The sequence below is a fragment of the Cellvibrionales bacterium genome (assembly GCA_016713115.1).
In the GTDB taxonomy this organism is placed as follows: domain Bacteria; phylum Pseudomonadota; class Gammaproteobacteria; order Pseudomonadales; family UBA7239; genus UBA7239.
In genome coordinates this window covers 2,360,849-2,418,357 of sequence record JADJPU010000001.1, presented here as the reverse complement: position 1 = coordinate 2,418,357, position 57,509 = coordinate 2,360,849, and the positions used below count along the sequence as shown (strand labels likewise).

Here is a 57,509-nt window from a genome sequence, read left to right as displayed (position 1 = left end):
ACAGGGTTGCTACTTTTCACCAATTTGGCATTGACGCGTTTGTTATTGGTATTGCCTTTGTCGATGGTTTTCTTCGTGAAGACGGGTAAGTAGTCCAAGGCCTGCAAGGTTCGTACGGTGCATTCTGCCAGTGCCAGTGTGAGTAACAGAGAGAGCAGCGTGATGGCTATGTTGGAGAGTGGTGAGCGCACAGTCGTCAATGATAAAAGAGGCGTATTCCGATAAACTGTAGCAGTGTTTCTGGTGCGTGGAAACCGGTTAATACTTGCTCGCATCAGTTTAAGTGCTGCGTTATGACAGGGGATAGAACATGATTTACCAAGGCAACGCTATCAAGGTATTGCAACAAGCAGACGGCTACGCTGAATTGCAGTTTGATCTCAGCGGCGAATCCATCAATAAATTCAATGTCGCCACGCTAGACGAGCTGGCAGCTGCGCTAGATGCCTTGCGCAAGACGACGGGGATTAAAGGCTTGGTGCTGACTAGTGCAAAGTCAGTGTTTATTGTCGGTGCTGATATCACGGAATTTAATGGCGTATTTTCACGCGGCAACGAAGCCATTGCGGCCTACTTGTCACGCGCCAATGGCATTTTTAGCGAGCTGGAATCGCTGCCATTTCCCACGGTGGTTGCTATTAACGGCTATGCCTTGGGCGGTGGTTGGGAGGTGTGTTTGGCTTGCGATTTCCGCGTGATGAGTGATGCTGCGCGCATTGGTTTGCCAGAAACCAAGCTTGGCATCATTCCTGGCTTCGGCGGCACTGTGCGTCTACCGCGCTTGCTGGGCGTCGATCACGCCATTGAGTGGATTGCCAGCGGTGCAGAACAGAAACCGGCTCATGCTTTAGAAGTGGGAGCTGTCGATGCGGTAGTGGCAGGTGATGTGCTGCGCGATGCCGCGTTTGAATTGTGCGCACAAGCTGCAGCGGGTGTATTTGACTACGCGGCACGACGCAAAGAAAAAACCAGCGCGCTGGCATTGAGTGATTTGGAATTGATGATGGCATTCACCACGGGCAAAGCGGTGGTGTTGGCGCAGGCTGGGAAAAATTTTCCTGCACCGATGGCGGCAGTGAGCGCGATGGAGAAAGCGGCGCGGCTGTCGAGCGCAGATGCGGTAAAAATTGAAACAGATGCGTTTCTGAGTGTTGCGCTTACACCACAAGCACAAGCGCTGATTGGTATTTTCTTGAATGATCAAGCACTGGCAAAAACGGCAAAAAGTTGGGAGAAAAAAGCCTCTAAAAAAGTAGAGCACGCAGCAGTGTTGGGCGCAGGCATTATGGGTGGCGGTATTGCGTATCAATCGGCTTACAAAGGTGTGCCGGTAGTGATGAAAGATATTGCTCAGCACGGTTTGGATCTTGGTTTGGCAGAAGCAAACAAATTGCTGACAAAACAAGTTGAAAAAGGTCGCATGAAGCCTGCGGTGATGGGTGATACGCTGAATCGTATCGTGCCGACTTTATCATACGAGCAAGTCAAGTCAGTGGATATGGTGGTTGAGGCCGTTGTTGAAAATATAAAAGTAAAACAGTCCGTATTGAGTGAGGTTGAGAAAGTTCTTGCGGATGACGCTATCGTTGCCTCTAACACCTCAACCATTTCTATTTCACAGTTGGCAGAAAGTTTGCAGCGACCACAAAACTTTTGCGGCATGCACTTTTTTAATCCTGTTCACGCGATGCCATTGGTCGAAGTGATTCGTGGTGAAAAAACTTCAGATGATGCTGTGGCGCGCACTGTGGCCTACGCGAATGCCATGGGTAAGAAAGCCATTGTGGTGAATGACTGCCCTGGCTTTCTCGTTAACCGCGTGTTGTTCCCTTACTTTGCTGGTTTTGTGCAGTTGGTGAAAGATGGCGCTGATTTTCAGCAAATTGATCGCGTGATGGAAAAGTGGGGCTGGCCGATGGGCCCAGCGTTCCTCTGTGATGTGGTGGGTATTGATACCTGTGTGCATGCGGCGCATGTGTTGGCAGACGGCTTCCCAGATCGCATGAAATCAAACTTCAAAACTGCGTTGGAAATCATGTATGACAACAAACGCCTCGGTCAGAAAAACGGCGTGGGTTTTTACAATCATGAAAAAGATAAAAAAGGTAAGCCAGTGAAAGTCGCCAAAGATGAGGTTTACGCATTGTTGGCACCGGAAGTAGCGGCACGCAAAGAGTTTTCAGATGAAGAAATTATTGCGCGCATGATGGTGGCGATGTGTACGGAAATGGCACGGTGCTTGGATGAGAAAATTGTAGAAAGTGCTGTTGAGGCAGATATGGCGTTGATTTACGGCTTGGGCTTCCCAGTGTTCCGCGGCGGTGTATGCCGTTGGATGGATGCGATTGGTATGCAAGCCTTTGTTGCGATGGCAGAGCAGTACGCCGCGTTGGGTAAGTTGTACGAGCCGACAGCGAGTCAGCGCGCTATGGCAGCCAATCAACAAAAATATTTTGCGTAAGTGCGAGCGAGGAGATCATTATCATGACATCAATTAAAGCAGGCAGCGCACTCAACCCTCGTGATGCAGTGATCGTCGATTTTGTACGCACACCCATGGCGCGCTCAAAAGATGGTTCGTTTCGTTTTCGTCGTGGCGACAATATTTCAGCGGAATTGGTGAACAAACTGTTGGATCGTTATCCGCAGTTGGATCCGGCGACTATTGATGATGTGATCTGGGGTTGCGTTAATCAAACCAAAGAGCAGGGTTGGAATGTGGGACGCATGATCAGCATGGTCACGCGCATTCCATTCACCGTGCCTGCGCAAACCATTAACCGTTTGTGCGGTTCATCGATGTCGGCGTTACATATTGCTGCAAGCAATATTCGCAGCGGATACGGCGATACTTTTTTAATCGGCGGTGTGGAGCACATGGGGCATGTGCCGATGGATTACGGTTTGGAGCCCAATCCACAGGCGAGTAAAAAATTGGCAAAAGCAGCAGGCATGATGGGTTTGACGGCTGAATATCTCGCCATCTTGCACAATATTTCGCGTGAGCAACAAGACGCCTTTGCTGTGCGTTCGCATGCGCGCGCGAATGCGGCGCGTAACGAAGGTCGCTTTGATAAAGAAATTATTGCGATTGAAGGGCACGACATACGCGGTGCCAAGATTTTGTTGACGCAAGATGAAACTATTCGTGCCGATACGACGATGGAATCGCTAGCAAAATTAAAACCAGCGTTTAACCCGAAAGGCGGCACAGTAACCGCAGCAACTTCTTCGCAAATCACGGACGGTGCTTCAACGATGTTGGTAATGGCGGCAGAAAAAGCACAGCAATTAGGACTGAAACCGCGCGCGCGTGTTTTGGGTATGTCGGTTGCGGGTGTGGATCCTTCCATCATGGGTTACGGCCCTGTGCCGGCCACGGAAAATGTGCTGAAGCAAACGGGTTTATCGGTAAATGACATTGAGTATTGGGAGTTGAATGAGGCGTTTGCTGCACAATCCTTGGCGGTATTGAAAGGCTTGGGTTTGTCGGATGCGTTTGAGGATAAGGTGAATGTGAACGGCGGTGCGATTGCTTTGGGGCATCCGCTGGGCTGCTCTGGTGCGCGTATCACCGGCACGCTGCTCAATGTGTTGGAACAGCGCGATGCGACTTTGGGCGTCGCTACCATGTGTATCGGCTTAGGACAGGGTATTGCCACGGTGCTTGAGCGTCTTTCAAGTTAATGCTGCCAAGATGTGGGTGCTGCAGGCGTGACACTTTCGGTCCGTACATTTAAACAGACGCATTTGCCTAATGCCGATGCGCCGGTTTTGTATGCGGTGTGTGAAGTGGATGAAAAAAATCTACTGCAGCGTGCGTGTATTACTGATCAAACGGGTGTTTTAGACGCATTACTTGCAAAAAATCTTGCGCTGAGTTCCATCGCCGCACATTTGCACGCCGCATTATTAGATTTTTCGCAGCCTTTTTGTCTGCAGCCGGTGCATATTCCCAAGCCGTGGGGGCAGGAGATTTGGTACACCGGTATGGAAGTTCGCGGTGTGTCACAAGTGGCAACAGAAACTGGTGCTACGCCGTTGACTTGGTTGTTGTCATTGGCACAGGATGCGGTACTCGGTGTTGGGCAGCAACAGCTGAATTTATTGAAAATTCTTGATCCATTGCCTGAAGAAGTCTTTGGCGATTTGTATTTTGAGTTGCACGAAAAAAAGCGCGAAGTTTATATCGTCACGCATGTTGATCGCTCAGCATGGCCGGATGGTGTGGGTGCAATTCGCTATGGGTTTTCTGCGGATAAACGCAAGCAGTTTTCTGATGATGCTACGTTTGTAGCGGCGTATCAGCAGGCGGTGCGCGATTACGCACTTATTCGGCGTGATATTGATGCGCAACTTGATGTGTTGCGTGAACGCGATGGGTTTGCAGAAAATGCACCTGTGAGTGCCTTGCAAATGCAGCAGTGGTTGCAGGAGGTTTCTGCATCACAAAAAGAAAAAGAACTGGTTCTGCGTAAGACAATGGAATCTTTTACGGCTTTGCGCTCGTTGCATGAAGGCGATGTATTGGCCGTGCCACTGCGTACACCGCATGCATTACAACATGGCGTACGCACCATCGAGTTTCAAACACCTGTATATGAAAGAAAAATCCTCTCGTTTGCGCAGAAAGTGCTGACGCAAAGCCATTGGGATACGGAGGAGGCGCTGCAGTTGGCTGAGTTAGACGCGCCTGCTGATCAGTTATTTCCTGTATTGTGCGATGTTGATGGTGTGAGGCTGGAGCAGATAGTTCAATTTGACGATTTTATTGTGCAGCGTTTGTCTCTCGAGCCTAATGCGATTTTTGTGTGTAAAACAGCAGGCAGCTATGTTTTACTGATAACTGTCATTGGCTGTGTGCAATGCAGTGATAAAGCACTTGCTGCCGAGCAGGCAGTATTGGTTCCTGCAGGTATGGGTGAAGTTTCGTTGCAAAATCTTTCCGCTACCAGTAGTACGGTGCTATTGGCGCGCCCTGCATAACAGTGGGATTTATAAGCAGTTGTCTGGCTTAGGCAGTCCTGCAATTTTTGCCGCCAATTTAGCTGGGCTGCCTGGAAATAACTGCAAAAGATAAATGCTGCTGGATTTTTCTGCGCCCAATTTTTCTTTTAGATATTTGCACAGCGGACGCATAGCTGGCGAGAGGCCAAATTGTTGGTAGAACGCTCGCAGCGCGTGAATCACTTCCCAGTGCGCAGCTGTGAGAGCAATGTTGCATTGTTGAGCGATTTGTGTGGCCAGTTCTTGATTCCATACGGTCAAGTCCAATAAAAAACCTTCTTGGTCATAAAGTGCTTGACTCATGGAAACCAGCTCACCACTTTGCTGTGCTGACAACTGAGCGCAACAAACAACGCATCGTCGGCTGAGGTGGCGTTGTTAGCTATCGTTTGCAGGCCGCGTACTTGCAGGTCAATGCTCATGGCATAAAGCAAGAGTCCCTTTTCTTGTGTGGCGAATAAAAAAGCTTTGTCGGCTAAGTTGTAAGTGCCGTCGCCGAGCAATAGCAGGGCATCACCTTGAGAGGCGCAGCGCAGGAGGCGTTTAGTCAGTTCTGCGTGTTGTTTGGCGGAGGCGTTGAGTGTGTGCAGCGTTGTCATGGTGATCACTACAAAGTAATAACGCAATCAGCGCGCTGAAACAGCGCCGCTTGTTCGGCGGCAGTGAGCGCAGTGGCGGGCAATGTGAGGTTTTCTGCAGCAAGACCCCGTTCCTGTAATGAATTCAGGTCGATATAGATAGATTCAATATCGTAATAGTGCAGAGCATGCAGTACTTTTTCGATGTTTTTTCTTTGAATGAGTTCACTCTGTTGTGAGCAGAGCAATGACCACACGCCATCTCCACTGAAAAATAATTGCACATTTTGTTCAAAGGCAGCAGTAGCCAATGCTGCATCTAAGGCTTCTTGTGTGGCGCTGCTGCCATAGGGTGTGTGCTGTACCACAAATAAAATGGATTTTTTTGCTGTTACAGTTGGCATTGGTTTATCCAAAAGTCACGACGCGATCACTGTGAATAATGGCTTCAGTTAGTAAACCCAAACCACCAATTGACATCTGTGGTGCTGCGTTGGATCCGCTACGCTGCCAGCGTTGGCTCTCTGCCGCATCCAGCACACCGCGTTTAATGGCGGCAGAAACGCAGATCACGGCATCCAATTGCTGCTCTCCGCAGAAATCTTGCCACGCAGCAGAGATATTGTTTTCGTCTTGGGGCGATACGCTGAAAGTGCTGGCGTTATGTATGCCATCGCGGAAGAAAAAAATGCGATAGATGCTGTGGCCGCTTTCCAGTGCAGCTTTAGCAAAGCGCAGCGCCGTCGCCGGTGCTTCGCTGTTGCAGGGGGCGGCTGTCACCAGTAGGGAAAATTTCACACTCAGGCTTCCATTAGTGCAACGGTGGCGTTGTAAATGGCTTTGCGACGAAAAATAAAATCCAAGCGCGAGCCGCCCAGCTGCCGCCACAGGATTGCGGCGCGTACACCGCCAAAGAGCGCGGTGCGGATTTGATCGGCAATGTTTTGCTGTTGTAGTAACTCAGGGCGGCCATTGACCTGCACACGAAATTGGAAAGTGCTCAGTGTGTCGGAATAAATGCTGGCGATGCTGCTAAATACTTGGCTGGAAGTGTGTTCGCCGTGCAAATCAATTTGTTTTTGCAGCTGTTGGATGCGTTTACGCAAAGCATCCAGCATGGATGGGTTTTTAACGAGTTGTTTTTGTAAGTGCAGCATACTGGCGCAATAGCGCAGTGTTTCTGCGCTGGATGCTGTGTCGCGCTCAAATGCTTCGCGCACAGTTTTTAAGCCTAAATGTAGGTGTTTTCTGTTGATGAAGATACTTTCGCTGTCTGGCGCGTCCAGTGCCAGAATGCTGTGGATAGTGCATTGCATGGCTTGCTGATCGGCATTACCTTCGCGTGCGAGTTGGTTAACCAACATGGCAGCTTGCGCAATGCCCGCGAGTGCGATGGCTTGGTCGGTAACGGGTGTGTTGCTCATGCAGTCTCCGTGGAAATTTTTCTTTCAATAATGCCGCCGCCTAAACAAATTTCATCTTGATAGAAGACGATAGATTGCCCGGGAGAAATGGCGCGTTGTGCTTCAGAAAAATCTACGCGAGCATTTCCATTTTCTGACAGTGTAATTCGACAAGCTTGATCGGCTTGGCGGTAGCGAATTTTGCAGTGTAAAGGTGTTTGATGATTGGGTGCTGCACCACTGATCCAATGCAGTTGTGAACACGCCAGTGCAGAAGCGTATTGCGAAGGGTGTTCGCCTTGCGCCACAAGCAGCACATTGTTGGCGAGATCTTTGTCAACCACATACCAAGGGTCTTCACTGGCATCTTTTACGCCGCCGATGCCCAAACCTTGGCGCTGGCCGATGGTGTAGTACATCAAGCCACTGTGTTTGCCAACGATTTTGCCATCAACAGAAAGAATGGTACCGGGTTGTGCAGGTAGATAGCGTTCTAAAAAATCTTTGAAGCGGCGTTCGCCAATAAAACAAATGCCCGTGGAATCTTTCTTCTTGGCGGTGGCGAGTCCGTGCTGTTCGGCCAGTTTTCGCACAGTTGATTTTTCTAACTCACCAATGGGAAATAAAGTTTTAGCTAAGGCTTGTTCGGTCACGGCATGTAAAAAGTAGCTTTGATCTTTTTCTGGATCAAGACCTTTCAATAATGCTGTTTTTTCGTTGATAGTTTTAACGCGGCAGTAGTGGCCGGTGGCGATTTTATCTGCGCCGAGCAAGGTGGCGTAATCCAGAAAAACTTTGAATTTAATTTCGCGATTGCAGAGGATGTCAGGGTTCGGTGTGCGACCTGCGCGGTATTCGGCGAGAAAATACTCGAATACATTGTCCCAGTATTCGCTGGCAAAGTTGGCGGTGTGTAAGTGGATGCCGAGTTTGTCGGCGACAGCTTGCGCGTCTGAAAGATCCGCTTTGGCGGTGCAGTATTCGCTGCCGTCGTCCTCGTCCCAGTTTTTCATGAACAAGCCTTCCACGGCATAGCCTTGCTGTTGTAGCAGCAGGGCAGTGACCGAAGAATCGACGCCGCCGGACATACCGACGATGACTTTGGTGGGGCTGTTCATGATGGGGAGGTGAGCTGAAATAGAGCCTGCCATTCTAAAGGACTCCACTCAGGGAGCCAAAATACCCCTGCTGGCGTACGGTAGCAGCTGTTCAGTGCTCGTAAATGCTGTTGAGAGGTAAGCGGCGGCCGCTGCGGTAATCGTCGATCACCTGTTTGACCAAAGGGCTGCGTAATTCACCTGCAGCTTCTTTGAGCAGTAGGGTTTCGTAGTCCATCCATACAGCCGCTTGTATGCCTTCATCCAGCTGCGTGTTCATGTTTTCGACGAGATTGGCAACAAAAGCCACGCGTAGATAAGTGACGCTATTGGCGGGGGCTGTGTAGGTATAAAGACCGAGCCAGCTATCAATTTTTACTCGCCAAGCGGTTTCTTCCAGCGTTTCGCGGATCGCTGCTGCAACGATAGTTTCGTCTTTTTCCCAGTGCCCTGCAGGCTGGTTGTACACCATTTTTTGCTGAAATTTATCCAGTTCGTGGACAAGTAGAAATTTTCCATCGCGCTCGATAACCGTGGCTACGGTGACATGCGGAAACCATTCCATTTTCATAACCTGTGATTAGTGTTGTCAGAGTATCGCTATAATTCGCATATTGAGTAAAGACGATGGATGCCTGCGTGAGTGCAACAAACGATTTAAGCGTGCCAACCGATTTTAACGGATGGTGGAATCTTCGTGGCGAATCTGTAGAGCCGGCCAATGTACGGCGCGATGGGGAAAGTGGCGTGGAGCGGTTGGTGTTACCGGCATTGGGGATGGTCTACATCAAGCGCCAGCGCAATCACCTGTTTCGTAGTTTGCGTTATCCGTTTGGTTTGCCCACGGTGATGCGTGAAAAATTCGCCACATCGGCATTGAGAAAATTGAGCATCACTACGCCAGAAATTGTCTTTGCAGAAGCGAGAAAAGTGAATGGCGATTGGCAGGCGGTATTAGTCACTAAATCTTTAGATGGCTTTGTCGATTTAGAAACTTGGTACGGTCGCGGCGGTAGACAGCGCATTGGTGACGAGCAGCATCAACGCTTGTTACAAGAAATGGGTCGTGTTCTGGGTGTAGTGCATAACGCACAGTGGCAGCACACCTGTTTGTACCCTAAGCACATTTTTTTGACGGCCGGTGATACTGTTGTGTTGCCTGAAATCGCCTTGTTGGATTTAGAGAAAGCGCGTCATTGTTGGCTGCCTAAAAAAGCATCGCGACGTGATCTCGATCAGCTATATCGTCACAGCCGCGAATTGTGGAGTGAACAAGAATGGAAAATATTGTTGGCGGGTCATGCCAAATCATGAAGCAGCTTTCGTAATAATTGGAGTGAAATATGCGTATTTTATTGGTGGAAGATAATCGCGATATTCTGGCAAATTTAACGGATTATCTTGAGTTAAAAGGCTATACCGTAGACTGCGCGCAAGATGGTATGACGGGGATGCATTTAGCTGTCACGGAGTCCTATGATTTGGCAGTGCTGGATGTGATGATGCCAGGCATTGACGGATTCACGTTGTGTCAGCGCTTGCGCGAAGCGAGAAATAATTTGCCTGTTATTATGTTGACGGCGCGAGATACTTTAGATGATCGTCTACAGGGGTTTTCTTCTGGCGCAGATGACTATCTGGTCAAGCCATTTGAATTGTCTGAACTGGTCGCACGTATCGAAGCCGTGTTGCGCCGTACGCACGGTGCCAGTCGATTATTGGCCGTGGCTGATCTAACTTATGACTTAGATTCTCTGGAAGTGAAACGAGAAAATAAAACCATCAAATTAAACCCAATCAGTTTGAAATTATTGGAAATTTTGATGCAACGTAGCCCGTCAGTGGTGCGCCGCGAGCAGTTGGAAGAAGCGGTATGGGGCGATAATTGCCCCGATAGCGACAGTTTGCGCAGCCATATTCACCAATTGCGCCAATTGATAGATAAGCCCTTTGAAACACACTTATTGCATACAGTGCACGGCATAGGATTTCGTTTGGCATTGCAACAAGCGTGATGGAATATTAGCCAGAGTATAAAAAATGCAGGCATTGAAAAAAAACCAACAACTGTCGCGCCGCATTATTGTCGCTTTTGTATTGATGGCGGCAGTGATCAGTGCTCTGTTTTCTGTTGGCGTTATTGTGGTTGTAAAAGTGGTGGAGAGTCAGCTGCTGAGCAATTCGCTGCACGATGATCTCACGCTGGCAATGGCGCGTTACAGCGAAGGGCGCGATTTGGATTTGCTGCCTGGTTCGCGTTTTTATCACGATAAAACTGATCAGGTGGATGAATGGAATGCACCGCCAGATTGGTTAAAAAATTTGAATACAGGATTCCATGAAGTGTTTCGTGATGGAGAGGCATTTCACGCACTTGTTTATCAGCAGGGTGATGAAAAGTTTTTGTTTTTGCGTGATCAAACCAATTTTGAGCGACGCGAACGAGCTTTGTTTTTGATCGTGGTGGCGGGTTTTGTATTAAGTGTGGTAGCGGCATGGGTGTTGGGCTATTTTCTGGCGCGCCGCATCATGTCGCCAGTTTCGCGTTTGGCGCAGCAGGTGCGTGATCGTGAACAGAAACCTACAACAAGTACGCCCTTGGCGGTTGATTATGCAGCTGACGAAGTAGGGCAATTGGCACTGGCTTTTGATGATGCCTTGGCGCGTATCAATGGCACGCTAGAACGCGAGCGTTTTTTTACTAGTGATGTTAGTCATGAGTTGCGCACGCCGCTGACAGTTATCGCCACGGCGTGTGAATTGTTGCAAGCATCTGCACAGCTCAATGAAAAGCAGCAGAATCAATTGGCAAGGATTCAGCGTGCTGCACAAGAAATGCGCGATCTTGTGCATACTTTTTTGCAATTGGCGCGCAACAATGTCGAAGTGGATGCAGCTATCAGTCGCGTTACTTTAGAGCAAATGGCGCGCGAGCAATGCGAGCAATGGCAATCCACTGCCACAGGCAAACAGTTGTCTTTAAGTTTGGTGCTGGAGTCTGCCCCAGCGCAATCAGACCAACGCTTTAACACTGCCTTACTGCGTGCAGTGATTTCCAATTTGATTCGCAATGCCGTGCATTACACAGATAGCGGCTCCGTGCGCTTAGTGCTGACTAGTACAGGATTTCGCGTAGAAGACACAGGCAAGCAGATTGAAGACGAGCGCAAGGAGGCAATTTTTCAGCCCTTTGTGCGTGGGACTGCGGCGCGTGGAGAGGGTTTGGGCTTAGGGCTGTCCTTGGTGCGGCGTATTTGTGTCCATCAGGGTTGGGACATTCGGCTGTACAACTTGCTGGCAGGTGGCAACTGCTTTGAGGTACGCCTGTTCTGATCATTTTTTAAGCAAAGCCGTTTTTTAGCTTGACCAGCCTAGTCTTCCTTCTTATATAGTCGCACCCTCTGAAGGGTGCCATTGGGGCTCCCCTTTGACCGACTATCCAAAGCTGCACACAGCAAAGGTATTTATGGGCAAATCCCTCGTTATCGTCGAGTCTCCGGCCAAAGCGAAGACCATCAACAAATACTTAGGCAATGACTTTGTGGTGAAGTCATCCATCGGCCATATTCGCGACCTGCCCACCGGCGGTGGCAAAGAGATCGACACCAAGGCGCGTGCTGAGCAAGCTGCGAAAACACGCAAGATGTCGGTGGAAGAGAAAGCCGCGCACCGTGAGCAGAAAGCACAGTCGCAATTAGTGACGCGCATGGGTGTGGATCCTGAAAACGGTTGGAAGGCGCAGTACGAAATTCTCCCGGGCAAAGAAAAAGTGGTGGATGAATTGCGCAAGCTGGCGAAGCAGGCCGACACCATTTACCTCGCGACGGACTTGGATCGCGAAGGAGAGGCAATCGCTTGGCATTTGAGTGAAGCGATTGGTGGCGATAAAGAAAAATATCGCCGCGTGGTGTTTAACGAAATCACCAAAAAAGCGATTCAAGAAGCGTTTGCGCAGCCTGGGCAGTTGGATATTAATCGTGTCAATGCACAACAGGCGCGCCGGTTTCTCGATCGCGTTGTTGGTTTTATGGTGTCGCCTTTGTTATGGGCGAAAGTGGCGCGTGGTTTGTCGGCCGGTCGCGTGCAGTCGGTGGCGGTGCGTTTGGTGGTGGAACGCGAGCGTGAAATTCGCGCGTTTGTGCCGGAAGAGTTTTGGCAAATCCACGCCGATGTAAAAACACCTAAAGGCAGTGCTGTTGTATTGGAAGTGATGAAGCAGGGCGAGCAAACCTTTCGCCCGGTGAACGAGCAGCAAGCAAAAGCCGCAGAGGCCGCCTTGCAAAAAGCGGCGTACAAAGTGGCGGCGCGTGAAGACAAACCCACGCAGTCGCGTCCTTCTGCGCCGTTTATTACTTCCACTTTGCAGCAGGCAGCCAGCTCGCGTTTAGGTTTCAGCGTGAAGAAAACTATGATGCTGGCGCAGCGTTTGTACGAGGCGGGTTTCATCACCTATATGCGTACCGATTCGACCAATTTGTCGATGGATGCCGTGCATGCCTGCCGCGATTTTATTGGCCAGCAATACGGTGAAAAATATTTGCCGAGCAAACCTAATTTTTATGCCAGCAAATCAGGCGCGCAAGAAGCGCACGAAGCTATTCGTCCTTCAGATGTGAAATTGCAGCCGAATAAATTAGCAGGAGTCGAGCGCGATGCAGAGCGTCTTTACACTTTAATTTGGCAGCAGTTTGTGGCTTGTCAAATGGTGCCTGCGCAATACACCAGTACGCGCGTGGATGTAAAAGCGGCAGAGTTTGAGTTGCGTGCGCGTGGCCGTGTGATGTTATTCGATGGTTACACTAAAGTGTTGCCGCAAATGAACAAGAAAGATGGCGAAGAAGATAATATTTTGCCGGACATGAAAGTCGGCGAAGTGTTGACCTTGCAGCAGTTGAATCCTACGCAGCATTTCACCAGCCCGCCAGCGCGTTTCACTGAAGCGAGTTTGGTGAAAGAATTGGAAAAGCGTGGTATTGGTCGCCCATCCACTTATGCCGCCATTATTTCCACCATTCAAGACCGTGGTTATGTGAAGTTGGAAAAACGCCGCTTATTTGCGGAAAAAATGGGCGATATCGTCACCGAGCGTTTGACGGAATCGTTCAGTGATTTGATGGATTACAGCTTCACCGCCAATTTAGAAGAATCTCTGGATGAGATTGCAGAAGGGCAGAAAGGCTGGACGAAAGTGCTCGACAATTTCTACGGCGATTTTCGTCAGAAATTAGCGCGGGCGCAGGGCGATGCAGGCGGTATGCGCGCCAATGATCCCACAGAAACTGACATCAAATGCCCAAGCTGCGGACGCAATATGCAGATCCGCACCGGCAGCACAGGCGTTTTTCTCGGCTGCTCTGGCTACGCTCTGCCGCCAAAAGAGCGCTGCAAAACCACCATCAATTTAATTGCTGGTGATGAAATTGCTGAAGATGACGATGCGGAAGTGCAACAACTGCGCCATAAACATCGCTGCCAAAAATGCAATACAGCAATGGATGCCTATTTGTTGGATGAAAAACGCAAGTTGCATATTTGCGGCAATAACCCTGATTGTGATGGCTATGCTATAGAGGCAGGGCAGTTCAAATTAAAAGGCTATGACGGCCCGCTGTTGGAATGCGATAAATGCGGCTCTGATATGCAGTTAAAAACCGGTCGCTTCGGCAAATACTTCGGTTGCACCAACAGTAGCTGCAAAAATACACGCAAATTATTGCGCAATGGTGAAGCCGCGCCGCCGAAAATGGATGTGGTAAAAATGGAAGAGCTGCGTTGCCAGAAAGTCGATGATTTTTATTTGCTGCGTGATGGCGCTTCTGGCTTGTTTTTGGCGGCCAGTCAGTTCCCTAAATACCGCGAAACACGCGCGCCGCTGGTGTCGGAGTTAATTCCCCATCGCAAAGAAATTGATCCTAAATACGAGTTTCTGTTTTCTGCGCCGCAGCAAGACCCAGAGGGAAACCCTGCAATTGTGCGTTTTAGTCGGAAATCCAAAGAGCAGTATGTGCAGAGTGAAATTGACGGCAAACCTACCGGCTGGCGCGCGTTTTATAAGAATGGCGCTTGGGTAGAGAGCCGCGGCGCGGCGGATGATGAAAGCCCTGTGCGCAGAAAACCAGCAGCAAAAACCACAGCCGCAAAATCTGCTACCAAGAAAACGACTGCCCGCAAAAAGTAACGCCAACAGGAGTTGATCATGCAAACCTTGCCTGTGTTTTTAGATGTAAAAGGCAGGCGGTGTTTGCTGGTTGGTGATGGCGATTCTGCGCAGCGCAAACGGTTTCTATTGGAGCGTGCGGGCGCGGATATTGTCAGTGTACCGGAAAGTGCATTTGATGAATCGCTATTGCAGGATGCGGCACTGGTGATCGTCGCCAGCGATGATGAAGCATTGGCCACTAGTATTTCTGCTGGCGCAAAAAGCAAAAACATTCCTGTTAATGTGGTGGATAAACCTGCACTGTGCACTTTTATTTTCCCAGCCATTGTGGAGCGCGGCGCGGTAACAGTCGCGGTGTCCAGCAATGGCACGGCACCGGTGTTAACCCGCTTGCTGCGTGCGCGTATTGAGGCTCTATTGCCATCCTCTCTGGGTGAGTTGGCGCAGCAAATAGGCAGTTTTCGGCGGCAAGTGTCGCAAAAAATATCCGATGCCAAACAGCGTTTGCGGTTTTGGGATGGTCTGCTACAGCGTTATCTAATCAGTGCCAGCAGTGGTGAGTTATCGCAACAAACGATTGATTTTGACAGGCAGCTTGAGCAGTTTGTGCGCGACGGCGAAGTGCGCGGTCGCGTGGCGATTGTGGGTAGTGGCACGGGCGATCCTGACTTGCTGACTTTCAAAGCGCTGCGCGTTCTGCAAGCCTGCGATTGCGTGATTGCTGACGCAGCGGTCAGTCAGAATATTTGTCGTTTAGCGCGGCGGGATGCGCAACAGCATACCGTGCAGCGTCTGGAGGAAGTTTTTTCTGTGTTGTCTGAGGGCGTTCGCAATAATCAGTATCTTGCATATCTCGTGTCTGGAGATCCGTTGTCTCTGCGCGATATGTCGGCGTTGTTGATGCATTTGCAGGCAGCGAATATTCCTTTTGAAATTGTGCCTGGCGTTATTGATCAGGCTGGAGTCGATTTTCATGCAGTTTGACTTTGATTTGTTGGTGATTGGTGGTGGTTCGGGTGGTGTACGCGCGGCGCGTATGGCTGTTGCGCAAGGTGTGCGCGTTGCCTTGGTAGAAAAACAGTATTTGGGCGGCACTTGCGTGAATGTGGGCTGCATCCCCAAAAAACTTTTTCATTACGCCGCACAGTTTTCTGAGCAGTGCCACGAATCGGTTGGCTTTGGCTGGTCATCAGAAAAACATACGCATGATTGGCAAACGATGACGGCCAATGTGCAAGCCGAAGTGCATAGACTCAATGGCATCTATCAAAAATTATTGCTGGATGCTGGTGTTGAAGTGCTGCGCGGAACGGCCAAGCTGTTGGGCAATCATGCTGTGGCTGTTGATGGAAAAACAATAACCGCACAGCGTATTTTGCTGGCTGTGGGTGGTGCGCCGTGGAAGCCACAGATTACTGGTGTTGAGCACGCCATTACCTCTAATGAATTTTTCTCGCTGCCACAAAAACCGGAAAAAGCCATTGTAGTGGGTGGTGGTTATATCGCCGTTGAGCTGGCGGGGATTTTGCAGGCTTTGGGTGCAAGTACAACGGTGTTGTATCGCGGTGATACTTTGCTGCGTCACTTTGATAGTGATATCAGTCAATTTTTGCAGCAGGAAATTATTAAGAAAGGTATCAATTTACAACTGAGCGACAATGTTGCTGCCATTGAAAAAACCGATGCGGGTTTACTCGTACGCTGTGAAAGCGGAAAAACTTTGCAGGCCGATTGCGTGTTGTATGCCACAGGCAGAAAGCCGGTTACTGCGCAGTTGGGTTTGGAGCAGACGGCGGTACAACTCAAATCGTCTGGGCATATTGTGGTGGATGAAAACTTCTGCACGCATGAACCGTCTATTTTTGCACTGGGTGATGCAGTGGGGCGCAAAGAACTCACGCCGGTCGCCACGGCAGAGGCGATGTGGTTAGTGGATCACTGGTACGGCTCTGGTGCGCGTGAGCGCATTGATTATAAATTGGTGCCGAGCGCTGTTTTCTCGTCGCCGGAAGTGGCGGCTGTGGGTTTAACGCAGCAACAAGCTGAGCAGCGTTATGGTGTGAATGATGTGGTGATTTTCCGCACCGATTTTCGCCCGTTGAAACATACCGTCAGCGGTAGCAGCGAGCGCATGCTGATGAAGTTAGTGGTACAGCAATCCACAGATCGTGTGTTGGGTTTACACATGGTGGGTGCGGAAGCAGGTGAAATCGTGCAGGGTTTTGCGGTGGCGATTCAGGCAGGTGCGACCAAAAAACAATTTGATAAAACAATTGGTATCCACCCAACAGTGGCAGAGGAGTTTGTTACGCTGCGCACGCCGCTGTCGCTCCAGTAGAAAAAATTAAAATGGCATTTTGAAGCCGGGTGGCATTTGCAAGCCACCTGTCATTTTTTGCATTTGTTCTTGCGAGTGGTGTTCCACTTTGCGCACGGCGTCATTCACCGCGGCGGCCAGCAAATCTTCCAGAATTTCTTTGTCTTCGGTCAGTAAGCTGCTGTCGATATTGACGCTGCGTACATCGTGGCGACCGTTCATCACCACTTTAACTAAGCCAGCGCCAGATTCGCCCGTCACTTCCATTTTTGCGACATCTTCTTGCATGCGTTGCATTTTTTCTTGCATCGCCTGTGCTTGTTTCATCAAATCATTCATGTTGCCCAGTTTCATAAGCTGCTCTCAGGTATTTGTTTAGTGTATGGATGGTTGAAAGGGTTCAATCGAACCCTCGGTAATTTGCGCATCAAACGGTTGTAACAGTGCGATGACATTAGGATCGTTGCGGAACGAATCTTCCGCTTCTTGTAATCGCTGTGCTTGTTTTTGCTGTTGCAGTTGATGCGGCGTTGTTTTTTGTGGCGTGCCGATGGTGATGGTTACATCGCAGTGTTGTGCCAAATATTGGCGCAAAGTTTCTGTCAGTTTTTCTGCATGAGAGGGGTTAAAAAGATTGGCTTGCGCTGTGTCGAGTATGAAGTGGTAATGCGAGCCTTCTACGCGATCCAAGCAGCAATGCCCGGCGGTGTTGCGCACGATACCGGCGAGCGGTAAGCGCTGCCACAGTGATGGCCAGCTTTCACTGTCGAGCGTGTGATTGGGCGTTGCGTTATTGGTGGGCGCGGGTGTTGGTGTTACAGGTGCGGGTGCCTGTGCAGCAACAGGGCGCGCAGCGGATAAAGTCGGTGTCGGTTTGCTAACAGGTGCAGCAATAGCAGTAGCAGATGTTGTAGGCGTTGCTGATATTGCTGGGCGCGGCGTCAGTTCAGTTTTTTTTTTCTCGCCGCCACCGGCTGCGTTATGCGGACGAAACGCCAACATGCGCAACAGTGCCATTTCAAAGCCGGAGCGTGTATCCGGTGCCAGTGACAAATCGCGCTGACCGTTTAAGCCAATTTGGTAATACAACTGCACATCTTCGGCAGTCATATGGTTGGCAAGATGTTGCAGCCGTTCGCGCTCATCTGGAAATTGATCGAGTACAGAAGGCGCAGCTTGTGCCACCGCAATGCGATGCAATACGGAGAGCAGTTCATCCAGTGCGCCGCTGTAATCAGGATTCTGTTCTGCTAGTTGCGCAACAGCGGCGAGCAGGGCGGGCGCGTCATTGGCGATCAGCGCATCCAACATAGGATGAATCAAACGACGATCCATCGTGCCCAGCATTTCACGCACGCCAGTTTCCGCAATTTTTTCGCTGCCAAAAGCAATCGCTTGATCGGTTAGGGAAAGCGCATCACGCATCGAGCCGTCAGCAGCGCGCGCCAGCAACCACAGCGCAGCGTCTTCGTAGGGAATCATTTCTTTATCGAGTATGACTTTCAAATACTCGACAATTTTTTCTGGTGCCAAATTTTTTAAATTAAATTGCAGGCAGCGCGACAGCACAGTCACCGGCAATTTATGCGGATCAGTCGTGGCGAGCAAAAACTTTACATGCGCAGGCGGCTCTTCCAGTGTTTTCAGCAGCGCATTAAAGCTGCTAGTGGAGAGCATGTGCACTTCGTCGATCAAATACACTTTGAAGCGACCACGCGCAGGCAGGTATTGCACATTGTCGAGAATCTCGCGCGTGTCTTCGACTTTGGTGCGCGAAGCGGCATCAATTTCAATCAAATCAACAAAGCGCCCTTCAGTAATTTCACAGCAGGCGGCGCACTGACCGCAGGGCTGCGAGCTGATGCCCGATTCACAGTTGAGACACTTTGCCAAGATGCGTGCAATGGTGGTTTTACCCACGCCGCGTGTGCCGGTAAATAAATAGGCGTGGTGCAGACGGTTGTGATCCAGCGCATTGATGAGTGCTTGCAGCACATGCGTTTGACCGGCCATGTCACGGAAGTGTTGTGGGCGCCATTTGCGGGCGAGAACTTGGTAGCTCATGGCCAAACAGTCAGTAAAAAACGAGGCGCTAGTATAGACGAAGAGGGTGGTGTCCCTGCCAGCCGAGCCTCGGCACACAAACGGGCTGCTACCGTTGCTCCCTTCCGGGCCTGGCGGGGTTTACAGCTGTTCATTGCGAGGAACCGACAGGGCCACCATGAAAGCGGGGCGATTATATAGATACTTGCAAATCCTGCAAACCGCCCCATAATCGCGCCCTTCCTTGTACCATTTGCCCTGTATGTCGGCTTGTTTGATGAGCTGGCCGCCATTCTTTTACCCACCACACTTGCGGAGTGAAGCAAAGCCATGACTAAGACCTGGAATGAAACACTGTACGATGCTTGGGGACAACGCCACGACATTGACAAGGTTTATTTCGAGTTTGATACCGGACACCAGCAGTTGATGATTTTTCACAACGCGCTGTTTGGTCGCGTGATGGTGTTGGACGGCGTGGTGCAAACCACGGAAAAAGATGAATTTATTTATCACGAAATGCTGACCCATGTGCCGATTTTGGCGCACGGCAAAGCCAAGCGTGTGTTGATTATCGGCGGCGGCGACGGTGGTATTTTGCGCGAAGTGTGTCGCCACACGAGCATTGAACATGTGACGCAAGTCGAGATCGACAAAGCTGTCATCGACATGGCGATTGAGTATCTGCCGAATCACTCGGCGGGTGCTTACGACGATCCGCGTGCCAATATCGTGATTGATGACGGCTGCCGTTTTGTGGCGAATTGCCAAGAAAAATTCGACATTATTATTTCAGATTCCACTGACCCTATCGGCCCCGGCGAGGTGTTGTTCACCAGTCAGTTCTACAGCGATTGCAAACGCTGCTTGAACGATGGGGGCATCATGGTCACACAAAACGGTGTGGTGTTCATGCAGTTGGATGAAGTAAAAACCACGGCTCAGCGCATGGCGCTGACCTTCGGCGATGTGCATTTTTATACCGCCGCTGTACCAACTTATGTGGGCGGCGTGATGACTTTTGCTTGGTCTAGCGACAACAAAGCGCTGCGCCAAGTGGATATCAACACCATTCGTGAACGCTTCAAAGCTTCAGGTATTAAAACGCGTTACTACAATCCAGATATTCATGCGGCATCGTTTGCGCTACCACAATATGTATTGGATGCCATTGGCAAAACTGACAATAGCTGACGAGGGTTGAGGGAATAATGGCCAACTTGTTTTCGGAAATTCTGTTTGACGAAACCAAAATGCGGGTCATGGTGGAGCAGTATGGTTCGCCGCTGCTGCTCCTTGATTGCGCAAAGTTGGCCGATCAGTACCAGCAGCTTAAAGCTGCACTGCCGAATGTGGGTCTGTATTACGCGGTGAAAGCATTTCCGCATGCGGCTATCGTCAACACCTTGAATCAGTTGGGCGCTGGCTTTGATATTGCCTCAACGGGTGAAATCAATTTATTGCGTAAGCAGAAAGTGAATCCGCGCAACACGATTCACACGCACCCCATCAAAAAAGACAAAGACATTCGCGATGCACTGCGCTTTGGTTGTAGCACCTTTGTGGTGGACAACTTGGTGGAGATCGCCAAGTTTCGCCAATACGCGCACCGTGTGGGTCTGTTGTTGCGCGTAGCATTTCGCAGTCCAGATTGTGCCGTCGATTTATCAAAAAAATTTGGCTGCTCGCCCGAAGAAGTGCCAGCTTTATTAAAAGAAGCCAAGGCACTGGGGCTGCATGTAAAAGGTTTATCTTTTCATGTGGGTTCGCAATCCACTTCTCCCAGCACGCATGTGGCGGCAATTGAAGCCTGCACGAAATTGATCAGCGAATATGAAGTGCCGATCCGCATTTTGGATATTGGCGGCGGTTTTCCTGTGGATTATGACAACGCAGGCGATATTGATATCGAAGCATTTTGTGCGCCGATTCGCGCAGCGCTGAAAAAATTACCGGAGCATGTGGAAGTGATAGCCGAGCCCGGTCGCTATTTGATTGCACCGGCTGCTGCTTCTGTTACTACAGTGGTTGGCAAAGCACTGCGCGGCGATCAGCCTTGGTACTATCTCGACGATGGTGTGTACGGCATGTTCAGCGGTCGCATTTACGATCACGCGCGTTATCCCCTGCATGTATTTCGCACAGGTGAAACTAAACCTTCGGCGGTTGTGGGGCCAACCTGTGACAGCATTGATGTGATTGAAGAGGCATTGCCTCTGCCAGAATTGGCGGTTGGTGATTTGGTGATTGGCCGCATGATGGGAGCCTATACGGCAGCAACCGCTTCAACATTTAATTCGCTGCCGATTCCTCGCATTGTTGTACTCAACGAACCTAATTAATTTTCGTTTTGTAACGATGAAATAAAAAAGCCGCTTTTTGAAGCGGCTTTTTTTGTTATGTGCGCAATGTGTTAGTGCGCGGGTGTATCTTTGTCGGTAGCGGCATAAGCCTCACGCAAATCGACTGGCTTGTGCGATTTGCTACGCAGGCGAATATTCAAGGCTTCGACGGCGATGGAGAAGGCCATGGCGAAATAAATATAGCCTTTCGGTACATGATGGCCGGTGCCATCTGCCACCAGTACAACACCGACGACTAGCAAGAAACCTAGAGCCAGCATTTTGATAGTGGGGTGATCCTCAATAAATCTGCCAATAAAACCGGCAAAGGCAATCATCAAGGCTACAGAAGTAACTACCGCCGCTACCATGACAGGAATTTGATTGCTCATTCCTACCGCCGTAATGATGGAATCCAGCGAGAACACCAAGTCGATAATAATAATTTGGAAAATAATCGCGTAGAAATTGTTTCTGACGGTATGCGTGGCATGGCCTTCAACACCCTCCAATAATTGGTGAATTTCTTGCGTGCTTTTCCAGATCAAAAACAAACCACCGGCTATCAAAATAATGTCACGCCCAGATACGGCTTGTTCCATCACAGTGAATAGCGGTGCGGTCATGTTGGCAATCCATGCCAGTGTCATCAGCAGCGCAATACGCATGAACATGGCCAAGAACAAACCAAGGCGGCGCGCAAACTCGCGTTTCTCCTTCGGCAGTTTTGCTACCAAAATAGAAATGAAAATGATGTTGTCGATGCCGAGCACCAGTTCTAAGGTGGTGAGCGTGATAAACGCCATCCAAGCCTGTGGGTCTGTTAATAATTCCATCATGGTGAATGTTTCTCTGTGAGTTTTTGCAGCGGGTGAGTGTTATGACGACTTGCCAGCGTCTAAGGCTTGGTAGTATTCCATCAGAATTTTGGCAACTTCTGGGCGCGAAAACTCCGGTGGTGGCGCAAGGCCTTGGCCGAGCATCTGGCGCACCTTGGTGCCAGACAGTGTGATGAAATCTTCTTCGGTATGGTCAGGTGCTTCGCGCATCATCACTACGCGATTTAATTTTTTAGAGAAAGCGGTGTTGTCTGCGCCAAAAATCTCAATTTGCAGTGCGCCAGCCGGAACTTTTTCTTTGAAGATGTCTTGCGCGTCGAATGGACCGTAGTAGCTACCTACGCCCGCGTGGTCGCGGCCAACAATCAAATAATGGGCGCCCATGTTTTGACGGAAGATCGCGTGCAACACCGCTTCGCGTGGCCCTGCGTACAACATGTCAAAACCGTAACCGGCAATCATGACTGTGTTGGGTGGAAAATAATTTTCAACCATTTTGCGAATGCAGGCATCGCGCACGGAAGCAGGGATATCGCCTTCTTTTAATTTGCCGAGCAACATGTGAATCACAATGCCGTCTGCTTGCAGGCGTTCTTGCGCCATGCGGCACAGTTCTTCGTGCGCACGGTGCATCGGGTTGCGTGTTTGAAAGGCTACCACTTTTTTCCAACCGCGCTGTGCTATTTCGTTGCGAATTTCAGTGGCAGTGCGGAAGGTGTCTGGAAACTCTTGCGGGAAGTAGCTGTAGTTCAACACATGAATCGCACCGGAAACCAGAAAGCGACCGGCAGATAAAAAAGTGGCAACGCCAGGATGCTTGTCGTCCAGTGTGCTGAAAATATGCTGCGCCATAAAACGCATTTGTTCATCGCTGGCTTCGTCGATAGCGTCAATATCCATTACCGCGATAACAGGATTACCGTCGACATTTGGGTCGCGCAATGCAATTCGTTTCGCGTCTTTAATGTTGGATACATCTTTCAATACATTGACGATCGGCACGGGCCAAAACAAACCGCTGGTGGTGTGCAATTTTTCTGCCACTGAAAGACTATCCGCCAAATTCATATAGCCTGTAAGCGGTGTGAAATAACCCGCGCCCATCATCACGGCATTGCCCGCTGCCGCTGAGCTAATCAACACCGAGGGCAGTTGTGCTGCTTCAGCAGTGAGTTTGGCGTGCTCGTTGGCATCCGCAACAAATCGTGGCTGGAGAGTGTCTGCGCCGTGTGGCTTGATCATGGTCTGTCCTCCTAAAGGAAAAGGGGCGGGTGAGTCATAAAGAGCGCGCCATTATAGCGGTAATAGCTGTTTGAGGCGGGTGGCAAGTGGGGTGTTCTTGGCGCGATGAAAGCAGCTGTTACAATCGCCATGCTATTGATGTGTGTAATAGGTTCTGCATGAAAAAGCGTTTTCAAGAAACATGGATAAAAGATATTGTCTTACCTGCGCTGTGCGGCTTGCTAATCGCGTTGTTTTATCTGCAATATCAAAAGATTCAGGCGCTGGAGGCTGCCGTTGCTAACATGCCAAGCAATGCAACATCGTCAGTGCATTTGTCATCGGCAGCAACAGATTCTTATGCCGTTGCTGCTGAACAAGCAATGCCTGCGGTGGTGAATATTTATACTCGTAGAGTTGTGCATCGCGTACCTGTGGTGGGTGATCCTCGTCTGCAACAGTTTTTACAGAATAGCCTGTCACCGCAGGAGCGTGTAGAAGGCGCTTTGGGCTCGGGCGTGATTGTCAGTACGGAAGGGCATGTGTTGACGAATTACCATGTGATCGCTGGTGCGGATCAAGTGTTGGTGAGTTTGCACGATGGGCGAGATGCACAAGCAAAATTAGTGGGTATTGATAAAGAAACCGATTTGGCGGTGTTAAAAATTGCACTGCCCGAATTAACCGCCATTCGTTTTGGTGATGCACAACACATGCGGATTGGCGATGTGGTGTTGGCGATTGGCAACCCGCTCGGCGTTGGGCAAACCGTCACGCAAGGTATTATTTCCGCTGCGGCGCGTTACGGTTTGGAATTAAATATCCAAGAAAATTATCTGCAAACGGATGCAGCTATTAACCAAGGCAATTCAGGTGGCGCTTTGGTGGATACCACGGGGCGTTTAGTGGGCATCAATACAGCAATTCAAAGCCCTACCGGAGCATCAATCGGTATTGGCTATGCCATTCCTTCTGACACCGCGCAAAAAGTATTGAATGATATTGTTAGCTACGGACGCGTGATACGCGGTTGGATAGGTATTGAGTCGCAAGCGCTGAATGCTTTTGCTTCGCGCAGTTTGGGCTTGGAGCCAGGACAGGGCATGATTGTGCGCAGTGTGTATCGGCACGGTCCTGCAGCAGATGCAGGATTGTTACCCGGCGACATCATCACGCATTTTGATGGTGAACCGGCTGCCACCACGCGCACGGGTATGAAGCGCATTACTCACGCGCAACCGGGCGAAAAAGTGGAGGTGCGTTTTTTGCGCGATGGTCAAACGGATGTTGTGTCGCTGACAATCGGTATACGCCCCGGTACTTAGTTTATTTACAGCGCGTGCACTGGTTTGAGTGATAGTGGCAAACCAGCTGCAACCAAAGTAACGGCATCACAAAGGCGGGCAAGTTGTTGATGTAAGCGTCCCGCTTCATCCACAAAGCGTCGCGATAGCGGATCGAACGGCACGATGCCCATGCCGACTTCATTGCTGACCAATAAAATATCGCCAGCAAGATGTGGCAATACATTAAGTAAAGCATCGCGCTCACGAACAAAAGTCGCTTCATCCGCCAATAAAAGATTGGTCAACCACAGCGTCAAACAATCCACCAAAATACAGGTGTCTGTTGCGGCATTTTTTTGCAGCGTTGTAGCTAACTCAATAGGTTCTTCTATCGTTTTCCAACGCGCATCTCGCGAAGTTTGGTGATGTTGGATGCGCGCCTGCATCTCATCATCCAGCGCCTGTGATGTGGCGATATAAACCAGTTTTTTCCGGTTGCCAATCCGGTTGTTTCTGCATGATGGCTTTTGCCGGAGCGTGCGCCGCCGAGGATGAGGTGTTTCATGGTGATGCAGTGTCCGAAGGTATGTTTAGTGTGGCTTCGAGTTGTTTCATAACGGCAGTAGCTAATACTTGATTGCCCAGTGCTGTTGCGTGTAAGTCAGAAAAGAAGTGTTGATTGCCCTCTCCTTTGGGTGGTTGCAGTGATTGAAAGGTTTCTATGGTATTGACGAGGTAAGGATAGTGGTTGTCGCCTGCTGTTTTTAGGGTCACTTTGTTGGCTTGCTTGTAGTATCCCTTGTTGGCTGGGTAAGTCAGTAAAAAAACTTTGATGTTGTTTTGCTTTCCGTATTGAATCAATTTCTCCATGTTTTTCTGCATGTCTGTTTCTGCATCGAGATGGGTATTTTTATCTCGAAAATTTAAAGAGAAGTCGAGCTTCATGTTTTTGTAGTTGATGGTTGCAGGCTTGCCTTTGGCTGTTTCTGCCTGTGCAGGGTCGGATGTAGTAATGGTTTCTAATGATTGTTCTTGAAACGGCTCTCGTGTTATCAAACAAATTAGGCGGTACAACTTGGAACGAGATTTTATCCACTGAATAGGGTGTAGCTCGTTGTTGTTAGTCATAGTTGATTCTGCGGCGGCAATGGGGGCTGTCCAAGCATCATTGGAGCCAATCATCACTAAGATAATATCAGGCTGAAATTGGCTGTTGATTTCTTCAATGTTAGCTACTAAACGCGATGAGTTGCTGCCCGGATAGCCAAGATTAATCACTTCAATTGGATTGTTTTTATGTGTGGCGTTCCAAATAGTTTCCAGTTGTTTGGGGTAAGCATCTTTTTTGTCCAAATAAAGCCCGTAGGTATTTGAGTCACCCATGGCGACAACTCGCAAGTTTGGCGTTAACCAACTTGTTTGCTGTTCGTGCATCAAAAAGTGCTGATTGATGTAGCTGCTGATGTGGAGCATTAGCTCCAATAAAAACAATAAAGCCAGCAGCCAGCAGCCAGCAGCCGATAATTTTATTGAGAGTTTTTTCACTATTCCCGCAACCGCTTGTACTTCATGCGCGTAGGTTGTTGATCGCCGCAGCGTGCTTTGTGATCTGCTTCGTATTCGGTATAGGTGCCTTCAAAAAATACGGCTTTGCTTTCGCCTTCAAAGGCGAGGATGTGGGTACAAACGCGATCAAGAAACCAGCGGTCGTGTGAAATCACCATCGCACAGCCTGGGAAGTTTTGCAGGGCTTCTTCCAGTGCGCGCAGTGTTTCCACATCAAGATCGTTGGAGGGTTCGTCAAGCAATAAAAAGTTGCCACCTTCTTTCAGCGTGCAAGCCAATTGCAAGCGGCCGCGTTCACCGCCAGATAGTTCGCCCACGCGTTTTTGTTGATCAGAACCTTTGAAATTAAAGCGGCCGAGGTAGGCGCGCGATGGCACTTCATAGTTACCGATTTTGATGATATCTAAACCGTCGGACACCACTTCCCACACGGTTTTGTTGGCATCCAATTTTTCACGCGATTGTTCAACATAGGCGGGTTTGACGGTATCACCCAGCACGATACTGCCTTGATCCGGTTGTTCTTGGTCGGTAATCATGCGGAACAGCGTGGATTTGCCCGCGCCGTTGGGGCCGATGATGCCGACGATGGCACCTTTGGGCACGGTGAAGCTAATGTCATCTAACAGTACGCGATCGCCAAAAGACTTGGTGACATGATTCACTTCCAACACTTTATCGCCGAGGCGCGGACCCGGTGGGATGTAAATTTCGTTGGTTTCGTTGCGCGCTTGATATTCTTGTGAATTCAATTCATCAAACCGCGCCAGACGCGCTTTGTTTTTCGCATGGCGACCTTTTGGATTTTGTCGCACCCATTCCAATTCGCGCTCGATGGTTTTTTGTCGTGCCGCTTCGCTGCGCTCTTCTTGTTTCAGGCGTGCTTCTTTTTGTTCCAACCATGAAGTGTAATTGCCTTCATAGGGAATGCCGTGACCGCGATCCAATTCCAAAATCCAGCCAGCAGCGTTGTCGAGGAAGTAGCGGTCGTGCGTAATCGCCACCACCGTTCCCGGAAACTCCACCAGAAAATGTTCCAGCCACGCAACGGATTCCGCATCCAAGTGGTTGGTGGGTTCGTCGAGCAACAACATGTCGGGGCGCGACATCAACAAACGACACAGCGCTACGCGGCGGCGTTCACCGCCAGACAGTTTGGTGACATCGGCATCCCACGGTGGCAAGCGCAGTGCGTCAGCCGCCACTTCTAATTTATGTTCGATGCTGTGTGCATCCCAAGCTTGAATAATGTCTTCCAATTCAGCTTGGCGTTTTGCCAGTGCATCAAAGTCAGCATTTTCTTCGGCATAAGCGGCGTAAACCGCATCCAATTCTTTCAGAGCGTTGATTGGCTCCGCCAAACCGTCTTCCACATTGCCGCGCACATCTTTAGTGGGATCGAGTTGTGGTTCTTGTGAGAGATAGCCAATTTTTAAATTTGCCATCGGGCGCGCTTCGCCGATAAAATCGGTATCAATGCCTGCCATAATTTTTAACAAAGTCGATTTGCCGGAGCCGTTCAAGCCCAACACGCCAATTTTGGCGCCAGGGAAAAATGATAGAGAGATATCTTTCAAAATTTCGCGCTTCGGTGGTACAACTTTGCCTAGGCGGTTCATGGTGAAAACATATTGAGCCATGGTTTTTTCTCACTCAGTAAAATTGGGGCGCAAGGTAGCGTAAGCGTTAGGGTGGTGCAATTGCAGAAGGCTGTTCGTCGGTCTGCTGCAGCCATTCTTTTCGCACTAAGATCAGCTGATCTTGCAGTAGCGTGGTGCCTTCGTGGACATGTACAACGGTGTAGCCATGTTTTTCCAACAGCGTACGAGCGTCTGCCACTTTATTGTGCCACCACAAATCGTAAATGATGTCTGGTGGCGCAATGCCGCAATCTTCTTGTAGTTCTCGCGCTTTTTTGATGAAAAAGATGGTGGCGAGACCGTCTAACCCTTGTGGTACGCGTGGGCGTTCCCGCGTAAGACTGCAGTTGGTAAGGCTGGGTTCTACCAGTGCGTTGCGGTCAGTAAAGTGCAATTGATTCGGAAAAAGCAGTGAAAGGTGATAGGGCAACACGCCCATTTGTCCGCTCAATAACTGCACTGGCGCATGCTTTTGTTTGTGAACACTGGCGACGAGTGGTATGAGCGCCGCGAGTGTGGGTAGGTTGGCTTGCACACTGGGAGAGTGCGTTTCAAACACGCTATAAGACGGCGATGTAATAGGCAGATTAGCTTTTGCTTGTTGATGAAATTGTGCCTGCAGGTAGCTGTGCAGTATTTGACTGCTTGCCAGTAACATCACCGCGAGAAAAGCCATCCTTGCTGGGAATATCAGCGATAGGCTGCGCATGAGCAGCAGCGCTTGTAACGGCACGAGTGGTGCGAGAAAGCGCTGTTGCGGCATCCAGTCGCCACCGGTCAGCGCGACCAGTGCGGTGTAACCGGTGCAGGCAAGGGTGCTGGCAACCAGCAGTGTATTTTCCTTGCCTCGTGCGCTGCGCCACAGCAAGTGTAACAAGGCAATCATGCTCGCTGTGGTAAATAGAGCGCCGATTGGATTCGTGAAAATAGCACCAAGATACAACAGCCCCGCTTTGAACGCCGTGAGCGTAATGCCGGCTGATTTTGCAGTTACGGGTTGTGGGAACCACTCACCAAAGTAATACCAGCGCCAACTTACGATGCACAGTGCGGTGAGGATGCTGAGTAGTGCGCGCAGACCGATAGCGCGGCAAGGTAGAGCGAGAAACCGGCACGCAACCCAGAAGCTTAGTGTCAGTACAGGCACAAACAGCGGCAGCTCTGGTCGTGCTAGTTGCAAGGCAAATCCGCATAGAACTAGAGCAAGCCAGCGTGTAGCGTGCAACGAAAGATAGTACACATACAACAACAACAAGCATGCAAACAGCGCTGTTTCCAGACCTGCGTGTGCCCAGTAGACCAGCGGCAATGCCGCGCATAGCAGAGTGGCAGCTGCTAGCTGTTCGCGTCTGGCTATCACCCACAGCAGAGGCAAGCAAAGCCAGCCGGCCAGCATAGGAATGACATAACCTACAGTGACCACATTGGTGTTGCTAATACGAGCAAACAGGGCTGTTAGCAGGACATGCAGCAGTGATGAGCTTTGCTCAACGCGCTCTCCGTTGTAGTTGAGCATTTCTCCTGTTGTAGCGAGTGCGTGTGCGGCGTAAAAACTAATGTGAGCATCGTCGATGCCGGTCGCAAACCCCCATAAGCTGGCAGAGAGAGCAAACAACACCAAGGCGATTAGCAGCGAGGCAAGAGAGCCTGTCGATAGTTTGGCGAGATTCAAGGTTTGTGAGCGAACCACAGACGCACCTTATTGAAGAGGCTACTGCTTGTTGTTTCCTGCTGTCCGATTAAAACAAGCGTGATGTTGTCTCTACTCACTTGTGCCAGCGTTGCCTCTAAGAGCGCACGCGCTGCGTTTTCAGGGTCTTTGTGCGCGGCGAGGATGCTACTGATTTGTTCGTTGCTGAGTTCGTCAGTGAGTCCATCACTGCACAGTAGTACACATTGTTGAGGCTGCCATTCGCGCTCAATGATATCGACATCAATATGCTCGGCTTCTAAAGAACCTAGGCATTGCGTGATGACATTTTTTTCGCGGTGAGTGGCGGCTTCTTGCTGTGAAATGGTGCCTGCTTTTACCAGCATTTGCACATAAGAATGGTCGGTGGTCAGTTGTTCCAGCGAACCGCTGTGCTCGCCGGTCTTGGTCCACAGATAAGCGCGGCTATCACCCACCCATGCAATGCGGTAGCGTGTGCCAGTGCTATGCAAGGCGACCACGGTGGTGCCCATGCCTCTCGCGTTACGACCTCGGTTGCTGCTGCTTAAAATAGTCTGGTGTGCGTGTTGGATAGCATCTGTCAGATCCTGACCTTGGCGAACTTGTTGCGCGATGGTGTTGATAGCAATGGCACTGGCTACTTCGCCCGCTGCGTGGCCGCCCATGCCATCGGCCACAACCCATAATCCCAGTTCAGGGTGGCAGGCAACGGCATCTTCATTGTTGGTGCGCACATTGCCGGTATGGGTCAGTGCAAAATCATTCCAGACCGCCATGCGGTATCCTGTGCGTTCTCAAGGGTCGATCTACGATAAAATCGTCGGTCATTATAGTTTGGCCGTGCGTTCTCCGGTTGCTTTCCAGAGAGACGATTTATCTTGGTTGTGTTGTTACCTATTCCGCGTTCATTGATCCTTTACGGAACCTTGGGCTGCCACCTGTGTGAGCTGGCAGAGCAGTTGTTGTTGCCGTATGTGGCGGCTGGCTGGCAGGTAGAGCTGGTAGATATTGCGGAGGATGACGCACTGCTGGCGCAATTTTCTTTGCTGATTCCTGTGTTGGAAGATGTGGCTGCCACTCGCCATTTAGCTTGGCCTTTTGATGCCCATTCGCTGAAAAATTTTCTTGCAGGGGAAGTGGGCTGATGTGGCGTTGGATTGTTCTGGCGTTTGCGCTGCTGTTTATCGCTTCGCGTTTGACGCGCTTGCGTCCTTCGGCACACGATAAAAAGTTGGAGCTATTGCGACAAACGGCCGCGCAAATGGGTTTGGCTGTGCGTTTTTGGACATTGCGCACCAGTGGCTATCAGCGTCGTCAGCTACCCGAGTCTGGTTATATGTATTATTTTCCGTGGCCGATCACAGATCAGCCGCAAGCCTTGTGGGCGGTTTGGTTGAGCGCGGAAGGTGAAGTGCAAAATATTGCCGGTAATGTGCCGGCACTGGCGCAGCAATGGCTAGTGGCTTTTCGGCAAAACTTTCCAGAACATTGGGCAATGCTGGAATGCAGTGCAACCGGCATCGGTTTGTTGTGGCAGGAGCGCGGCGAACCAGATGATGTAAAAAATATCGCGCAAGCGTTGGATGTGTTGCGCAAAAACTTTGATGTAATTGTAAATTGAGAGTTGAGAATGGCTGATAGTGTTTCTTCTGCAAAAAAATCATTTTTGCTATTGCTGTGCGTAGGGTTGGCGGCGCTGGCTTGGTGGGCGGTGATCCATCCGAGGTCGATAGCAAGTGAGTGGCGCGAACCTTTAAAGAGCGCTTCGTTTGCACCGTTCTCCGATGGTCAGTCCCCACTTAAAGAAGTATTTCCGACGCGGTCGCAAGTTGAAGCAGATTTGGTGCGGCTGCAAGGTGTATTTAGTGGCGTGCGCACCTATACATCACAAGACGGTATGGAGGCCGTGCCTGAATTGGCGGCCAAGTATGGTTTTGCATTGACACACAGTGCATGGTTGGGGCGAGAAAAAATTGATAACGACAAAGAAGTGGCGGCGTTGATTGAAACAGCCAATCGCTATCCACAAGCGGTGAAACGCGTCATTGTCGGCAATGAAGTGCTGCTGCGCCGTGATCTCAAACCCGATGAATTGATTGCCTATATTGATCAAGTGCGCGCAGCTGTTCAGCAGCCTGTTTCTTACGCTGATGTGTGGGCATTTTGGTTAAAAAATCCACAAGTGGCTGATCATGTGGATTACATCACGATACATGTTTTGCCGTATTGGGAAGATGAGCCAGTTTCACTGCATGATGCGCAGCAACATATGCTGGCCATCATCGAAAAAATTAAACAACGCTTTCCTGGTAAACCCATACTGGTAGGTGAAACCGGTTGGCCAACAGAAGGGCGCAGCCGCGGACCGGCGCATGCCGATTTATTGACGGCGGCAGAGTTTGTGCGCGCGTTGCCAAAACTCGCTGCAGAACATGATTTTGATTACAACATCGTAGAAGCCTATGACCAATCATGGAAGGCGCAACTAGAAGGAACAGTCGGTGCGCGTTGGGGTTTGTTTGATAGTGCGCGCGTAGAAAAATTTCCGCTGACTGGTCCAGTGGTGCCATTGGATGATGCGATGGCGCGTGCAGTTACCTCTGTTGTATTAGGCGTTCTCATCAGCCTGTTATTGCTGCCTTATTTGCGCACTGCGCAGCAAGTGATTTTTCTGAGTGTATGGAGTCAATTATTTTCTGCGGCCATTGTTTGGGCTGTATATAAGAGTTTGCGTTTATCTGTTGCGCCCGCATCTATTACTTGGTTGGCGCAACGCGCTTTGTTTTTTATGGCAGATCAACAATGGTTGTCAGATGCCAGCGTCGCCTATTGGTACAAGTTACTGTTGCAAACACTGGCTGAACCATTTGCAAAATTATGGGGCGGTGTTTTAGCAGTATTTTCTGTGTTGTTTGCGTTGGGCGGTGTGCAATGGTTGGTTGCGCTGCTAAAACACAAACAATCCTCTGCTGCGGTGCATTGGGTGCGTCGTGGTTTTGCGCTGTATGCTGTCGGCGCTATGGCGTTTGCACTGATGTTCTCAACTTCTGGTCGCTACATGGATATCCCTGTAGCACTCTACGGCTTGCCGATTATTTTGGCGGGGGGCTTGTGGTTGTCTCGCCGTTGCATGCCTGAAATTCCATTGCGTGCCAGCGCGGTATACGCATGGAATATTCGCGCTAAATTACTGCTGCCGTTGGCGGCATTGGCCTGTGTATGGGGTGAAGTGTCAGCTATGTTACATGGCGAAGATTTTGTGACGATGCATCCTTTGTTAAATGAACAGATACCATTAATTGCTAATTCTTTATTAGCCAATCATCAATTGCTGTTGTGGTGTTTGCTGTGTGTGTTGCTGGCGCTGCCGTTCCGTCGCGCAGAGCAGTTGGCTTGACCGTTTTAGCCGCCCGTAGCTCAGCTGGATAGAGCGGCCCCCTCCTAAGGGGCAGGTCGGACGTTCAAATCGTCTCGGGCGGACCAGTTAATAAACTCGTACCAATAAACAAAATAAGGAAGGTGTAAAACAATGAATCCTCTTGATTTTATTCTGCATATCAACGATCACTTGGCCGTTATGATCGAAACCTATGGTGTGTGGGTATACGCCATTTTGTTTTTAATTGTGTTTGCAGAAACTGGTTTGGTGGTTACGCCGTTTTTGCCTGGGGACTCCTTATTATTCGCAGTGGGTGCATTGGCGGCATCCACAGGAAAACTGGATCCTGTATTGTGCGGTGTAATTGTTATTGCTGCCGCTTTTTGTGGTGACAATGTAAATTATTGGATAGGCAGAACGCTGGGACCGCGTGTATTTCGTTTTGAAGATTCTATTTTCTTCAATCGCAAGCACTTAGAGCGCACCGAGCAGTTTTACAATAAGTACGGTACGCGTGCTGTGATTATCGCGCGTTTTGTGCCTATCGTTCGCACCTTTGCGCCTTTTGTGGCTGGTATCGGCAAAATGCCTTACCCGCGCTACATCATGTTCAGTTGCATCGGCTCATTGTTGTGGGCGCCTATTTGTATTGGTGCTGGTGTGTTCTTTGGTGATATGGAAATTGTCAAAAAGAATTTTGAGCTGGTGATTTTGGGTGTGATTGCTGTATCACTGATTCCTATTGCCGTTGAAGTGGTAAAAGCAAAATTGGGAAAGTCACAGTAAGAAATTGATCGTTCGTATAGGTGCGGGATGCCTGATTTTCAGCAGTCGAAATGCGTAGCCTTGCAGCAGTGGTATGCCGATTATGTTGGGCAGAATATTTGGCAGGCTGAACAACGACTACTTGATCAGTTTTTACCCAGCTTATTTGGCTATCACTTGATGTCCTTGGGGGTGTGTCCATCACTGCCTTTGGCTGCGAGCAGTCCCATTCATCACTGTTTTGCTTTAAGCGATACCATTTCTGGGTATGCGGATGCTGCAGCGCATTGCCACTTCCATGAACTGCCCATTGAAAATGAAAGTATTGATGTTGCAATTCTTCATCACTGTTTAGACTACAGCGCGTTTCCGCATCAATTATTGCGTGAGACGGCGCGTGTACTCATGCCGTATGGCAGTGTATTGATCTTTGGTTTTCAACGCTGGAGCGCGTTAGGCGTGCAGCACACGGTTCAGCATCTGTTGGATAGAAAAAACGCGATGGCTGATCATCGGTTTATTGGTCGCCACAGAATGCACGATTGGTTGCAGTTGTTAGACTTTGAAATTGTAGAGTCTGTGCATACAGCCTATGTGCCGCCGCAGTGGGGGAGCGCTTTGCAGCGACGCTTGCAGTGGTTGGAAGGTCTAGGCAGTAAAACTCAGCTGCCTATGGGGAGTGTGTACTTTATTTTGGCGCGCAAAACGGTAGGCAGTGTTAGACCGTTGTTGGTAGAAAAAGAGAAAAAAACTTTGAATCCTTTGGGTGCATTGACACCAAAGCCGGTTGTGCCTGTGGTTCGCCCACGCAATGATTGTTGATGGAAAAAATGTTTGTGAGTGAAGCAATAAAGCGAGTTGAGATTTTTACCGATGGCGCATGTCGTGGTAATCCTGGTCCTGGAGGCTGGGGAGCTGTGCTGCGTTATGGTGAAAATGAAAAAGAAATTTTTGGTGCGGAGCCACTTACAACGAATAATCGCATGGAGTTGATGGCCGCCATTATGGCTTTGGAGACACTAAAAGATACTTGCCTCGTGGATCTGACAACTGATTCGCAATATGTGCGGCAAGGTGTAACCAGTTGGATGGATAATTGGAAAAAAAATGGCTGGCGTACTAGTGACAGAAAACCAGTAAAAAATCAGGATCTCTGGCAGCGTTTAGATGCGGCCTCCAGTCGACACAAAGTTAGCTGGCACTGGGTGAAGGGGCATAGCGGTCATCGAGAAAATGAACGCTGCGATGCACTGGCAAATATAGCTATTGATGAGATGTAAACATGGCGCGACAGATTATTCTTGACACTGAAACAACCGGTCTCGATTGGACGCAGGGAAACCGTGTCATTGAGATCGGCTGCGTAGAAGTGATTGATAGAAAACTGACGGCTAATAACTTCCATCAGTACATCAATCCTGAGCGAGACAGTGAAGAAAAAGCTCTGGAAGTTCACGGGCTGACCACCGATTTTTTGTCAGATAAGCCCTTATTTCATCAAATTGCCGAAGAGTTTTTTTCTTATGTGAAAGGCGCTGAGTTGGTTATTCACAATGCGCCGTTTGATGTTGGGTTTTAAACCACGAATTGCGCCGCGTCTACGGCGAGAGCTTCAGCTTGGCTGAGCACTGTGTCATTACCGATACTCTGGCTCTAGCTAAAGCTCGTCATCCGGGGCAGCGCAATAGTTTGGATGCGCTGTGCAAGCGCTACGATGTCGATAATTCACACCGTGAGTTGCACGGCGCGCTATTGGATGCCGAGATTTTGGCGGATGTTTTTTTGGCCATGACAGGTGGTCAAACGAGTCTGTTGGCTAGCACGCAGGGCGATATGGGTTCCGCTGCATTGGCCGAGGATGCAGCAGTGCGGCGGGTTGATGCTGCACTGGCCGCGCAAGTACAGGTTCTGTTAGCGTCAGATGAAGAGATGCTGGCACATGAAGCGTATCTGGCGAGCCTGCGTAAGAAAGCGGGTCGCAGTTTGTGGGATGCCTGAATTAACAGGTGGTATGGTAAAGTTGCGTAGCTTTCGGCTGGCAAATTAAAGGGGAAAGGCGTGTACGAAATTGTATTGGCTGGTGGTTGGATGATGGTGCCGCTGGTATTGATGTCAGTTGCTGTCGTTGCTATTGCCGCTGAGCGGTTTTGGTCTTTGAATGCACAAAAAGTTATTCCTGCAGCATTGTTATTGCAGATTTGGGAATGGCTGCAACACGGGCAATTGGACGCCAAAAAAATTAAAACTGTGCATGATTCTTCTCCCTTGGGGCAGGTGTTGGCTGCGGGGTTAAGTAATACACGCCACAGTCGCGCAGTGATGATTGAAAGTATGGAAGTGGCGGCGGGTCGTGTGCAGCATGATTTAGAGCGCTATTTAAGTGCAGTGAGTGCCATTGCAAACATTGCGCCGCTAATGGGTTTGTTGGGTACAGTAGTTGGAACCATCAAAATTTTTTCGGCGATTATGTTGGAAGGCGGAACGGGAAATCCTGGCGCATTGGCCGGCGGTATTTCAGAGGCTTTAATTGCAACGGCGATGGGCTTGATTGTGGCAATTCCTGCATCTCTAATAAGCCGGTATTTTTATCGAGTGGTTGATGGCTACATGATTAGCATTCAACAGGATGCAATGAAGCTGGTTGATGCGCTGCACTCCGATCGTAAGGTCAAGGGTGAAAAAGTTAGCGCAGAGCGTTGATTACATCGTGAAAATTCGCAAACGCCAAAGACAAGACGATTACATCAATGTGGTGCCGTTTATCGACATCCTGTTGGTGCTACTTATTTTTTTCATGGTGTCTAGCCGCTTTACGCACAATGCAGAGTTGAAACTGGATTTGCCCACGGCGACAGATCCATCAGGACAGCAGCGCCAAGCAGATACCGTGGAGTTGGTTGTTTCACAAGATGGCAGTTTTTCTGTTAATGATCGTTCTCTGGTGGATAATAAGCCGGAAACGCTGCGCAAAGCATTGTCAGATGCAGCAGGCGACCGCACCGATATTCCTTTGATTCTTTCTGCCGATGCCAAGGCGCAACATCAGGCTGTTGTGACGGCAATGGATGTGGCGGGGCAGATGGGCTTTGCAAAGTTGAGTATTACTACAAGGCGTGATGAAAGCGCTGAGTAATTTTATTGAACGCGTGTGGTATGGCCGCGTTGCGCGTTATTGGCCTGTCATTGTCTTGCTGTTGCCTTTGTCTCTCCTGTTTCTGATTGTCAGCCGCATTCGAAAAAATATGTTGCTTAATCATCAGGCTGTTCTACCTGTGCCTGTCATTGTTGTTGGCAATATCTCTGTCGGTGGCACAGGGAAAACACCGCTGCTGTGCGCCTTGGCTGGTGCGCTGACAAAACGCGGTGTGCGTGTCGGTATTATTAGCCGTGGCTACGGTGGCACGCAGGGCGATACGCCGTACTTAATATCAAAGGATGATGATCCGCGTGCCGTAGGTGACGAGCCCTTGTTGTTAACACGCGCAACGGATTGTCCGGTTGTGATTGCGCGCAATCGACTCGAAGCAGCTAAATTTTTAAGTGCGCAGCGAATAGTTGATGTCATTTTGTCCGATGACGGTATGCAGCATTACGCATTGCCACGCAATGTCGAGATCGCTGTTTTGGACGGACAGAGAAACTTGGGGAATGGTCTGTTATTACCAGCAGGGCCGTTGCGAGAGTCACCTTCTCGGCTACAGTCTGTCAATTTTGTGGTGCGAAATAGCACAGCAGAAATACCACAGCACAATACAGTTTCTGGTGTTCACAGCATAAATGTAAAATTGATTCCGCAATGTTGGGTGTCGGTAAAAACAGGTGAAGTGCTGCCATTAGGCGCATTGGAGAAAAATGCAATCGTGCATGCCGTGGCGGGGATTGGTAACCCGCAGCGATTTTTTTTAACTTTGCAGCGTCTGGGGTTTTCTGCTATCAAGCATGCATTTCCAGATCACCATGTTTTTATAGAACATGATTTTTCTTTTAATGATAAAAATATTGTGTTGATGACAGAAAAAGATGCAGTGAAGTGCATGTCATTCGCTAAAGAAAATTGGTATGCCTTGCGTGTTGCAATGCCATTGCCTGAGGCTTGGGTCGATGCTGTTTGGCAGACTGCGCAGAAAAAACAGAAGAAGGTGGTGTAATGAGTTTTGTGGTGGTAATCCCTGCGCGTTTCGCATCCACGCGCTTGCCAGGTAAACCGTTGTTGGATATTGCCGGCAAACCGATGATTGAGCATGTCTGGCTACAAGCTAAACAGAGTGCTGCGAGCGAAGTGGTGATAGCCACGGATGATGCGCGCATCGAAACGGTGGCAAAAAATTTTGGAGCGCAAGTGGTAATGACGCGTGCTGATCATGCGTCTGGCACAGATCGCTTGCAAGAAGTGGCTGCTCAACGCGGCTGGTTAGATGAGCAGGTGGTGGTCAATGTGCAGGGCGATGAGCCACTGATTCCACCGGCGGTCATTAATCAAGTAGCAGCCTTGTTATTGCAACAGCCCACTGCAGATATTGCGACGCTGTGTGAAGCAATACATGACGAAGCGCAGTTTCGTGATCCCAACGCAGTAAAAGTAGTCTGCAATGCTGCCATGCAGGCTTTATATTTCAGTCGCGCACCGATGCCATGGCCGCGTGAAGGTTTGCCATTAATGGAGCAAGCGGGTGCGGTGGTATGGGGCTATCGCCATATTGGCCTGTATGCCTATCGCACCGGTTTTTTGCATCGCTATGTCACTTGGGATGCTTGCTGGTTGGAGAACTGTGAGAAGTTAGAACAGTTACGCGCTCTGCATCACGGATCGCGCATTCAAGTGGCGGAGTCTTGCTCTCCCATTCCTGCAGGTGTGGATACGCAACATGATTTAGATGTCGTGCGCGCTTATTTTTCAGTGCAACGATAGTGTTTTATAAATTGGAATTTCTATGAAAACCAAAGTGCTATTTGTTTGTTTGGGAAATATTTGTCGTTCGCCGACCGCGCATGGTGTGTTTGAAAAACGCGTACAGGATGCAGGTCTTGCAGAAAGAATTATTGTGGATTCTGCAGCAACAGCGGCATTTCATGTGGGAAATCCTCCAGATCCGCGCACAGTGCGCGCAGCAGCAGCGCGCGGCTATGACTTAACGCCGCAGCGTTCACGCCAAGTGACCAAAGCAGACTTTCATCAGTTTGATTTTATTTTGCCGATGGACAGAATTAATCTCAGTAATTTGCGTGCAATTCAGCCCAAGGATTTTGCAGGGCATTTGGCTTTGTTTATGGATTACAGCAAACAGCGGCAATACACTCAGGTGCCTGATCCGTATAACGATGGCGCTGAAAGTTTTGAATTGGTCTTGGATTTGGTAGAGGACGCTGCCGAAGGCTTGTTGCGTAATATTGTTTCTACACGGTTGCAGGGTTGCTAGATCGTGTTGCGTGAATGGGTAGATCTTCAGCCGTACAACACGCTGTCTTTGCATGCGCGCGCAGCTTATTTCTGCGAAACCAGTAGTCTCTCTGAGTTGCGATCGGCTTTGTTGATGGCAAAAGAAAGGTCGTTGTCGGTGCTTCCACTAGGAGAAGGAAGCAATATTGTATTGACGCAAGATTATCTTGGTGTGGTTTTGCGATTTCGCGATGAAACAATAGCTGTTGAATATGAGGACAAGGATTGTGTACATGTGAGTGTAGGGGCGGGCTTGCACTGGCATGACTGGGTAGAAAAATCACTTGTGGCAGGCTGGTATGGATTAGAAAACTTGGCGTTGATTCCTGGCACTGTAGGTGCTGCGCCTATCCAAAATATTGGCGCGTACGGCGTGGAGGTGGCGAGCTTTATTCACTGCGTTTGCGGTGTGTATTTAGAAAGTGGCGAGGCCTTTGCGCTAGATAATGAATCCTGTCACTTTGCGTACCGCAACAGCGTTTTTAAAGAGTGCTTGGCAGGAAAGATTATTATCACCTCCGTGGTATTTCGCTTGAGTAAAACTGCGCATATTCGCAGTCACTATGCGGCTTTGCATGAATATCTGTCTGAGCATCATGCGCACGCTTTGGTAAGCAATGCTCTAGATGCGGTGATGATTAAAGATGCGGTTTGTGCGGTGCGCAGGTCGCGTTTGCCGGATCCTGCTGTGTTGCCCAATGTGGGGAGTTTTTTTAAGAATCCGCAGATATCACCAGAACATTTTATGCGTTTGCGTGAGCGTTTTCCGTCAGTCATTTTTTATTCTGGCGAACAAGGAAAATTTAAAATTGCAGCGGGTTGGTTAATTGATCAACTAGGTTGGAAAGGTCGTTGCATGGGTACTGCCTGTGTGCATGACAAGCAGGCGCTTGTGTTGGTGAATCGCTCTGGTGCAACAGGGCAAGAGATTATGGCTCTGGCCAATGCAATCGCCAGTGATGTGTTGCGTGAGTTTGGTATCACCTTAGAGTGCGAGCCGTTGGTGCTATAGCCGTTATGGTAGGCGCGTTTTGTACCATTGGTGCGTGGCTTGGATGGCTGGCATCAAAGTATCCAATTTCAGTTTTTGTAAATCGTCAAAAGCGCACTGAAAAATAAAAATATCACGGTTTCGATACAGAATGTTGTGCTGGCAGGCGGCGATAATAGGATCTGTTGCCGGGTTGAAGCTCATGGATTGCAACGATAGAACCAGCGTAAAGCTCAGTGGAGATTTCCATTCATAATGTTCGCTGCGTTTGATGACATGATCATTAATTAAATCCAAACAATCTGAAAAATTCTGTGAGGTATCTAGGCGATACTCGATGTGGCGTGGGTAGTTGCTGTAGCCGCAACCGGCTAGTGGCTGCAAATAGAAAGTAGTTTTCAGATGGTCTGTCGCTTGGTCAAGTCCGGAGGTTTGAATGATCTCTTCTCGGTTTTGTAGAAAGATGGCTTTTCTGCTGCCAGTATCCATCACATAAAACAACGATAGGCAGATTGCTGTTGCAGCGATAACGCAATGACTTGCTCGCGTGTTACTGCAATATGCTGGCAACAGAAAGAATAGCCACAGCGTCCATTGCATCGGAAAATACAAATGCCCTGGCGACATAGCCATGGCAAACAATACGAACCACAACGCATAGATCAGAATGCAGCTGCTGAGTGTAAACAGTAGCCATGTGCTGGGTGAGGCGGTTTTTTTAGCGATAATTTTTTTCGCAGAGAGTGAGATGAGAACAATCAAACCGATAAGGTATAAGGTGCCAACGATGTGATTAACATCGGCAGGTGCGTCGCCAAGAAATGGATTTTTAATACCAAAGTAAGACAGTCCTTCTTCAACAAAATACAGGTTCTTGTTGGCATTGCGAATGAGATAGGGGATTTTCTCTTTGGCAGCCTCCCATTGACCAAGACCAGAACCGTGGTGGTCAATAAAGTCCTTCTTATATTGCCGGTAACTTTCTTGATAGCTTGGTGGATAAGCTTGTAGTGCATGTTCTTGTAACAAAGAATTCGTACTGCTAATTAGCAATGGAGGTATGAGTAGAGCCATCAAGGTAAAAATTAGCTGCTTGGCTTTTTTAATGGCGGTTGCGTAAAAAAATAGTAGTGATAAACCAATAAAGGCTGGGATCAGCAGAGGTTTAATTAACAGACTGATGCCTGTCATCACGCCAATCAATGTGGCGCGTCGCAACACGGTGTAGAGCGGATTAAAGGCAAGGCAGCTCGCCAATAAAAATAAAAGGCTGCCTGTGTAGTAGCCAATGAGCGAAGAAAAATCTTGCGCAAAGCCAGCAACAATACCGCAAGCTAAACACAGCATGCTGAGTGCGGAATTTTTGCCGTAGTAACGAATCTGCCACAAGCAAAGTGCGGACAACACACTGTTGACTGCCCAACCCGTTACACCGCCGATCCACCATTGTGTGCCAAATAATTTGATGAGTAAGGCAGCTGGCAATAGCAGCGCGGTAGGGCCGGTGAAGTCTGGATTGAAGGGGATCTTCTCGCTGTAGCTGGTTGCCCAGCCGTAGCCGTTTAGCCAATTCTTGGGAACAGACAAAAACAGTGCGTCATCAGCAGAGGGTGAGCGATGCAGAGCAAGTAAAAACTGACCAGCGATGAAGGTCAGCATGAGCACGAGTGTGGTGAGCTCTATCAATCGTTGGCTGTGATTTGTCTTGAAAAGCGACACTTTGTCCCCATCTTCGCTTCGTTTGCTAGATTCTAACTGCTTTATGGAGACTTCTACGATGTCCACTGCTGAAACCTTGTCTTTTCAAACCGAAGCGCGCCAACTGCTGCAATTAATGATCCATTCGCTGTACAGCAACCGCGAGATCTTTTTGCGTGAGTTGGTCTCCAACGCTTCTGATGCCTGCGACAAGCTGCGTTTTGCGGCACTGGCAGATAACAGTCTGTATGAAAATGATGGCGAGCTGAAAGTGCGCATCAGTGTGGATGAAGTGGCGCGTACGATCACGATTGAGGACAACGGTATCGGCATGAGTCGCGATGAGGCGATTTCGCATTTGGGTACGATTGCAAAATCAGGTACGGCGGAGTTCATCAGCCATCTTTCAGGTGATGAGAAAAAAGACGCGCATTTGATTGGGCAGTTCGGCGTTGGTTTTTATTCCGCCTTTATTGTTGCAGATAAAGTTGAGGTGTTTAGTCGTCGTGCAGGTTTGTCAGCTAGTGAAGGCGTGCATTGGATTTCTTCTGGTGACGCAGATTTCTCAGTAGAAACCATTGAAAAAGTAGATCGCGGTACGCGCATTGTTTTGCATGTGAAAGAAGCAGCAGCAGAGTTTGCGAATGACTGGCGCTTACGCAGCATTGTGCGTAAATATTCCGATCACATTGCTATTCCTGTGCAGATGCGCCAGTACATGCCGCCAGCAGAAGAAGGAAAAGAACAAGAGATCGGCGAATGGGAAAATGTAAACAGCGCCACGGCACTGTGGACGCGCAGTAAAAGCGACATTACGGATGAGGAATATCAGGCCTTTTATCAACATGTTTCCCACGATTACGCAGAGCCTTTGGCATGGAGTCACAATAAAGTTGAAGGTAAGTTGGAGTACACCAGTTTATTGTATATTCCAACAGAAGCCCCCATGGATCTTTACCATCGTGATGCAGCGCGCGGTTTAAAGCTCTATGTGCAGCGCACTTATATCATGGATGATGCTGAGCAGTTTTTGCCTTTGTATCTGCGTTTTGTAAAAGGTGTGGTGGATTCAAACGATTTGTCACTCAATGTATCTCGTGAAATTCTTCAGCAAGATTCTGTTGTTGAAAGCATGAAAACCGCGCTGACCAAGCGTGTGTTGGATATGCTGGAAAAATTAACAGAAGATGCAGAGAAGTTTTCTGCTTTTTGGAAAACCTTTGGCAATGTGTTAAAAGAAGGCATGGTAGAAGATTTTTCCAACCGCGAGCGCATTGGGAAATTATTGCGTTTTGCCACTAGCACTTCATCCAAAGAACAAGATCAATCATTGGATGATTACATTGCACGCATGAAAGAAGGGCAAACAAACATTTACTACATTGCTGCCGATCATTACGACACCGCTAAAAATAGCCCACACTTGGAAGTGTTTCGTGCCAATGACATTGAAGTGGTGTTGATGTGCGACCGTCTCGACGAATGGATGATGGGCTATTTCCGCGAGTACGCAGGCAAGTCGTTTGCTGATGTGGCGCGTGGTGATCTGGATATCAGCCATCTGTTAAAAGAGAAAAAGACTGATGAGCAAGAGCCAGAACAATCAGGGGGCGATAGCGCTTTGCTGGAGCGTGTGAAAACCATCTTGGCAGACGATGTTGAGACTGTGCGTTTCTCGACGCGCTTGGTGGATTCGCCCGTCTGTTTGGTGGTTGGGCAGGCCGACATGGGGCTACAAATGCGTCGCATGATGGAGGCTGCTGGCCAAGCTGTGCCTGAGTCCAAACCAATTTTTGAGCTGAACGCTAAACACACTTTGGTGCAGCGTCTCGGTAAGACAGATGATGCATCTCAATTTGCTGATTTGGCGCTGGTTTTGTTGGACGAGGCGCGTTTGTCAGCGGGTTTGGCGTTAGAAAATCCCACAGGTTTTGTTTCGCGCATAAACCGGCTATTGAATCATTGATCAATCTATCGAAACGGGCTTTTGTGCTATTGTTTGCCAAATTGTAGCCGCTTCCCTATAGACAGAAGTCGATGACGCAGAGCAAAAAGATAGTAGTGATAGGCGGCGGCAGTTTTGGCACTGCCATCGCCAATATTCTGGCAGAAAATGATGTACCCACAGTGTTGTGGGTGCGTGACGCAGCGAAGGCGGCTGCGATTCAAGCTTCGCATGAAAACTCTGCATATCTCCCTGGATTAAAACTCGATTCGCGTTTACATATTTCCGCAGATTTAAGACAGTCATTGTCTGATGCAGCTATCGTGTTTGTTTCTGTGCCAAGTAAAGTTTTTCGTGCAATGGTGCAACAAATGCGGCCGTTTTTAGCGCCTGATGCCATTGTTGTCAGCACGGCAAAAGGTATCGAGACGGGCGAAAATCATCACGGCTTTTGGTTGATGAGTGATGTGTTGAAGCAAGAGCTGCCCAAACATCGCATTGCCGTTCTGAGCGGTCCTAATCTCGCTGGTGAGATTGCAGAAAAGCAATTAACAGGAACCGTGGTGGCAAGTGCGGATGCTGCGGTTTGTCAGCAAGTGCAAGATTGTTTGCGCAGCCCATATTTTCGCGTGTACAGCAATAATGATGTTTACGGCGTGGAATTGGGCGGTGTGCTAAAAAACAGCTACGCCATTGCCTGTGGTATGGCGGCGGCATTAGGTTTGGGCTACAACACAATCAGTATGTTGATTACGCGCAGCTTGGCAGAAATGGGGCGCTTTGCAGCGAAATTGGGCGCAGACCCGCTGACCTTTATCGGCTTGGCTGGTGTCGGTGATTTGATTGTGACTTGCACATCACCGCGTTCGCGCAATTATCGAATTGGTTTTGCCATCGGTCAGGGGCGTTCGCTGCAAGAGGCCATTACAGAAGTGGGGCAAGTAGCGGAAGGCATCAACACCATTCATCTAGTGAAACTAAAAGCCGATGAGTTGGGTGTGTACATGCCCTTGGTGAGTGCGCTGAACGATATTTTGTTTAACGGCAGAAGTATTGCGGATGCCAGTGCCGCTTTAATGGGTAGCGATAACAACAGCGATGTGGAATATCGCGCCAATCTTGTCACTGCACCTGATGCACAGTCAGCCAATACCTGAGCAAATTTATTTTGATGTGCTGGGCCTGCGCTTGGTGGCGCAGCGCTGGAATAACGGTGGAATTCCCGTGATTGCCTTGCACGGCTGGTTGGACAATAGCGAAAGTTTCGCTCAGCTTGCACTCGCAATGCCGAATGTCGATTTAGTGGCTTTGGATATGGCGGGTCACGGTCATAGCGATCACCGTGTCGTTCACGCTAATTATCTAATTTGCGACGATTTTCGCGAAATTCTCGCGGTGGCTGATCAACTCGGTTGGCAGCGTTTTGGGCTGTTAGGACATTCGCGTGGCGCCATTATCGCCGCACTTTTAACATCCGCAATGCCTGAGCGTATTCGTGCCTTAGGCTTGATTGACGGGTTATGGGCACAGACCACGCAGGCTGCGCAAACCCCCATGCAAATTGCCGATAGTTTGCGTGCAGAAAGTCTGAAGAAGCCAGCTCGTGTATACGCGTCATTGGATGAGATGGTGGCGCAGCGCCAGCGCTACGGCTTTCCATTGGCTAATGAGGCGGCAACTTGTATTACGCTGCGCAATGCTGTGCAGCACAGTGAGGGGCAGTGGAGCTGGCGCACCGATCCGCGTTTACGCGTACCTTCATTGATGCGACTGACCCCTGAACAAATGGATGCCTGTCATCGCGCTATCAGCGTGCCGACAGAACTGTGCTTGGCCGAGCAGGGCTTAGTGCAAGCATATCCTGACTACGCTGAGCGCTTGTTGGCTTTACCGCAAGTCAGTTGGACGGTGCATGCGGGCGGTCATCATTTGCACATGGAAGGAGCGCAAAGCATACTGGGCCAAGCCTTCAATAGTTTTTTCCAACGATTGTGATCGAAAAACTTAAAAGCATCCCCGTTAAGCAGCAGTTAATACTGATGATTTGCGCCATCAGTTTTTTGGGTTTGTTGCTCGCTAGCGTGGCATTCGTTACTTATGATCGTTATGCCTATCGCAATAATTTGGTACAGCAAGCCACATTGTTGGCAAGAGTAGTAGCCAGCCATAGTGCGAATGCCGTGGCGTATAACGATGTGTTGGATGCACGAAAAAGTTTGCGGGGTTTTGGTATTGACCCATCCTTGGTTTCAGCGTGTATAAAAAATGATGGTGGCCAGGTAGTTGCCATGTATTTGCGCGGCCATTATCAATCGCCTGATATCGAAGGAAACAGTATTCCTGGTGTTGTGTGTTTGGCTTCTGAAAATTTCATTTCTCGATTTCAAGATGGGTATCTAGATTTGATTCAGCCCATTCTTTGGCAAGATTCACAGAAAATTGGGCAATTACATTTGCGCGTCTCTTTGGATGCCTTAAACCAGAAGTTTTTGGTATTTGGTGTTGTGGTCATTCTGGTTGTCCTGCTGGTGAGCATGGTATCCATTGTGTTATCAAGCAAAGTGCAAGCATTTATCTCTGCGCCACTGCTGATGCTTGCGCAAATTGCTAACACCATTAATCGGTTCAAAGATTATTCCTTGCGCGCGCGAACCGATAGACAGGATGAGCTCGGTCAACTTGTGCAGGCTTTTAATGGCATGTTGGACACCATTGAATTGCAAAATCGCGCGTTGTTACATGCCAATGAGCATTTGGAAGAAGAAGTGCAAACACGCACCAGTGAATTGCGTGCAACCAATCGCGAGCTGGAAGCTTTTACTTATTCGGTTTCACATGATTTGCGCTCGCCCTTGCGTTCGGTGGACGGCTTCAGTGCTGCATTGCTGGAAGATTGCGGTGCGCAATTGGATGACATCGGTCGCAACTACATTGGCAGAATACGCGCAGCCAGTCAGCGCATGGGGACGCTGATTGATAGTCTGCTGCACCTGTCGCGTGTGTCACGACAGGATATGCGTTATACCACCGTGAATCTTACGGAAATGGCAGATGAGGTCGTTGATAATTTACGCGCCAGTCATCGGGAACAGGCGGTAACATTTATTCGCGCTGATAGTTTAATGGCCAATGGCGACAGCGATCTTTTGCGTGTGGTATTGGAAAATTTATTGGGTAACGCGTGGAAATACAGCAGTAAAGTCGAGAGCCCAACGGTAGAGTTTGGGGTGCATGATCGCAGTGGCGATTTAGTGTATTTCGTGCGTGACAACGGTGCAGGATTCGATATGAAATATATCGATAAGCTGTTCTCACCGTTTCACCGATTGCATAGCGACCATGAGTTTCATGGGTTGGGTATTGGTTTGGCAACGGTGGCGCGGATTGTGCATCGACACAGCGGAGAGATTTGGGCGGAGGCACAGGTGGAGCAAGGTGCCACTTTTTATTTTACTTTGGCGCCATCAGTTAATGATTATTAGGGGAGTTTTTCCCACACACCCTTGAGCTCATCATTCCAATTCCGTGCATTGAGATCGCCTACATGCTTGTGGCGAATGATTCCTGATGAATCTACAAAATAGGTTTCTGGCGCGCCAAATACACCAAGGTCAATTCCTAGCTTTCCTTCAGCATCGACAATCACATCACGATAAGGATCACCTTTTTCTTTTAGCCAAACTTCAGCAGCAGGGTTGCTGTCTTTGTAGTTAATGCCATAAATGGGAATGTTTTCATTCGCGAGCTGCATTAAAAAGGGATGCTCAACACGACAGGTAATACACCAAGTTGCCCATACATTGACCAATACCTTTTGCCCGTGCAGATTTTTTTCTGTCAGCGTTGTTTGGCTACGCAGTGAGGGTAAAGAAAAAACGGGAAAGGGTTTGTTCAGCAATGCACTCGGCATTTCCTTGGGATCTAAAGACAAGCCGCGCATGAGAAAAATGGCGAGCACAACAAAACCCAGTAGAGGGAGAAAGAGAGTGATGCGTTTTTTCATGAGGTGACATGCTCTTGTGCGGTGTGTTGGTGTAAGCGCACATTGCGGTAACGCTTATCCAACACAGCCAATACAGCGCCCAGAGCCATTAAAATTGCTCCCAGCCAAATCCAGCGCACGGCGGGTTTGATGTGCAAACGCAAGGACCAAGCGCTAGCGCTACCTGCTTCAGGCTGTAGTGCTTCTCCCATCGAAATATAAATATCGCGAGTGAAGCTAGGCCAAATTGCCGCTTCGGTCATCACTTGATTGGAAACAATGTAGGTGCGTTTCTCAGGTTGCAGGTTGCGTGATGTGGCGTTAGGCGCAATCACAGTAAAGTTGGCGCGCTGTGCTGTGTAATTGGCACCATTATTTTGCGTGAGTGAGTCAAAGCTGAAGTGATATCCAGCTAACGAAACGGATTCGCCGGGCGCGAGACGAATATCCTGCTGCTCGCTGGCCAAGGAAGTGAATGCAATGCCCATGGCACTAAATGCAATGCCTATGTGCGCAAGACACATGCCCCAATAGCTCGCGCGTAACGATTGCAGCCCTTGCCAAGGCGTGTGGGCATTGCGCAGTTTGTGGCGAATATCCATTAGGGTGCTAATGATGACCCACAAACCCAACCAAGCGGCGAGTACGGTTAATGCAGAAAATGGCAGAGCCAGTGCAAGTATCAGCAGTGGCGCAAACAACAGGGCGGCAATAAAGGGTTTTTTCATCCATTGAAAAAACAATTCTTTAAATGTATGTCGATCATGCCAGTGCAGTTGTACGCCAACAGGCAGCAGCAACAGAACAATAAACATTAAAGGAATAAAAAAACTGTTGAAGTAAGGAGGGCCGACAGAAATTTTCCCCCACTGCATGGCATCTGCCATCAAAGGGTAGAGCGTTCCCAAACAAACCGTCGCTAAAATGACGGCCATCAGGCAGCTGTTGAGCAGTACAAACATTTCGCGCGATAAAAAACGGTAGCCGGTTGAAGGTGTCGTCGGTGCGCGAAACGCAAAAAGTGTGAGTGAACAGCCGATCACAATGGCGAGAAACGCCAAAATATAATAGCCGCGCGTTGGGTCGCTCGCAAAAGCGTGAACCGATGTGAGCACGCCTGAGCGCACTAAAAATGTGCCGAGTAAGCTCAGCGAAAAAGCAAAAATAGAAAGCAGCAGCGTCCAACTAGAAAATAATTGTCGCTTATCGCTAGCTGCTAAAGAATGTAGTAGTGCGGTGCCAGCTAACCAAGGCATAAACGAAGCGTTTTCTACGGGATCCCAAAACCACCAGCCGCCCCAACCCAATTCGTAATACGCCCACCAACTGCCGAGTGCGATGCCAATGGTGAGAAATGCCCATGCGGTATTGACCCAAGGGCGCACCCAGCGCGTCCATTCATTGCTGACACTGCTGCGCAATGGTGCGTCCGTTTCTAGTAAGGCAGCAATGGCAAATGCAAAGGGAATTGCAAAACCTACATAGCCAAAATACAACATCGGTGGGTGAATGATGAGACCAAAATCTTGCAATAAAGGATTGAGGTCGCTGCCTTCTGATGGAATAAAAGGCAAGTTGCGCGTAAAAGGATTGGAGGTAAATAAGGTGAAAGCGCTAAAGCCCGTGGTGACTAAGCCGAGTACGCCGAGCACGCGAGCACGCAACACGATGGGTAATTTTGTGGAGCGCAGCGCAAACAGCGCCGACCAAAAACTGAGTATCAGCAACCACAATAGTAATGAGCCTTCGTGCGCACCCCAAGTGGCGCTAACTTTGTATTGCACAGGCAATAAGGTGTTGGAATTATTGGCGACATATTTCAGCGAAAAATCGTCAGTGACGAAGCTGTAAACCAGTGTTGCAAAACTACCGCACAACAATGCACAGCTAGTCAGCGCAAGAGGAGAGGCAATGCGCATCCAGCGCGAGGAATGCAAATAGGATCCTGCAATTGGCAGTACACCTTGCGCAATACTGAAGCAAAAAGCGAGGATGAGGCAGTAAAGACCGAACTCGGGAATCATGATGACCTACTGTGGATGAGCCGCCGGCTTCGGCCCCATTTTTTTCATGCTGTCGCGGATTTCCGGTGGTGTGTAGTTTTCGTCGTGTTTGGCGAGCACTTCGGTCGCCACGAATATTTTTCCGTCCCATTTGCCTTTGGTGATAGCTGCCTGTTCTTCGGCAAATAAGTCGGGGAGGATGCCCGTGTAAATGACAGGAATACTGTGTTTTCCATCGCCGATAGCAAACTGCACCGCAAGGCTATTGGCATCACGCTGTACGCTGCCTTTATCTACAAAGCCGCCCAAACGAATCGTTTTATCCAGCGGGGCTTTGTTGTTAATAATGTCGGCTGGCGTAAAAAATAAGTTCATATTTTCACGCAGAGCAAAAGTGATTAAACCAATGGCAAGGCTAGACGCAACGAGAATCGCAATCACAATCAGCAGGCGTTGTTTGCGTATGGGGTGCATGGATTATTCCTGAACTTGTTGCGCGATCTCCTTGCGCAAGGTTGTGTGTCGTTGAAGTGGTTTCCATACCATGACTAATAAAGTGATAAAGCTGATGCTGTAGGCGCTCCATACATAAAAACCGTGGCCGTGCATGTGGATTAGCTCTTGCAGAGTAGCGAAGTACATCACTGTTTCTCTCGTGAAGATGGCGCGTTAAACAAATCAATCAGCCAGCGACTGTTGCGTTCGTTCGACAAAATTTCACAGCGCAGGTTCAGCAACAACAGCACGGCGTACAAGCAATAAAAGCCGACGATCATCACCCAAAGTGGTTGCAACATAGAGGGGTCGATGGTGGAGGCAGATGTCAGTTTTAATGTGGCGCCTTGATGCAGGGTGTTCCACCATTTCACCGACATATAAATAATTGGAATATTGACCGTACCAACGAGCGCGAGCACGCTGGCAGCGCGGTTGCCGTTATCCGTGTTTTGATACGCGTTAGCGAGTGCCATCACGCCGAGATAAAGAAAAAATAAAATCAGCATGGAGGTGATGCGCGCATCCCACTCCCACCAAGTGCCCCAAGTGGGTTTGCCCCAGAAAGAGCCGGTGATCAGTGCAATAAAAGTCATTGCTGCACCGAGGGGAGCTGCAGCACGCAGTGCCCAGAATGCGAGCTTCATCCGCCACACCAAGCCAATACAGCCTGCAATCGCCATCAAGTAATAACCTGCGAGCGCAAGAAAAGCAGAGGGAACATGGATATAGATGATGCGATAGCTATTGCCTTGTCTCGCATCCTCCGGCGCAACAGCCAAGCCCCACACACTGCCGATTAGCAAGAGCAAGAAAGCGGCTGCACCCAGCCAAGGCAGCAGCTTGCCGCTCATGCGATAGAACCAAGGGGGCGACCCCCAGCGATGGAACCAAGTTTTTAACATGACGGGATAACAGCAGTGCGTTCAGTGGAGGGCAAAAAAAGCGGGCGCAGGATACCACAGGGCATAGCGTTAACCCTCCACGGCAATCCGCAAACCGGTGACCACCACCAGCGGCGTGAGCACCAGTGCCATTAAGTCAAACGCCGCGAGTATGGCTAATTGCCCCCAAGCAGGTGTGCCTGTTGCCGCTTGCGCAGTAGCGCTGGCTCCAAAAATCAGCACAGGGATATAGAGCGGCAAAATAATAACGGCAATCAGTAGCCCGCCGCGTCGCAGGCTGACGGTCAGTGCCGCACCAATCGCTCCGAGCAGGGACAAACACAGCGTACCCAGTGCCAGCGCGAGTAAGGCGGTTGGCATGGCAGCAACCGGCAGGGACAGCATGCCGCCGAGCAGCGGCGAGAGCAGCGCCAACGGCAGCCCAGTGAACAGCCAGTGGATCAGCACTTTAATCCACACCATGCCGTATAAATGTTCGGGCAACAGCAGGTATTGCTCCAGCATGCCGTCATCGTAATCGCGGCGAAATAACATATCGGCGGAGAGCAAGCTGGCGAGCAGGGCGGCCACCCACAACATACCAGGTGCCAGTGCTGCCAAGCGAGAGGATTCCGCGCTGATGCCCAGCGGCACCAAGGCAATCACCATCAAAAAAAAGGCAAGCGGGTTCATCGCGTCCGACAAATTGCGCCAAGCCAAACGCCATTCGCGTTGAAAAGTCGCGGCGAGAATACTCATGCAGCACGCTCTTTTGTCGGCAGTGCATCCAAAGACAAGGTTTGATGCACGATGCCGAGATTTTCGCTGCCGTGATGCGTGGTGAGTATCACACTGCCGCCTTGCGCGCAGTGTTGTTGTAAACGCTCGGCGATCACGGCAAAGCCGTGGGTGTCGAGTGCAGTGAAAGGCTCATCCAAGATCCACAAAGGTTGCGAGCTAAAAAACAATCGCGCGAGTACCACGCGCCGTTGTTGCCCTGCGGATAAGCGATAACAGGGGAGATGCGCTTTGTGTGCGATACCGAGTGTTTGCAGCGCGTGCTGTACTTGCTCTGCATTAGCGCCAGCAACGCTCGCATACCACGCAAGGTTTTCGTAGGCGGAAAGTTGCGATTTCAGGGCAGGCTGATGGCCGAGATAGAGCAATTGCTGCGCGTAGTCATACCAGTTGTCGCGAATAGTTTTTCCTTGCCAACACACCTCGCCACTGTATTGCGTGTTCAAACCGGCAAGCACGCGCAGTAAAGAAGTTTTGCCACTGCCGTTTTCGCCGGTGATTAACAGCAATTCTCCAGAGCTTAGTGCGCAGTCCACGCCGGAGAACAATGTGTGTTGTCCAACAGAAACACAGAGTTGTTTGAGTTGTAGCACGGACGAAATGTTTTTTGACATGTGCGGTATTGCTCAATCTTTGAAGTCGGGTTTGCGACCTTCTTTGCGTGCTTTGATTGCCTCTTCAAAGTTTTTGGTTGTCATGCGCACATACAATTGTGCGTGGCCTTCATGGTTCATGTGTGTGTGCAAATTGCTGGCTTGCAAGCCGGACCACAACATTTGCTTTGACAGCTCCACACCGAGATGGCTGTGCTGCATGATTTGCTCTGCCATGGCATAACAGGTGTCCATCAAGGTTTCAGGCGCTACCACCTTAGAGACAATACCAATGCGCTCGGCTTCTTCGGCACTCACATCACGCCCCGTGAGCATGATTTCAAAAGCGCGTGTGGAGCCGATGGCGCGTGGCAAGGTGTAGCTCAGCCCCAATTCCGCCGAAGTTAAACCGTTGTTGATGCCGGCAGCACGAAAGATTGCTTCGGTAGAAGCCACGCGGATATCCGTAATCATCGACAAACAAAAACCACCGCCAATGGCGGGGCCGTTGATGGCAGAAATTACCGGTTGGTGCATGGTTTGCACCGTGTGCATCACATCGTCCAAGACTTTCATGGCGCGGCGCGCAATGCCGGGCATGGTCAAGCCGTCAAAAATCGACAAATAGCCTGGGTCTTTGAGATCTGCGCCGGAACAAAAGCCCTTGCCTTCGCCCGTGAGAATAACCACACGAATATTGTTATCAAAACTGAGCTCTTCCAGTGCTTCCTTTAGCGGAACCATTACATCAAACGCCATGGCATTCATGCGCTCGGGGCGATTCATGCGCACCACGGCAATGCCGGGGCGGTCTTTTTCAATAGTGACAAAGTTGGACATACAATCTCCAAAAATAGCAGTAAAAGTCAGAGCAGACGCTTAGGGGTTTGAATGGGCGCATTATAGTGCTACTGTCTCAAGCACAGGAAAAATCAGGGATTTGCAGCACAGGGTTGGGGAAGCGCATGAACGGGAAGTTTAATAAGAGCGATCTGCAAGATTGGTTAAGTTACGCCCTGCGCGTTGTGCTGGTGGCCGTTGCTTATGTGGTCATTGCGCGCACGGTGCTGAGTATTTTTGCACCCGATAATATTGTTTCTCTTGTGTGGCCTTTGAGTGGCTTGGCTGTTGCGGTGTTGCTGATTGGCGGCGCGCGCTATTGGTTGGGATTATTTATTGGTGTATTGGCGGCCGTGTATTTGCAAGGCGCCGTCGATTTGCCGGTGGCGGTCGCTTTTGCAGTGGGTAATACCTTGGAATATCTGCTGGCATGGTGGTTATTGGCGCGTGTTTTTTGTATCAACACATCGTTAGTAGATACACGCGATTACTACTGCTTGGTCATTGCCGGTGCGGCGGCAGCTATCGTAAGCGCCACCTTTGGTATGGGTGGTTTGTGGTTGGCCGGACACATTAGTGATTACCAGCTGTTTTTCTCCTCTTGGTTTTCATGGTGGCAAGGCAATGTACTGGGTGTAATTTTATTTACACCCATGGTGTTGGTGTGGAAGGAAAAGCCAGAAATTGAATTGAATGTCAGCACAATCATTCGAGGCGTTTTGTGTCTGTCCTTGGCCTTTTTGTGTGGGCAGATCATTTTCCTCAATTGGTTTGAATCGATATTTTCCAGTTTTGCCAAACCTTTTTGGATGTTTATTTTTGTGATGTGGGCGGCGGTTCGTCTTGGTCGTCATGGAGCTTTATTGGTAATTGCTATGATCGATTTGCAGAGCATAGCCAGTATCATCAATCATAATGTTGTGTTTTCTGGCGACGAAAATGGACATTCTCTCCTTAACTATTGGCTCTACATGGTAGTTGTCACCATGGTGGGTATGTGCTTGTCGTTGGTTATGTATAGAAATCGTAGCAGTGAGCGAGAATTGCATGAAAGCGAGGAGCGTTGGAATTTTGCCTTAGAAGGTTCTGGCAACGGCGTGTGGGATTGGAATATGGAAACAGATAGAGTGCATCTATCTGCATATTTTATCCGCATGTATGACTATTACGGAGATAGTGTAGAAGCGACGCCAGCAGCTTGGTCTGAGTTAGTGCACCCCGATGATATGGCGCAAGTGTTGTTTGATTTTGATGAGCACATCGCAGGTAGGACGCCATTTTATGAAAATGAACATCGCGTACGCTGTAAGGATGGCACATACAAATGGGTATTGGATCGCGGCATGATTGTGCGCTACAGCGCGAAGGGAAAGCCGCTGCGAATGGTGGGTACGCATAGCGATATCGGCGACAGAAAGTTAGCTGAAGTGAGATTACTGGAAGCAAATTCACTGCTGGAGCAGAGGGTTGCTGAGAGAACCAATGAGTTGGAAAATGCCAAGCATGAAGCTGAGGCGGCGGTGCAAGTTAAAACAGACTTTCTCTCCAATATGAGCCATGAAATTCGCACGCCGATCAGCAATGTGATCAATATGTCAAAAATGGTGCTGGATACGGAATTAAATAGCCGCCAGCGAGATTACTTGGAAAAAATCCAAGTATCTGGGCGTATGTTGCTGGAATTGGTGGATGATGTTCTCGATTACTCGCATTTAGAGACGGGTAAGCTTCACCTTGATAGTGCGCCTATTGATGTTGTGAATATGATTGACTCTGTGGTGAGTTTGTATGCCGATAAAGTCAGTGCAAAAAACTTAAAGCTTAATGTGGATATAGATCAGCGTATGGAATTATCACTTATAGGTGATGGCATGCGTTTGAAACAGATGTTGTGTAATTATGTGAGTAACGCAGTAAAGTTTTCTGAGAAAGGGAATATCACAATCAGGGTTTTTGTAGTAGCAGGTGGTGCGGCTGATGTGCTCGTGCGTTTTGAGGTGCGCGATGAAGGTGTTGGCATTGCACCCAGCTTACAGAAGAAATTGTTTGCGGCATTTCAGCAGGCTGATATGTCGCTGCGGCGTAAATTTGGTGGATCAGGGCTTGGTTTGGCAATCAATCGGCGTTTATCAGCAATGATGGGCGGCGAGGTTGGTTTTGAGAGCCAAAGTGGCAAAGGCAGTACTTTTTGGTTTACTGCAAAGTTGGCACGAGCTGACACCCACGAAGTGCAGGAAGAGCAACCCGAAACAGCGCGTAGACCGATGGTCGAGCAGCGCCTGCAAGGTGTCAGTGTGTTGTTGGTGGAGGATGATCACTTTAACCAACAGGTGGTACAGGAATTACTGGAGATATCAGGTGCCGAAGTCACGGTAGCAGGCAATGGCCAAGAAGCGCTGCAGTGTTTAAGTAATCGCAAATTTGATTGTATTTTGATGGATTTGCAGATGCCAGTGATGGATGGCTTGGAGGCCACGCGCTTGATTCGTGCAGATGAAGAATTGCGCGACAGCCTAATCATCGCGATGACGGCGAATATTTGGGGCGACGGTATGGAGCGCTGTTTTATCGCTGGCGTGAATGATTTTCTTGCCAAGCCTGTACAACCCGAGTTGATGATACAAACGGTCGCGGCGTGGTCTACCTGCAATCGTGTGAATCCTGTAGATATCGTGCTGCTAATGGACGCGTTCGATAACAATGCCTCCGAAGCCATTAATGAGGTGGGGAGGTTTATTCGCCATTCATGGGGCGAGGTAGGCAAGCTGCGCCGTGCCATTGAAATGCAGGATTTTGAGGGGGCGTGCGCGCTGGTTGAAGTGCTTCAGCAATCAGCGCACCGTATCGGCCTAGGTAGCTTTTCCACGGCTTGTAATTACATCATTAGGCCTGGTAACCAGCAGCAGGTTTCATCTTTGTCCCTGATGTCTTGTGTGCGCCAGATTAGCCGCATTCTGGAAAGAATTACCCAACAGCTGCAGTTGAAAGGCTAAAATGCTCGGCTGTGGAAGTTCAGCCGGAGTAGCGCTGTGAGAAAGACTAAAATTATTTGCACCATCGGTCCTGCAACCGAGTCTTATGACATGCTGAAAAAAATGGCACAGGCAGGGATGAATGTGGTGAGACTCAATATGTCGCACGGCGACCACGCCTCGCACGCCAAAGTCATCAAAGCAATCAAAACACTCAACAAAGAATTACAGCATCCCATTCCTTTACTCTTGGATACGCAAGGGCCGGAAATTAGAACCGGCACTTTGAAGAATGATTTGGAATTAAAGCGCGGTGATATTATTTCCGTGTCTGCACGGGCAGATGATGTGGAATCCACTTCGCTGAATATCAACTATCACGATTTGATCAATGATGTAAAAATCGGCGACAAGATCACTGTTGATAACGGCATCATCAACCTCGAAGTGCTGGAAATCCAAGGGCGTGTGATGCGCTGTAAAGTGTTGGATGGTGGTCGTTTAAAAAGCCGTCGCCATGTAAACCTTCCTGGTATTCGTGTCAATTTGCCTGCGATCACGACTAAAGATCGTGATGATATTTTATTTGGCATGAAGCAAGAGGTGGATTTTATTGCACTGTCTTTTGTGCGCGAAGCCAATGACATTCGTGAGCTGCGTAAATTGTTGGGCAGCAAAGCTGACAAAATTAAAATCATCGCCAAGATTGAAGATCAAGAGGGCGTGAAGAATATCGAAGAAATTGTTGCAGCCGCAGATGGCGTAATGGTGGCGCGCGGTGATTTGGGTGTTGAGATCAATATTGAAGATTTGCCTAATGTGCAGCGTACGATTGTTCGTTTGTGCAACGAGCAGGGAAAACGCGTAATTGTGGCTACACACTTGCTGGAGTCGATGATTGAAAATCCTATTCCAACACGCGCAGAGGTAACGGATGTTGCTAATGCGATTGAGGAAGAAGTTGATTGCATCATGTTGTCAGGTGAAACCACGGTAGGTAAATATCCCATTCGCTGTGTGGAATACATGGATCGAATTGCTCGCGCTACAGAAAAACTACCTGGTTTGCGCTTCTGTGACAGCTTGATCAAAGATAGCGATAAACAACATTTGGCGCACTCTGCCGTGCATTTGGCGGAAGCTATGGAAGCGCGCGGTATTGTTGTCATTACACGCCGTGGTGTGATGGCAAATTTGGTAACGAATTGCCGTCCAACAAAAACCACCATTTTTGCATTTACCAATGATGGTCGCACACGCAGACAAATGAATTTGAATCGTGCCGTGGTTGCTCATCGCTTGGCTTTCTCCAGTGATCCGGAGAAAACATTGGCTTCTGCGTTTGAAATTTTGAAGCGTGACGATGGTTTTCAATCAGGAGATAAAGTAGTTGTTATTTCTGATGTGATTTCTGGTTTGGGTGTTGATGCCATCCAGATTCGCAGCGTTCCCTGATTGAAGAAAGAATAATTGCTATGACAACCGAGTCTATAGAAACAAATGAGCCAATGTCCTCTGTGCAGGATGTGAATGCTGTAAAGGCTTTGCCGGAGCAG

Annotated in this window: 56 protein-coding genes, 1 tRNA gene, 1 other RNA gene and 2 pseudogenes (2 of these 60 running past the window's edge); 33 read left to right on the top strand and 27 right to left on the bottom strand. The window is 49.3% G+C overall.

What is annotated here, in order from left to right:
• On the bottom strand, positions 1-191 hold the beginning of the coding sequence (locus tag IPK30_11910; GenBank protein MBK8103935.1) for an SGNH/GDSL hydrolase family protein. Its footprint begins 523 nt before the window's first position; only the first 191 of its 714 coding nucleotides appear in the window; its start codon is at positions 189-191; the stop codon falls past the left edge of the window.
• A 119-nt stretch (positions 192-310) separates the two neighbouring features.
• Here IPK30_11910 and fadB point away from each other — a divergent pair, with 119 nt between their 5' ends.
• From fadB to IPK30_11895, 3 genes are read left to right on the top strand one after another with little or no spacing between them, the layout of a single operon-like run.
• A complete protein-coding gene (gene fadB, locus IPK30_11905) occupies positions 311-2,461 on the top strand; it encodes a fatty acid oxidation complex subunit alpha FadB (protein MBK8103934.1) in 2,151 nt (716 codons plus the stop codon).
• Between the two features lie 23 nt (positions 2,462-2,484).
• A complete protein-coding gene (gene fadA / locus IPK30_11900) occupies positions 2,485-3,687 on the top strand; it encodes an acetyl-CoA C-acyltransferase FadA (GenBank protein ID MBK8103933.1) in 1,203 nt (400 codons plus the stop codon).
• A 27-nt stretch (positions 3,688-3,714) separates the two neighbouring features.
• Positions 3,715-4,986, top strand: a complete 1,272-nt coding sequence (locus IPK30_11895) for a hypothetical protein (GenBank protein MBK8103932.1) — start codon at positions 3,715-3,717, stop codon at positions 4,984-4,986.
• Between the two features lie 9 nt (positions 4,987-4,995).
• Here the strand turns inward: IPK30_11895 and IPK30_11890 are convergent, their stop codons facing one another.
• The 7 genes from IPK30_11890 to IPK30_11860 form a co-directional block, all read right to left on the bottom strand.
• Positions 4,996-5,310, bottom strand: coding sequence for a TusE/DsrC/DsvC family sulfur relay protein (locus IPK30_11890; GenBank protein MBK8103931.1), 315 nt, complete (start codon positions 5,308-5,310; stop codon positions 4,996-4,998).
• Positions 5,307-5,606 (bottom strand): sulfurtransferase complex subunit TusB, encoded by a 300-nt coding sequence (dsrH, locus tag IPK30_11885; GenBank protein MBK8103930.1) that lies wholly within the window; start codon positions 5,604-5,606, stop codon positions 5,307-5,309. Before dsrH ends, IPK30_11890 begins: the two co-directional genes overlap by 4 nt.
• An 8-nt stretch (positions 5,607-5,614) precedes the next feature.
• Complete coding sequence (tusC, locus tag IPK30_11880) at positions 5,615-5,989, bottom strand: sulfurtransferase complex subunit TusC (GenBank protein MBK8103929.1); 375 nt, start codon at positions 5,987-5,989, stop codon at positions 5,615-5,617.
• A gap of 4 nt (positions 5,990-5,993) precedes the next feature.
• A complete protein-coding gene (gene tusD / locus IPK30_11875) occupies positions 5,994-6,383 on the bottom strand; it encodes a sulfurtransferase complex subunit TusD (GenBank protein ID MBK8103928.1) in 390 nt (129 codons plus the stop codon).
• Positions 6,384-6,385: 2 nt separating this feature from the next.
• On the bottom strand, positions 6,386-7,009 hold the full coding sequence (gene hflD, locus IPK30_11870) for a high frequency lysogenization protein HflD (protein MBK8103927.1): 624 nt from the start codon (positions 7,007-7,009) through the stop codon (positions 6,386-6,388).
• Positions 7,006-8,106, bottom strand: coding sequence for a tRNA 2-thiouridine(34) synthase MnmA (gene mnmA / locus IPK30_11865; GenBank protein ID MBK8103926.1), 1,101 nt, complete (start codon positions 8,104-8,106; stop codon positions 7,006-7,008). Before mnmA ends, hflD begins: the two co-directional genes overlap by 4 nt.
• A gap of 91 nt (positions 8,107-8,197) precedes the next feature.
• The gene (locus IPK30_11860; GenBank protein MBK8103925.1) at positions 8,198-8,650 is read right to left on the bottom strand and encodes an NUDIX hydrolase; all 453 of its coding nucleotides are present in this window, start codon (positions 8,648-8,650) and stop codon (positions 8,198-8,200) included.
• A gap of 62 nt (positions 8,651-8,712) precedes the next feature.
• Here IPK30_11860 and IPK30_11855 point away from each other — a divergent pair, with 62 nt between their 5' ends.
• The 6 genes from IPK30_11855 (at position 8,713) to gorA (ending at position 16,583) form a co-directional block, all read left to right on the top strand.
• Positions 8,713-9,399, top strand: a complete 687-nt coding sequence (locus IPK30_11855) for an InaA protein (GenBank protein MBK8103924.1) — start codon at positions 8,713-8,715, stop codon at positions 9,397-9,399.
• A gap of 29 nt (positions 9,400-9,428) precedes the next feature.
• Complete coding sequence (locus tag IPK30_11850) at positions 9,429-10,100, top strand: response regulator transcription factor (protein MBK8103923.1); 672 nt, start codon at positions 9,429-9,431, stop codon at positions 10,098-10,100.
• Positions 10,101-10,134: 34 nt separating this feature from the next.
• Positions 10,135-11,418 carry a HAMP domain-containing histidine kinase gene (locus tag IPK30_11845; protein MBK8103922.1) on the top strand — a complete coding sequence of 428 codons (1,284 nt, stop codon included), beginning with the start codon at positions 10,135-10,137 and terminating at the stop codon, positions 11,416-11,418.
• Positions 11,419-11,551: 133 nt separating this feature from the next.
• Positions 11,552-14,263, top strand: coding sequence for a type I DNA topoisomerase (gene topA, locus IPK30_11840; GenBank protein MBK8103921.1), 2,712 nt, complete (start codon positions 11,552-11,554; stop codon positions 14,261-14,263).
• 18 nt (positions 14,264-14,281) lie between these two features.
• On the top strand, positions 14,282-15,229 hold the full coding sequence (locus IPK30_11835; GenBank protein MBK8103920.1) for a hypothetical protein: 948 nt from the start codon (positions 14,282-14,284) through the stop codon (positions 15,227-15,229).
• On the top strand, positions 15,219-16,583 hold the full coding sequence (gene gorA / locus IPK30_11830; protein MBK8103919.1) for a glutathione-disulfide reductase: 1,365 nt from the start codon (positions 15,219-15,221) through the stop codon (positions 16,581-16,583). The genes IPK30_11835 and gorA overlap by 11 nt, the downstream gene beginning before the upstream one ends.
• A gap of 6 nt (positions 16,584-16,589) precedes the next feature.
• Here gorA and IPK30_11825 read toward each other — a convergent pair whose 3' ends face one another.
• From IPK30_11825 to ffs, 3 genes are all read right to left on the bottom strand, one after another.
• Positions 16,590-16,916, bottom strand: coding sequence for a YbaB/EbfC family nucleoid-associated protein (locus IPK30_11825; GenBank protein ID MBK8103918.1), 327 nt, complete (start codon positions 16,914-16,916; stop codon positions 16,590-16,592).
• A gap of 21 nt (positions 16,917-16,937) precedes the next feature.
• The gene (gene dnaX, locus IPK30_11820) at positions 16,938-18,626 is read right to left on the bottom strand and encodes a DNA polymerase III subunit gamma/tau (GenBank protein MBK8103917.1); all 1,689 of its coding nucleotides are present in this window, start codon (positions 18,624-18,626) and stop codon (positions 16,938-16,940) included.
• Positions 18,627-18,679: 53 nt separating this feature from the next.
• Positions 18,680-18,775: signal recognition particle sRNA small type (gene ffs, locus IPK30_11815), an RNA gene on the bottom strand.
• Positions 18,776-18,935: 160 nt separating this feature from the next.
• Between ffs and speE the strand changes: the two genes are divergently transcribed.
• Both speE and IPK30_11805 read left to right on the top strand, forming a co-directional pair.
• Entirely contained in the window at positions 18,936-19,799 is an 864-nt protein-coding gene (speE, locus tag IPK30_11810) for a polyamine aminopropyltransferase (protein ID MBK8103916.1), read from the top strand.
• A 59-nt stretch (positions 19,800-19,858) separates the two neighbouring features.
• Complete coding sequence (locus IPK30_11805; protein MBK8103915.1) at positions 19,859-20,947, top strand: type III PLP-dependent enzyme; 1,089 nt, start codon at positions 19,859-19,861, stop codon at positions 20,945-20,947.
• Between the two features lie 71 nt (positions 20,948-21,018).
• Here IPK30_11805 and IPK30_11800 read toward each other — a convergent pair whose 3' ends face one another.
• Positions 21,019-21,786, bottom strand: coding sequence for a TerC family protein (locus IPK30_11800; GenBank protein MBK8103914.1), 768 nt, complete (start codon positions 21,784-21,786; stop codon positions 21,019-21,021).
• Between the two features lie 39 nt (positions 21,787-21,825).
• Positions 21,826-23,028, bottom strand: a complete 1,203-nt coding sequence (gene sat, locus IPK30_11795; GenBank protein MBK8103913.1) for a sulfate adenylyltransferase — start codon at positions 23,026-23,028, stop codon at positions 21,826-21,828.
• Between the two features lie 158 nt (positions 23,029-23,186).
• On the opposite strand from sat, the gene IPK30_11790 reads away from it, so the two are divergent.
• Positions 23,187-24,332, top strand: coding sequence for a trypsin-like peptidase domain-containing protein (locus tag IPK30_11790; protein MBK8103912.1), 1,146 nt, complete (start codon positions 23,187-23,189; stop codon positions 24,330-24,332).
• 5 nt (positions 24,333-24,337) lie between these two features.
• Here IPK30_11790 and cobU read toward each other — a convergent pair.
• From cobU to IPK30_11765, 5 genes and pseudogenes are all read right to left on the bottom strand, one after another.
• Positions 24,338-24,858: pseudogene (gene cobU / locus IPK30_11785) on the bottom strand (bifunctional adenosylcobinamide kinase/adenosylcobinamide-phosphate guanylyltransferase).
• Entirely contained in the window at positions 24,855-25,727 is an 873-nt protein-coding gene (locus tag IPK30_11780) for a hypothetical protein (protein MBK8103911.1), read from the bottom strand. Before IPK30_11780 ends, cobU begins: the two are co-directional and overlap by 4 nt.
• Before the next feature lie 110 nt (positions 25,728-25,837).
• Positions 25,838-27,499, bottom strand: a complete 1,662-nt coding sequence (ettA, locus tag IPK30_11775) for an energy-dependent translational throttle protein EttA (GenBank protein MBK8103910.1) — start codon at positions 27,497-27,499, stop codon at positions 25,838-25,840.
• A 46-nt stretch (positions 27,500-27,545) separates the two neighbouring features.
• Positions 27,546-29,189, bottom strand: coding sequence for a hypothetical protein (locus IPK30_11770; GenBank protein ID MBK8103909.1), 1,644 nt, complete (start codon positions 29,187-29,189; stop codon positions 27,546-27,548).
• Complete coding sequence (locus tag IPK30_11765; GenBank protein ID MBK8103908.1) at positions 29,168-29,947, bottom strand: serine/threonine-protein phosphatase; 780 nt, start codon at positions 29,945-29,947, stop codon at positions 29,168-29,170. Before IPK30_11765 ends, IPK30_11770 begins: the two co-directional genes overlap by 22 nt.
• Before the next feature lie 120 nt (positions 29,948-30,067).
• Here IPK30_11765 and IPK30_11760 point away from each other — a divergent pair, with 120 nt between their 5' ends.
• The 14 genes and pseudogenes from IPK30_11760 (at position 30,068) to murB (ending at position 39,764) form a co-directional block, all read left to right on the top strand.
• Complete coding sequence (locus IPK30_11760; GenBank protein MBK8103907.1) at positions 30,068-30,316, top strand: glutaredoxin family protein; 249 nt, start codon at positions 30,068-30,070, stop codon at positions 30,314-30,316.
• The gene (locus IPK30_11755) at positions 30,316-30,792 is read left to right on the top strand and encodes a hypothetical protein (GenBank protein MBK8103906.1); all 477 of its coding nucleotides are present in this window, start codon (positions 30,316-30,318) and stop codon (positions 30,790-30,792) included. The genes IPK30_11760 and IPK30_11755 overlap by 1 nt, the downstream gene beginning before the upstream one ends.
• Positions 30,793-30,801: 9 nt before the next feature.
• Positions 30,802-32,568 carry an exo-beta-1,3-glucanase gene (locus IPK30_11750; protein MBK8103905.1) on the top strand — a complete coding sequence of 589 codons (1,767 nt, stop codon included), beginning with the start codon at positions 30,802-30,804 and terminating at the stop codon, positions 32,566-32,568.
• 9 nt (positions 32,569-32,577) lie between these two features.
• Positions 32,578-32,654, top strand: a tRNA-Arg gene (locus IPK30_11745).
• Between the two features lie 46 nt (positions 32,655-32,700).
• On the top strand, positions 32,701-33,336 hold the full coding sequence (locus IPK30_11740) for a DedA family protein (GenBank protein MBK8103904.1): 636 nt from the start codon (positions 32,701-32,703) through the stop codon (positions 33,334-33,336).
• A gap of 27 nt (positions 33,337-33,363) precedes the next feature.
• Positions 33,364-34,137, top strand: coding sequence for a methyltransferase domain-containing protein (locus IPK30_11735; GenBank protein ID MBK8103903.1), 774 nt, complete (start codon positions 33,364-33,366; stop codon positions 34,135-34,137).
• A gap of 8 nt (positions 34,138-34,145) precedes the next feature.
• Positions 34,146-34,595 carry a ribonuclease HI gene (gene rnhA, locus IPK30_11730; GenBank protein ID MBK8103902.1) on the top strand — a complete coding sequence of 150 codons (450 nt, stop codon included), beginning with the start codon at positions 34,146-34,148 and terminating at the stop codon, positions 34,593-34,595.
• A gap of 2 nt (positions 34,596-34,597) precedes the next feature.
• A pseudogene (gene dnaQ / locus IPK30_11725) lies at positions 34,598-35,313 on the top strand (DNA polymerase III subunit epsilon).
• Between the two features lie 60 nt (positions 35,314-35,373).
• Complete coding sequence (locus tag IPK30_11720; protein MBK8103901.1) at positions 35,374-36,015, top strand: MotA/TolQ/ExbB proton channel family protein; 642 nt, start codon at positions 35,374-35,376, stop codon at positions 36,013-36,015.
• Between the two features lie 7 nt (positions 36,016-36,022).
• Positions 36,023-36,448, top strand: coding sequence for a biopolymer transporter ExbD (locus tag IPK30_11715; GenBank protein MBK8103900.1), 426 nt, complete (start codon positions 36,023-36,025; stop codon positions 36,446-36,448).
• Positions 36,432-37,463 (top strand): tetraacyldisaccharide 4'-kinase, encoded by a 1,032-nt coding sequence (locus IPK30_11710; protein ID MBK8103899.1) that lies wholly within the window; start codon positions 36,432-36,434, stop codon positions 37,461-37,463. Before IPK30_11715 ends, IPK30_11710 begins: the two co-directional genes overlap by 17 nt.
• Entirely contained in the window at positions 37,463-38,224 is a 762-nt protein-coding gene (gene kdsB / locus IPK30_11705; protein ID MBK8103898.1) for a 3-deoxy-manno-octulosonate cytidylyltransferase, read from the top strand. The genes IPK30_11710 and kdsB overlap by 1 nt, the downstream gene beginning before the upstream one ends.
• Positions 38,225-38,246: 22 nt before the next feature.
• Entirely contained in the window at positions 38,247-38,732 is a 486-nt protein-coding gene (locus tag IPK30_11700; protein ID MBK8103897.1) for a low molecular weight phosphotyrosine protein phosphatase, read from the top strand.
• A 3-nt stretch (positions 38,733-38,735) separates the two neighbouring features.
• Positions 38,736-39,764, top strand: a complete 1,029-nt coding sequence (gene murB, locus IPK30_11695; protein ID MBK8103896.1) for a UDP-N-acetylmuramate dehydrogenase — start codon at positions 38,736-38,738, stop codon at positions 39,762-39,764.
• A 3-nt stretch (positions 39,765-39,767) separates the two neighbouring features.
• Here the strand turns inward: murB and IPK30_11690 are convergent, their stop codons facing one another.
• Complete coding sequence (locus IPK30_11690) at positions 39,768-41,402, bottom strand: hypothetical protein (GenBank protein ID MBK8103895.1); 1,635 nt, start codon at positions 41,400-41,402, stop codon at positions 39,768-39,770.
• Positions 41,403-41,520: 118 nt separating this feature from the next.
• Here IPK30_11690 and htpG point away from each other — a divergent pair, with 118 nt between their 5' ends.
• The 4 genes from htpG to IPK30_11670 all read left to right on the top strand — a co-directional run bounded on the left by htpG (position 41,521) and on the right by IPK30_11670 (position 46,868).
• Positions 41,521-43,407 (top strand): molecular chaperone HtpG, encoded by a 1,887-nt coding sequence (gene htpG / locus IPK30_11685; GenBank protein ID MBK8103894.1) that lies wholly within the window; start codon positions 41,521-41,523, stop codon positions 43,405-43,407.
• 71 nt (positions 43,408-43,478) lie between these two features.
• The gene (locus IPK30_11680) at positions 43,479-44,543 is read left to right on the top strand and encodes an NAD(P)H-dependent glycerol-3-phosphate dehydrogenase (GenBank protein MBK8103893.1); all 1,065 of its coding nucleotides are present in this window, start codon (positions 43,479-43,481) and stop codon (positions 44,541-44,543) included.
• Positions 44,506-45,381, top strand: coding sequence for an alpha/beta hydrolase (locus tag IPK30_11675; GenBank protein MBK8103892.1), 876 nt, complete (start codon positions 44,506-44,508; stop codon positions 45,379-45,381). The genes IPK30_11680 and IPK30_11675 overlap by 38 nt, the downstream gene beginning before the upstream one ends.
• A 44-nt stretch (positions 45,382-45,425) precedes the next feature.
• Entirely contained in the window at positions 45,426-46,868 is a 1,443-nt protein-coding gene (locus IPK30_11670) for a HAMP domain-containing protein (GenBank protein MBK8103891.1), read from the top strand.
• Here the strand turns inward: IPK30_11670 and IPK30_11665 are convergent.
• The 8 genes from IPK30_11665 to IPK30_11630 all read right to left on the bottom strand — a co-directional run bounded on the left by IPK30_11665 (position 46,865) and on the right by IPK30_11630 (position 52,981).
• Positions 46,865-47,389, bottom strand: a complete 525-nt coding sequence (locus IPK30_11665; protein MBK8103890.1) for a DsbE family thiol:disulfide interchange protein — start codon at positions 47,387-47,389, stop codon at positions 46,865-46,867. The genes IPK30_11670 and IPK30_11665 overlap by 4 nt on opposite strands.
• On the bottom strand, positions 47,386-49,392 hold the full coding sequence (locus IPK30_11660) for a heme lyase CcmF/NrfE family subunit (GenBank protein ID MBK8103889.1): 2,007 nt from the start codon (positions 49,390-49,392) through the stop codon (positions 47,386-47,388). Before IPK30_11660 ends, IPK30_11665 begins: the two co-directional genes overlap by 4 nt.
• 6 nt (positions 49,393-49,398) lie before the next feature.
• Positions 49,399-49,845 (bottom strand): cytochrome c maturation protein CcmE, encoded by a 447-nt coding sequence (gene ccmE / locus IPK30_11655; protein ID MBK8103888.1) that lies wholly within the window; start codon positions 49,843-49,845, stop codon positions 49,399-49,401.
• A gap of 3 nt (positions 49,846-49,848) precedes the next feature.
• Positions 49,849-50,013, bottom strand: coding sequence for a heme exporter protein CcmD (ccmD, locus tag IPK30_11650; protein MBK8103887.1), 165 nt, complete (start codon positions 50,011-50,013; stop codon positions 49,849-49,851).
• Complete coding sequence (locus IPK30_11645; protein ID MBK8103886.1) at positions 50,013-50,771, bottom strand: heme ABC transporter permease; 759 nt, start codon at positions 50,769-50,771, stop codon at positions 50,013-50,015. The genes ccmD and IPK30_11645 overlap by 1 nt, the downstream gene beginning before the upstream one ends.
• A 69-nt stretch (positions 50,772-50,840) precedes the next feature.
• Positions 50,841-51,509 carry a heme exporter protein CcmB gene (ccmB, locus tag IPK30_11640; GenBank protein ID MBK8103885.1) on the bottom strand — a complete coding sequence of 223 codons (669 nt, stop codon included), beginning with the start codon at positions 51,507-51,509 and terminating at the stop codon, positions 50,841-50,843.
• Positions 51,506-52,162 carry a cytochrome c biogenesis heme-transporting ATPase CcmA gene (ccmA, locus tag IPK30_11635; GenBank protein MBK8103884.1) on the bottom strand — a complete coding sequence of 219 codons (657 nt, stop codon included), beginning with the start codon at positions 52,160-52,162 and terminating at the stop codon, positions 51,506-51,508. The genes ccmB and ccmA overlap by 4 nt, the downstream gene beginning before the upstream one ends.
• A 12-nt stretch (positions 52,163-52,174) precedes the next feature.
• Positions 52,175-52,981 carry an enoyl-CoA hydratase gene (locus IPK30_11630; GenBank protein ID MBK8103883.1) on the bottom strand — a complete coding sequence of 269 codons (807 nt, stop codon included), beginning with the start codon at positions 52,979-52,981 and terminating at the stop codon, positions 52,175-52,177.
• A 125-nt stretch (positions 52,982-53,106) separates the two neighbouring features.
• Between IPK30_11630 and IPK30_11625 the strand changes: the two genes are divergently transcribed.
• The 3 genes in view from IPK30_11625 to IPK30_11615 are tightly spaced (at most 36 nt apart) and all read left to right on the top strand, a layout consistent with a single transcriptional unit that may run on beyond the window.
• A complete protein-coding gene (locus tag IPK30_11625) occupies positions 53,107-55,974 on the top strand; it encodes a response regulator (GenBank protein MBK8103882.1) in 2,868 nt (955 codons plus the stop codon).
• A gap of 36 nt (positions 55,975-56,010) precedes the next feature.
• On the top strand, positions 56,011-57,408 hold the full coding sequence (gene pyk / locus IPK30_11620) for a pyruvate kinase (protein MBK8103881.1): 1,398 nt from the start codon (positions 56,011-56,013) through the stop codon (positions 57,406-57,408).
• Positions 57,409-57,428: 20 nt separating this feature from the next.
• Positions 57,429-57,509 carry the 5' end (the start) of a segregation/condensation protein A gene (locus tag IPK30_11615; protein MBK8103880.1) on the top strand. The gene runs 777 nt beyond the window's last position, so the window shows 81 of its 858 coding nt (coding positions 1-81); the start codon lies at positions 57,429-57,431; the stop codon falls past the right edge of the window.

Bases quoted from the DNA above. Each gene is read 5' to 3' on its own strand.
- IPK30_11890 (MBK8103931.1), bottom strand. From the start codon at position 5,310: ATGAGTCAAGCACTTTATGACCAAGAAGGTTTTTTATTGGACTTGACC.
- ccmA (MBK8103884.1), bottom strand. From the start codon at position 52,162: ATGTCAAAAAACATTTCGTCCGTGCTACAACTCAAACAACTCTGTGTT.
- rnhA (MBK8103902.1), top strand. From the start codon at position 34,146: ATGTTTGTGAGTGAAGCAATAAAGCGAGTTGAGATTTTTACCGATGGC.
- IPK30_11860 (MBK8103925.1), bottom strand. From the start codon at position 8,650: ATGGAATGGTTTCCGCATGTCACCGTAGCCACGGTTATCGAGCGCGAT.
- IPK30_11645 (MBK8103886.1), bottom strand. From the start codon at position 50,771: ATGTTAAAAACTTGGTTCCATCGCTGGGGGTCGCCCCCTTGGTTCTAT.
- IPK30_11790 (MBK8103912.1), top strand. From the start codon at position 23,187: ATGAAAAAGCGTTTTCAAGAAACATGGATAAAAGATATTGTCTTACCT.
- IPK30_11855 (MBK8103924.1), top strand. From the start codon at position 8,713: ATGGATGCCTGCGTGAGTGCAACAAACGATTTAAGCGTGCCAACCGAT.
- IPK30_11780 (MBK8103911.1), bottom strand. From the start codon at position 25,727: ATGCACGAACAGCAAACAAGTTGGTTAACGCCAAACTTGCGAGTTGTC.
- dsrH (MBK8103930.1), bottom strand. From the start codon at position 5,606: ATGACAACGCTGCACACACTCAACGCCTCCGCCAAACAACACGCAGAA.
- kdsB (MBK8103898.1), top strand. From the start codon at position 37,463: ATGAGTTTTGTGGTGGTAATCCCTGCGCGTTTCGCATCCACGCGCTTG.
- IPK30_11700 (MBK8103897.1), top strand. From the start codon at position 38,247: ATGAAAACCAAAGTGCTATTTGTTTGTTTGGGAAATATTTGTCGTTCG.
- IPK30_11680 (MBK8103893.1), top strand. From the start codon at position 43,479: ATGACGCAGAGCAAAAAGATAGTAGTGATAGGCGGCGGCAGTTTTGGC.
- IPK30_11660 (MBK8103889.1), bottom strand. From the start codon at position 49,392: ATGATTCCCGAGTTCGGTCTTTACTGCCTCATCCTCGCTTTTTGCTTC.
- IPK30_11735 (MBK8103903.1), top strand. From the start codon at position 33,364: ATGCCTGATTTTCAGCAGTCGAAATGCGTAGCCTTGCAGCAGTGGTAT.
- fadA (MBK8103933.1), top strand. From the start codon at position 2,485: ATGACATCAATTAAAGCAGGCAGCGCACTCAACCCTCGTGATGCAGTG.
- ccmD (MBK8103887.1), bottom strand. From the start codon at position 50,013: ATGTACTTCGCTACTCTGCAAGAGCTAATCCACATGCACGGCCACGGT.
- IPK30_11690 (MBK8103895.1), bottom strand. From the start codon at position 41,402: ATGCTGACCTTCATCGCTGGTCAGTTTTTACTTGCTCTGCATCGCTCA.
- htpG (MBK8103894.1), top strand. From the start codon at position 41,521: ATGTCCACTGCTGAAACCTTGTCTTTTCAAACCGAAGCGCGCCAACTG.
- speE (MBK8103916.1), top strand. From the start codon at position 18,936: ATGACTAAGACCTGGAATGAAACACTGTACGATGCTTGGGGACAACGC.
- IPK30_11625 (MBK8103882.1), top strand. From the start codon at position 53,107: ATGAACGGGAAGTTTAATAAGAGCGATCTGCAAGATTGGTTAAGTTAC.
- fadB (MBK8103934.1), top strand. From the start codon at position 311: ATGATTTACCAAGGCAACGCTATCAAGGTATTGCAACAAGCAGACGGC.
- ccmB (MBK8103885.1), bottom strand. From the start codon at position 51,509: ATGAGTATTCTCGCCGCGACTTTTCAACGCGAATGGCGTTTGGCTTGG.
- IPK30_11710 (MBK8103899.1), top strand. From the start codon at position 36,432: ATGAAAGCGCTGAGTAATTTTATTGAACGCGTGTGGTATGGCCGCGTT.
- IPK30_11800 (MBK8103914.1), bottom strand. From the start codon at position 21,786: ATGATGGAATTATTAACAGACCCACAGGCTTGGATGGCGTTTATCACG.
- mnmA (MBK8103926.1), bottom strand. From the start codon at position 8,106: ATGAACAGCCCCACCAAAGTCATCGTCGGTATGTCCGGCGGCGTCGAT.
- IPK30_11755 (MBK8103906.1), top strand. From the start codon at position 30,316: ATGTGGCGTTGGATTGTTCTGGCGTTTGCGCTGCTGTTTATCGCTTCG.
- IPK30_11805 (MBK8103915.1), top strand. From the start codon at position 19,859: ATGCGGGTCATGGTGGAGCAGTATGGTTCGCCGCTGCTGCTCCTTGAT.
- IPK30_11850 (MBK8103923.1), top strand. From the start codon at position 9,429: ATGCGTATTTTATTGGTGGAAGATAATCGCGATATTCTGGCAAATTTA.
- ccmE (MBK8103888.1), bottom strand. From the start codon at position 49,845: ATGCACCCCATACGCAAACAACGCCTGCTGATTGTGATTGCGATTCTC.
- IPK30_11825 (MBK8103918.1), bottom strand. From the start codon at position 16,916: ATGAAACTGGGCAACATGAATGATTTGATGAAACAAGCACAGGCGATG.
- IPK30_11630 (MBK8103883.1), bottom strand. From the start codon at position 52,981: ATGTCCAACTTTGTCACTATTGAAAAAGACCGCCCCGGCATTGCCGTG.
- gorA (MBK8103919.1), top strand. From the start codon at position 15,219: ATGCAGTTTGACTTTGATTTGTTGGTGATTGGTGGTGGTTCGGGTGGT.
- IPK30_11765 (MBK8103908.1), bottom strand. From the start codon at position 29,947: ATGGCGGTCTGGAATGATTTTGCACTGACCCATACCGGCAATGTGCGC.
- ettA (MBK8103910.1), bottom strand. From the start codon at position 27,499: ATGGCTCAATATGTTTTCACCATGAACCGCCTAGGCAAAGTTGTACCA.
- topA (MBK8103921.1), top strand. From the start codon at position 11,552: ATGGGCAAATCCCTCGTTATCGTCGAGTCTCCGGCCAAAGCGAAGACC.
- IPK30_11665 (MBK8103890.1), bottom strand. From the start codon at position 47,389: ATGAAAAAACGCATCACTCTCTTTCTCCCTCTACTGGGTTTTGTTGTG.
- tusC (MBK8103929.1), bottom strand. From the start codon at position 5,989: ATGCCAACTGTAACAGCAAAAAAATCCATTTTATTTGTGGTACAGCAC.
- IPK30_11750 (MBK8103905.1), top strand. From the start codon at position 30,802: ATGGCTGATAGTGTTTCTTCTGCAAAAAAATCATTTTTGCTATTGCTG.
- IPK30_11670 (MBK8103891.1), top strand. From the start codon at position 45,426: ATGATTTGCGCCATCAGTTTTTTGGGTTTGTTGCTCGCTAGCGTGGCA.
- IPK30_11740 (MBK8103904.1), top strand. From the start codon at position 32,701: ATGAATCCTCTTGATTTTATTCTGCATATCAACGATCACTTGGCCGTT.
- hflD (MBK8103927.1), bottom strand. From the start codon at position 7,009: ATGAGCAACACACCCGTTACCGACCAAGCCATCGCACTCGCGGGCATT.
- IPK30_11835 (MBK8103920.1), top strand. From the start codon at position 14,282: ATGCAAACCTTGCCTGTGTTTTTAGATGTAAAAGGCAGGCGGTGTTTG.
- dnaX (MBK8103917.1), bottom strand. From the start codon at position 18,626: ATGAGCTACCAAGTTCTCGCCCGCAAATGGCGCCCACAACACTTCCGT.
- sat (MBK8103913.1), bottom strand. From the start codon at position 23,028: ATGATCAAGCCACACGGCGCAGACACTCTCCAGCCACGATTTGTTGCG.